Below are 53,504 nucleotides of genomic sequence, written 5' to 3'. Positions count from 1 at the left end.
TACTTACGTCCAGCCAAAACAAGCGGAGCATGAGCACGGAAAGATCGTTTCCCGCTACCTCTACACTGTCGATGAGCGCCGAAGGATCGTTCCCCGTCACTCACAAGTAACATTGATCATTTTCCATTCTTACTCATATAAAAAAAGGCAGCTAACTACTAGCCTGCCTCCCCTCTTCCCTCTATGACTCGCTGTTTACCCCAAGGAAACAGCGACGTCCATTGCTCCCCCCACACCACGTGGGGAGGAAGCTTTGCCCTTTTTCTCCCTACACAAACGTAACTCAAGGGAATAAGATCATTCCGAGATCATAGCGACTTTTGGCTTTGGCTGGACCATTTACTTCCTCGATTCTACTTACGTCCAGCCAAAACAAGTGGAGCATGAGCACGGAAAGATCGTTTCCCGCACCCCAAGGTACCGATGAGCACCGAAAGATCGTTTCCCGCCACCCCAAGGTACCGATGAGCACCGAAAGATTGTTTCCCGCCACTCTACAAATATACCGTTCCCCGCTACTAACAATAACCACTTACACCTTCCCCGCTCCCGCAGATGAAGTCTTCCCCGCATTACCCGCTGACGAAGTACGTGCCGCCGCCTTATTATCGTATCGTTTGCGCTCAGTACGTTCGATCTGTACAATCTGCCCTTCGTGCACCACGATCGATACAGCGCCGAACTCCATCCCATTTAGTAATTCAGCAATCCGTTCCAACCACACTTCATCCACTTTTAGCGGTTTCGCCATTACAAACGCCTCCTGTTTATATTAGGCCACTGCCCCCTATGGGATTATGGTCAATGTGTACTTTTCCTACTAAAGAAGCTTTTCAATATGAGCGTTGCCAGAGCCAGCAACAACAACAAAGAGGCTACAGCAAAAGAGGCTGAAAATTGATATTCGTTATACAAAATTTCAACATGCAGTGGCAAAGTGTTCGTCTCTCCCCGGATATGCCCGGATACAACAGATACAGCCCCGAATTCTCCCATTGCCCTGGCATTACATAAAATAACACCATACAATAAGCCCCACTTGATGTTAGGCAAAGTAACTGAGAAAAACACTCTCCACCCTTTCGCACCGAGCATTACCGCTGCTTCTTCTTCCTGTGTTCCTTGGTCTTCCATGAGCGGGATAAGCTCTCTTGCTACAAAAGGAAAAGTAATGAATAATGTCGCTAGAATAATACCGGGTACTGCAAAAATCACCTTCGTATTCCATGCTTCCAGCAAAGGACCCAACCATCCGCTTGCCCCAAATACAAGCACAAACATAAGCCCGCCAACTACAGGTGAGATCGAGAACGGAAGATCGATTAATGTAATCAGCAGCCCCTTGCCTCGAAAATGAAATTTCGTAATAAGCCAAGCTGCCATAACTCCAAAGATGGTGTTCAGAGGCACGGTAATTGCTGCTACGATTAAAGTGAGCTTCAATGCAGCGAGTGCATCCGGCTCCGTAAGAGCTGCGATAAATACGCCCACTCCTTGTTTTAAAGCTTCCGTGATTACGATAACGAGGGGCAAAATAAGGAGCCAGCCCATCACAAGTACAGCCGCTCCGATCAGTGTCCACTTGACCCAGGCAGCTTCGCTTGCTCCCCGGGATGCTTTTGTCTGTACTTTAGCTCCTGTTCCTAAAGGTACGGTTCCTGCCATGATGGATTCCTCCTTTTCTTTATCTTCGGGATGTTTTGCGGCTCCAGCGCTGCAGAGTATTAATGAGAAGTAACAGCACGAAAGATACGAGCAAGAGCAATAAAGCGACAGCGGTAGCTCCGGCGTAATCGAATTTTTCCAACTGTGTCATGATGAGCAGTGGAGCAATTTCCGTCTTCATTGGCATGTTTCCCGAGATAAAGACGACCGAACCATACTCCCCAATTCCCCTTGCAAATGCCAGCGCAAACCCGGTCAGAAGAGGCGGAATCAGTTCAGGCAGAATCACTTTGCGAAACGTCAGCCAGCGTCCTGCTCCCAGCGTTGCCGCCGCTTCTTCTAAACCAGTATCCAGTTCAGCTAGAACAGGCTGAACAGTCCGTACGACAAACGGAATACCAATAAACATAAGTGCGAGCGTGATGCCTAGCTGAGAGAACGCAACTTTGATGCCAAGCGGATCAAGCAGGGAGCCGATCCAGCCGTTAGGCGAATACAAAGCGGTTAGTGCTACACCAGCGACTGCTGTAGGCAGCGCAAAGGGCAGATCAATAATCGCATCAAATATTTTTTTGCCCGGAAACTCATAACGTACTAACACCCACGCAAGCAGTAAACCTAGAAACAAATTCGCAAAAGCAGCAAAACCAGCAGTCATAAAGCTGACTTTAAAAGAAGCCAAAATCCGAGGATTGCTAGCCATTTCGAAGAACTTGCCCCATGTAAGACCTGTTGAATTAAACAGAAGTGCAGCCAGTGGAATGAGTACCACGAGGCTTAAGTATAGAACCGTAAAACCCATTGATATTCCAAAACCAGGGAGGACCCTTACTTTGGAAGTTCCCACTCCACTACTACTCATGCCTGTTCATCCCTTCTCGCCTCCGGTTTTTGTCCGGTCAGCCGTGCCAAAGCTTTAGCTGCCTGGTGTGTAGATTTGCTCGAAAATACCGCCTTCACTGAAATGTTTCTCCTGTGTTTCTTCCCAAGTGCCGAATACATCCGAAATGGTGAACAGTTCGATCTGAGGAAAGGCATCCTTATACTGTTCAGCTACCGTATCCAGTGTAGGACGATAATAATTGTCTGCTGCAATTTTTTGTCCTTCTTCACTATACAGATAGGTAAGGTAAGCTTCCGCGGCCTCTCGTGTACCTTTTTTCTCTACATTTTTATCAACGACAGCAACGGGCGGTTCTGCCAGAATACTGACCGAAGGATAGACGATATCAAATTTGTCCGGTCCCAGTTCTTTTACAGACAACAGAGCTTCATTCTCCCAAGCCAGCAACACATCACCAATCTTACGCTCTACAAATGTAGTGGTTGAACCGCGCGCTCCTGTATCAAGAACCGGTGTATGCTTAAACAGTTCAGCTACGAACTCTTTTGCTTTGGTTTCGTCGTTATTGTTCTTTTTCAGTGCATAACCCCATGCCGCCAGATAGTTCCATCTTGCTCCGCCCGATGTTTGGGGATTCGGTGTAATGACCTCTGTATCGCCCTTGATTAGATCATCCCAATCTTTAATCCCTTTGGGATTGCCTTTACGAACGAGAAATACAATGGTGGATGTATAAGGAGCACTGTTATGTTCGAATTTCTCCTGCCAGCCTTCATTAATGAGGCCTTTTTCTTCTATAGCACTGATATCGTATCCCAGGGCAAGTGTCACCACATCTGCATCCAAACCATCAATAACAGAACGGCTCTGTTTACCTGATCCTCCGTGGGATTGTTTAATCGTCACTTTCTGCCCTTTCTCCTGCTCATAGTAAGCAGCAAAAGCTTTGTTATACTGATCATACAGTTCACGTGTAGGGTCATAAGAAACGTTTAACAATTCAATGGCTCCAGATTTATCCTCACCACTTCCACCACATGCTGCCAGCGAAGCCGTTAATAATAATGCCATACTGATCGTAAGACCTTTGCGGATCCCCTTTTTCATCTACAATCTCCCCTTCGCCACAGCTATTACGCATGAGATATAAAAAATGGAGGAACGAAAGCCTATAGATCAAGGTCAAACCGTCTTGGAATGTACGTGTCTGCCGGGTCTATACTGCCTTACGTTCCTCGTCCGTATGGTAGGTTTCGCATTAACATTTATTCCTACCTGTTTAGTATGTTATGTACATTGTAATGAGGCTGAACGCGGCTGTCAAACATTTTTTAACATATATTCCGATTGTTGAGTTACTTCATTGAGCATCTTAAATACCTGCTTTAGTTAAAGTGATATCCCCATGAATCAATGCAGTTTGGGAGAATCGATGCTTTTCATATTAGGCCCCATAACAGTCTCCTGCATTTTATCCAATCCTTCTGCTATTCGTCTCGACGATCAAGAAAGACCGTTAGGAGCACAGCAGCATCACTAACGGTCTTTTGTTATTGGATTGTCAGCGTGGGATATAGATGTGGAGTACGGTATGTGCTAAAGCGGAATTCAGCTAATTAACCGCATCACCTTGGCACCCATGACCTATTACTCCTCGGGTGAGAAAATAACGCTTGTTCTGCAGGATACGCTCATCATTTGGCCGATAAAGGCTGGCGGCTTCATTATGCTGATAAGCCAACTCATATTTCCCAAGGCGATCGTAGCATACGCACAATTGCAAGTGGGGTAACCAAGTGGAGCACATTGGGCTTACCAATCCCCAGCTATCTTTAAGAGGTTCTAATTGTGTAGCTACTTTGTACCAAAATATGGATGTATTAATGTCATTTTGTTGTAAAAAGAGATAACCTAAACGACAACAAAATTCAGCACGAGGGGGACTGAATTGTAACGATCTTAATGAAGAGCGAAGTTCGTTTTGCTGATCTCCGAGATGATGAAAGGCATCCGCTAGTTTTCCACAAGCTAAGATATTGTCTTCTACCCAACCTTTGCCTGTCGCTAGAAATTTTTCATAATAGCGAATTGCCTCTTCAAACCTCCGATGATCCAATAATTCATTAGCATAATAATACAAATCACGCGGCGAAAATACCTCACCCTGGGCTAATCGTTTTTCATAAATACGGAGATTTCGTTCATTTTCATGATGAAGTCTACTGTGCGTTACAGCTATATCACTATTTAAGATGGATCCCCACACTGCCAGATACTCATGCACAGCACCAACCCATTGAAACAGATTGCTTCTTTTCACTAGTCGATTGCGTCTTAAACTGGATGTAACTTCGCCAAATTCATCGAATGCTAGATGATAATTCATTGTGACAGAATCAATATTTGGGTCAAGCGTCTCTTTTAAAGCAGCGAGTTTAGCGCGGTCCTTTTCTTTCAAAATGTCATCAGCATCCAACCAAAAAATGTAGTCCTTACTTGCTTGATTAAAAGCAAAATTCCGGGCTTTTGCAAAATCATCTATCCAAACAAAATCATAAATTCTCTCCGTGTATTTGCGCGCAATTGCTTTCGTTTGATCGGTCGATCCTGTATCTACAATAATAATCTCATCAACAAGATCACAAACGGAGCTCAGACATCCTTCAATGACATCCTCTTCGTTCTTAACAATCATACATAGACTAATAGAAATCATAATTCTCACCTCACAATAGCTTTATTCACTTCTCTTTAGATCTTATCCTCAAGATTGGGAAAGATAATAAGCATACTCTAAGGGTCTACTATAAATTTTTCGTTTATAACACGTAAGATCGTTGTATATATTTTTTGGGGGTTGACCGTTAAGTTCGATAATCCATATCTTTCTCTGTTCATCTAATACAAAGTCGACACTCAATTCTCCCAATAAACCCAAGTAAGTCTCTGCTTCTTGTGCGGCTGTTACACTTAGCTCATACAGAGAACAGCGAATTTCATTCACTTTATCCGGCGAAAATAATCGCGGAAGAATTTCTTCAGCATCATACACGGTTTCACACATGCTCGTGTTATAGTAATGTTCATAAGCTGCTCTACACGTTATGGCGGAAACAGTCCATTCTCCAAGGATATCTTTTTGAACCAGAACCCGGATGTCAAAATACTGATGATCAAGTTGACTTATATGAACTCCTTGCTGAACCAAGTATTTTTTCTGTCCGAATAGTTCATCTAATTTTCTGTGAATGCCTTCACTTTGTCTGCATATAAATCTTGGGGCCAAGCTATGCAAAGAGATGTGAATATCTCGATTATCCTTTAGCTCAAGTCGATACACGGACTCCCCTTTAGCCCCGTATAATGGCTTAATATATATTACTTTATATTTCTCTAGTACCTCTAATACGTTGACTTCGTTATATAAAAATGTGTCTGGCAGATAAGGCTTAAGCTTTGACTGCTTCAATATATTGTTGATATCCCATTTATTAAAAAAATTGATTGTGTTAAAACATCGATTCCTGCCGATCACCTTCTCAATGCGTTGAATGGCTGTTGAACTTTTGTTGAAGCACCGGTTATATACGACATGAGGAAAAGGGAACGAACTTTGCTTCCAAATGCCTTTCGTAAGACTGAGCCCAATGATACGTTGTTCCTTCCAAAGGATATCTTCCAGAGTAAATGTGTAAAGCTTTAGGTTTACATTGTGATAACGTTGATATAGCTTTAATATTCTTTTTTTGCTGCTCCTTTTGGTAACGAGAATACCTAGTAATGGACTACTTCCCAATAAGATCACTCCCCCGGTTCAATCTCTTTGTATTATCTAATGCAGGCGTAGACATATGGTATGGGACAATATCACGGTTGAGTGCAAATTTAGCAAATATACTGCTTTATTCACCTATTTTTTGGTAAATAGGTATTTCACCGTTTTCTCTATTAAAAATTTGAATAAAATGAAGCACATTGGTTAAGAGGAGATGAGTGTATGGGGAAATGTAATTGTCCTCCAGGTCCCCCAGGACCAGAAGGGCCTCGAGGACTCCAAGGAGCGACAGGTGCAACAGGGGCTACTGGCGCAGCAGGGGCTACCGGCGCAACAGGTGACACGGGCGCAACAGGGGCTACTGGTGCTACTGGCGCAACAGGTGCCGGATTAGCCGAATACGGGTATATTTACAACCTTGGTGCTCAAGTTGTACCGATTGAGACCGATGTCATTTTTGATTCAAATGGAATACTTACAACTGGGATTACGCATGCTCCAGGAACCTCTCAAATTCTAATTACCACTCCGGGAGACTACGAAGTTACTTTCTCCGTGTCCGGTGTGGAACCCAGTCAGTTCTCGTTATTTCTTAATGGTGCACCGGTTGCGGGTACAGTCTATGGTTCAGGCGCAGGCACTCAGCAAAATAACGGTCAGGTTATTATTGCCGTAGCAGCCGGTGATGTTCTCACCCTTCGAAATCATACTTCTGCTGCCGCAGTTACCCTACAAACATTAGCTGGAGGTACACAAACAAATGTTAATGCTTCTATCCTAATCAAGAAATTAGATTAATAACTTTAATTTCTCGTATTGCAATTACAGATTGCAGAAACCTTCTCTTGTTAACAATCGAATCTGGAGAGTTCTCTTTGTTTCAGACTCGTGTCATCCCGATCACTTTGCGAATACGGTTAACGTAAAACGAGAATTCGGTGTTGTACTAACACATAAATTCTGGGCAGAGTCCTTGATATTCAAGGACTCTGCTTGTAGATTCCATTTTTCGAACCAAATGATCTTCTGGCAAGAGTTGATCTAGAGCAACCATTTCAAATTGGTCAAGCTGAGTGGATGATTGTTTTGTTAGCCTGATTGTCACGTCAAATAAAGTAGTTGATTCTATTGTAAATAAAAAAGACTGTAGACAAACTAGTTTAGGCTAGTTTGTCTACAGTCTGAGCCCGCATGTATGCAGTCTTCTGAACTAAGCAGATGTTATTTGTTTTTTTATAACAAGATCTGCGCTACCGGCCTTAAGGCGCTGCTGTCAATCGTATATTCGGTGTTGGAGGAGTATTCATCCCTGTGCCGAGATAAAAACTAGTATGAGGCGGCTGATTATAGGCCACATTTTGCCATGCGATACCAAGACGATACACAGGATCATGCATCAGCGTATAAATCCTGGTTTCTGTTAGAGCAGTGGTTGTATAGATTCGGAGTGCAGTACTGTCCGTTGTTCGCCAGACGGCTTCTTCCCGCCAATCTCCGAGTAGATCTGCTTGCAGTGCGGGTGTAGCTTTCGTGCCATTATTGCTGGCCGTACCAGATGCAGTAAGCAGATTTGTTACTGTAGAAGTATCGTAATTCCACTTATCGATCCGGTTATTATCTAACAGTTCACGGCTGAGATCGCCATCCCACCAGATTCCAAAATTCGTGGAAGGCAGTTTATTGCTGATCAGCTGTCCTTTTGCAGTGTACATGGATCCTGCAGCCCACACCTCTGCCCCTTTATATCTTGGATCGATATCTGCAGCCATTCCTCGTCCAATATCAGCACTTGTCGGAATTCCCCAGATGAGCGTGCCTGTTCTCGCATCACGAAATTCAATTCCAGCTGTAGCCGAAGGGGTTTCATGCACCTGAAATACTTCCATTCCAGCACGATCTGGATCGAGGTCGCTAAGATGCATGGCATCGCCATGTCCAAGCTTCGTCGTATAAAGTCCCATTCCATTATCATCCACGGCCATAGCACCATAGATAATCTCGTCTTTTCCATCATTATCGACGTCTCCTACACTGAGACTGTGATTTCCTTGCCCTGCATACGCACTGTTGCCCGAAGTATTCGTATCAAAAGTCCAGCGTTTTGTTAATTGTCCATTCCGATAATCATAGGCAACCAGGACAGAACGAGTATAGTAGCCGCGAGCCATAACGAGACTTGGTCTCTCCCCGTCAAGATACGCAATTCCTGCCAAGAAACGATCGACCCTGTTTCCATAGTTATCCCCCCAGCTGCTTACTGTACCGCGTGGCGGGTCATAGTTTACCGTTGTAAGTGCCTTTCCAGTCAAGCCATTAAAGATCGTTAAGTACTCAGGACCAGTCAAAATGTATCCGCTGCTGTTACGATAATCTTTCGTTCCATCCCCAATCACAGCACCGGTACCATCTTTACTGCCGTCTGCTGTTTTCATGGCTACCTCTGCTTTTCCATCCCCGTCCAAATCGTATACCATGAACTGAGTGTAATGTGCACCTGCTCGAATATTTTTGCCAAGACCAATCCGCCATAAACGGGTTCCATCCAGCTTATAAGCATCAATAAACACTTCTCCTGTGTAGCCGCTTTGGGAATTATCTTTCGAGTTGGAAGGGTCCCACTTCACAATAAGCTCATATGTACCATCTCCATCCAGATCCCCTGCACTCGCATCATTTGCGCTATACGTATAATTTACTCCGTCCGGTGTTGTTCCGCCTGCCGGTTTACTTAGTGGAACCGATAAATAATTGGATCCCCATACACTTACGGCAGTGGACGCAGCTTGCTCCGCTCCATTAACGACAGCCCTCACTGTATACTTTGAACTGGTTGTACCTGCCGAATCCTGAAGATTCGTACTGTTCATAATCGGTGTTGCATTCACCTTCACACCATCTCGGTATACATTAAACGTTACGCCAGATCCTTCTGTGCCAAGTAACCGCCAGCTCACAAATACACCATTATCTGTCTTTACAGCAACTACACCTCGGTCTAGGTATTCCATCTGTCTTGGATTTGCGGCTTGGGCTCGTCCAGAAAAGCCAACTGCTGAATAACATATCCCTGCTGCTAAAATACAAATCCCTAATTTCCGTACACTTTTTCTCATTTTCCTGTTCACTACGTATCCCTCCAAGGCAATTAGGATGGTGGTAAAACTATCAATGAATGTAAGCGCTTTATATTGTGCTTCATATTATATTCTAATCTAATTATTCCTTATATAGGTCTCGCTCCTTAATTTAATGACACTTTCTGCTGCGAGATAGAAATAAAGAAAGTACATTGCCGCTTAGTAAGAATGGGTTGTCTGTCTGGATAAATGCTCATACATCAGGGGTACTTTTCGAATACAGCTATAAGAGGTAGTGCTTGGAGGCAGTGTATGAATACAGTGAGGGGGACTACAGAAAGAAGGTTTATTTATGAGAGTGGATCTAGGTTGTGGCAATCAAAAATTGCCTGGATGTATAGGGATTGACCGCTTTCCTTACGATGCAGTGGATATCATCCATGACATAAACGAGCCCCTGCCGTTCGAAGATAATTCCGTCAGCTACATCATGGCTTCCCACAGTTTGCAGTATGTTCATCAACTACAGCCTGTTCTTGAAGAGATATATCGTGTATGTAAACATGGTGCTGTTGTATGCATTATAGCGCCTTATGCGCATGTAACAGCACACATGACAAACCCTCTTTTTAAACAATTTTTCAACGAGCATTCCCCTCGTTACTGGACGCAGGATCCTCATTATCATGTAGATCAGGAAGAGTATCTCTTTCGTAATCATAAAGCCTGGTCCCTTGCCGAAGCGGAGCAGGAGATCGAAATAGATTTTCGGCTCTTGCACCTGGAGTTTTTTTATTTCCCCATCTATAAAGCGTACGATCCACTGGAGCTCAGTCTGTTAAGACAAAGCCAGCTTAATGTGGCCTACCAAATCTTGTACCAGCTTGTTGTTATTAAAGAAGAGATCTCTCCCGAAGAGCTTACCTATCTAAAACAAAGAAGTTGGGAGGAGCCGGAGTATGTGAGCGAGCAGCGTTTATCTTTTCAGAATGAGCGTGAGATTGAAAAAGTCTACTATACGGAGCATCTCTCCATGCTCGGCTCTCAGGACGCAGAATCTTCTCATACGGAAGCCGAACCGATGGTTCCGGCGGAACCGTCCCCCCCTTCCTCATCTAAACCGGAGTCCATAAACGTGCCAATCGCAAGAAAACCTGCTAGAAAATCAAAAGGGATATTAAAAAATAAATCAAAAAATAAAATTGTCCCCCTCATTCCTCCCAAAAAGAACCCTTTAAAAAAAAGAAAGCCAAACCCAAAAAAGAAACCCGGAAGGTCTCGATAATCGAGGCTCTTCCGGGTTTTCTATTTTATCACCATCCGAATGAAATCTTCTATTCTTCCCCTTCCGGATAGACAAGTACATTAACAATGACCGTATAAATGCCTTCCTGCGCATCCGTTACTATAAATGTGAATTGATCTGGACCTGTAAAGTCAGGATCAGGAAAATAGGTATACGTTCCATTTGCATTGAGTACAAGTCTTCCATTGTTCGGGTTATCTATGATCTGTGCGGTAACAATAAGACCGAGACCAATCGTATTTAAATTGCCTGATAGCGGTCGGTTTTCTTCTGTACGAAGCTGAAGGGTTAAGGTGTTGCTTTCCTTTGTCACTTTTACGAAAACAAGGAACAAAGTGATCTTACCTGCCTGATCCGTAAATTGTATCGTAAATTCATCAATTCCGGTAAATCCGGCATCCGGTGTATAAACAAACGTGCCATCTGGTCGTAATTCTACTCTTCCCCGTGAAGGGCCGCTCCGCAAAATATAACTCCCCTGACCCGCTGGCAGCGCATCTCTTACAGGGGTTCCTACTGTCGTAGTAAGCTGAATACTCACGGAATTTGGATTGCCTGAAGGATATACAACAACCGTAACGATGGACAGAGCACTGAGTCCAAGGCTGTCACTGACCCTCACACTGAACGTATCCGTTCCCGTAAAACCTGCGTTTGGAATATACGTAAAGCTTCCATCCGGATTTAGCTCTACTGATCCTGAATTCGGGAGACCTGCAAGCTGATAAATCAGCGGAAGCCCTGCCGGGTCACTCGCAAGGATGGTTCCAGATACAGGCTGATCTTGCGCTGTTCCAATGCCGATATCCGTTGTAATCGGTCCATCTACCGGTTCGGAAGCACTTACTTCTACGCTAACAGGAATCGATACGGATTCTCCTGCACTGTTTATTGCAATGATGGTAAAACGATCGGTACCTGTAAAATCAGGATTTGGCGTATACGTAAAGGTACCGTCTGGATTTACAACTACCGTACCGAACTGAGGAGGAGTTCCTAAAGAATAGACAAATGCAAGACCATTTGGATCAATCGCGATCGCAGCTCCATTCACCGCCTGCCCTTGAACCGTAGCTACCCTTACCGGATTAGCAAACGGGATATCATCTTCTACCGTTACTGTCACGGTAGAAATCGCATTTTGACCGTATAGATCGGTAACAATGACACTAAACTGATCTACCCCGATAAATCCTGGATTTGGGGTATACGTAAACGTACCGTCTGGGTTGATAACAACTGTTCCGTTTGCCGGCAATAACGTATAGAGCGTAAAGATCAGAACTCCATCTGGGGCGCTCGCTGTTACTATTCCGTCTACTGGAGTATTGATAAGGGTAGAAAGTGAGACATCTGGTGCAATCGGCGTGCCGGTAATGACCTGAATGGTCACAATGATATTGGACGATGCACCGTTCGCATCTGCAGCAATAACTGTAAACCGATCGGTACCTACAAATGTTGGACCTGGTGTATAGGTAAAACTTCCATCAGGATTCACTGTAACCACACCTTGTTCAGGAGGTATACCCAAAGTAAAGGTAACCGCCGTACCTTCAGGATCTACTGCGGTTAACACAGCACTGATTGGATTACCTGCATACGTCGTAAATGTGACATCATTTACGATTGGTGGAAGAATAGGAATATTAATGGTCACCGTGGAAATCGCATTTCCTCCTAATCCATCACTCACCCATACCGTAAAGGAATCCGTTCCTGCAAAGCCAACGTTCGGAGTATACGTAAAACTTCCATCCGGATTCAGCTGGGTCGTTCCACTCGTCGGAGAAGAACCCAGGATATAGATGAGCGGATCTCCATCCGGATCGGAAGCAATAATCTGTCCATTAACCTGCGTATTTGGACTTGTTGAAATCACCTGATCCTCTGTAACCGGAGGCCGGCCCGTCACTTGAACAGTAACCGGAGCAATTGCTGTACCTCCGCTGCCATCACTAACTAAAATGGTTAACGAGTCACTGCCTACAAATCCAGTATTTGGTGCATACGTAAACGTACCGTCTGGATTTACGATTGCTGTCCCGCTTGCCGGTAGAGAATTGATCGTAAAGGTAAGCGGATCTCCATCCGGATCGGTTGCAGATATGGCTCCTGATACAGGAATGTTCTCACTCGTCGATACAGAAGCACCGGTAGCAATCGGCGGAAGATTGACTACCATTAGCGTTATTGTACCTATACCTATTCCTCCTGCAGAGTTAGCACTCTGTACAGTGAAGCTATCAAGTCCTCTATATCCGGGATTTGGAGTGTAGGTGAATGTACCATCTGGATTCACTACTGCCGTTCCGTTAACGGTTGGAGACTGTAAAGAATAAGTGAGCGGCAACCCGTTAGGATCAACAGCAACGATTTGACCCGATATCGGAACATTTACTCCGGTCTCCAGGTTCTGACTTTGAACTGCTGGCGGACTCGCATTTACATTTACCGTAACTGCAGCTACTGCAATTCCTCCTCTTCCGTCACTGACCGTTACCGTGAAGAAGTCGGTGCCATAAAACCCTCCCGCAGGTGTGTACGTGAATGTTCCATCCGGGTTCAAGACCAGTGTTCCATTAGCAGGAGGTGACTGTACTGTATAGGTGAGCGAGTCTCCATCGGGATCCGTAGCAATGACTGCTCCTGTTACCGGTATTGGCTGTACTGTGGATACGATTGAGTTTTGAGTAAGAGGCGGCTGATTAACAACTTGAACATTGACCGTTGATACTGCCGTTCCTCCTTTTCCATCGCTCACGAGTATGGTAAACGCATCAGGACCTATGAAACCTGAATTAGGTGTATAGGTGAAGGTTCCATCTGGATTCACTACGACGATACCATTGACCGGCGGTGATAAAAGACTAAAGGTAAGTGGGTCCCCTTCCGGATCGGTTGCTGGCACTTGCCCCGATACCGGTAAATTAATAGACGTCGAAATACTTACATCGGTTGTTACCGGCTGGAGGTCTGTTACGTTAACAGTAGCCGTCGCTATTGCCGTTCCACCTAAACCGTCACTAATGAGTACAGTGAAACTATCTGAACCTACATAACCTTGATTTGGTGTATACGTAAACGATCCATCTGGATTCACGGTGACAACCCCGTTTGCTGGAGGGGTGAGTAAACTAAAGGTAAGCGGGTCACCCTCTGGGTCCGTTGCGGTCACAGCTCCAGATACTGGCGTATTTTGTGTGGTAGACACATTAGTTCCTACAGCTACAGGCGGGCTGTTCGTGACATCAATCTGGACGGTTGCTATCGCCGTTCCGCCTTTTCCGTCATCGACTAACACCGTGAAACTCTCTCTTCCTACAAGCCCTGCATTCGGTGTATAGGTAAAAGTACCATCTGGATTCACCACTGCTGTGCCAAACACAGGAGCAGCATTCAGTGAATAGGTAAGTGGGTCCCCATCAGGATCTGTTGCCGTAACCGTACCAGATACAGGGGTTTCATTTGGTGTAGAAAGCAATACATCCTGGGCTACAGGAGGCTGATTAATAATGTTAACTGTGACTACAGAGGTTGCCGTTCCTCCTCTTCCGTCACTAACCAGTACAGAGAAAGTGTCCGTCCCGACGACACCTGGATTCGGCGTATAAGTAAAGGTTCCATCCGGATTAACCAACGCTGTACCCAGTGTTGGTGCAATGGCTAGTGAGTACGTTAACAGGTTTCCATCCGGGTCCGTAGCTAAAATCTGACCACCCACCGGGATATTCTGCACGGTGTCAAAAGAATAATCGGGTACCACCGGAGGCTGGTTATCTACGTTAATAGTTACGACTGAAGTAACGAAAACTCCGCTTGTATTCGTAACAAGCACAGAGAACGTATCCGTGCCGGCAAACCCTGGGTTTGGGTTATACGTGAAGGTTCCATCCGCTGAATTTAAAGCAACAGAGCCATTTACAGGTCCAGCTGATACAGTGTAGGTCAGAGTCTCGCCTTGCGGATCGGCAGCTATCACCTGGCCGGATACCGGAATATTTGTGTTCGTATTCAGCGTTACATCTGATGTAACAGGCGGAGCAACCGGAACACCCACTTGCACGTTAGAGGTAGCCGTCCCCCCTTTTCCATCACTCACCAACACAGAGAAATTATCAATTCCGAAGAAGTTGAAATTTGGTGTATACGTAAAGGTTCCATCTAGGTTCAGTACAACAACCCCATTACTAGGTGGTACAAATAATGTATACGTAAGTGGGTCTCCATCCGGATCCGTTGCAGGAATTTGACCCGCTACCGGGGTGTTGACGTTCGTCGTTATAGACAAATCCTGTGCTATAGGCGCCTGATCCGCTACCCTGACAATAGCCGTTCCCACTGCCGTCCCACCCTTCCCATCACTAACAAGAACAGTAAAGGAATCCGTTCCTACAAAGCCGGTAGCTGGGGTATAAGTAAACGCGCCGTCTGGGTTTACGACTGCTATCCCATTTGCCGGAAGAGATGACAGCTGATAAGTAAGAGCATCCCCGTCTGGATCCATCGCAATAATCTGTCCAGATAGGAGTGTATTTTGTACGGTAGAAAAATTTTGCGTTTGTGCCACTGGAGGCTGGTTAACGACGTTAACAGTCACAGTTGCAATAGCGGTTCCTCCAAATCCATCAGATACCATTACAGTAAAAGAATCAGGTCCTGTAAAACCAGGATTCGGTGTATAGGTGAAACTTCCATCTGGATTCACAACAGCCGTTCCGCTTACAGGAGGAGATTGCAAAGTATACGTTAACGCATCCCCATTCGGATCCGTGGCAATCACCTGGCCTGTAGCCATCATATTTTGGAGCGTTGAAAGGGACACATCGCTCGTGGATGGTGACTGATTCAGCACATTAATGGTCACATTACCTACTGCTGTTCCTCCAAGTCCATCCGATACAAGATACGTAAAAGCATCCGTTCCCGAGAAATTGGCGCCCGGTGTATACGTAAATGTTCCATCTGGATTGATCACTACTGTTCCGTTAGTCGGTGCTGAATTCAAACTATACGTTAACGGATCTCCATTCGGGTCGATTGCAACGACCTGACCTGATGCCGGTGTATTCCCTGTGGTTGTTAAGGTCAAATTTTGCGGAATAGGGGGTTGGTTGGTTACCTGGATCGTTACAACAGAGATTGCCGTGCCTCCGTTTCCATCACTTACGACCACATTAAATGTGTCCGTACCGATGAATCCAGGATTCGGTGTATACGTAAAAGTACCATCCGGATTTACGGCTGCAGTTCCACTAGCCGGGGTCCCCGTCAAAGCAAATGTAAGTGGATCACTATTCGGATCCGTAGCGGTTACTTGACCTAATACGGGAATGTTCCCTCCGGTTGTAAGATTAAGGTTATTTGTTACAGGCGGTAAATTGACAACCTCAATCGTTACAGTAGATACTGCTGTGCCCCCACTAATATCCGTTACAAGCACGGTAAAAGAATCGGTACCTATGAAACCAGGATTCGGAATGTACGTGAAGGTTCCATCTGGATTTACTTGTGATGTACCATTCACCGGAGAAGTATTTTGTATAAAGGTGAGCGGATCCCCATCAGGATCACTGGCCGTAACCTGACCTGACGTAGCCACATTCGCAGGTGTCGTCAGATTCACATTCTGCGTAATCGGCGGGCGATTGAGTATGTGGATTGTTACCGCTCCAATCGCTGTTCCCCCATTCGGATCGGCAGCGAGGAAAGTGAAGGAATCATTTCCTATATAGTCTGTGTTCGGTATATACTCAAAAGTTCCGTCTGGGTTTATGGTAACCGTACCGTTTGCCGGAGCCGAGTTTAGACTATAAATTAACCCATCTCCATTCGGATCGGTAGCAGTTACTTGACCGCTCAGCGGTGTATTCTTACTTGTGCTCAAATCGAGATTATTTGCGATTGGCGGCTGATTTAATATCGTCACTGCCACCGTAGATACAGCGGTTCCTCCGAACCCATCACTTACAAGTACCGTAAAGGAATCATTTCCTGCAAACCCAGGATTAGGGGTATACGTATAGGTGCCATCTGTATTTATTAGGGCGGTTCCACTTGTAGGAACGGAATTGAGAGTGAATGACAACGGATCTCCATCCGGATCGTTGCCCGTAACTTGGCCGGAAACAGCGGTGTTCCCGTTTGTTACCACAGCATAGTTTTGGGTAGTTGGCGGTTGATTACCGATGGATACGAGGTTTCCATTGGATCGAGAGGTTCCTTGGAAAATAGGTCCTCCAGGTAAACTTTGGAAGTTATAGGAGATTTCAGCTACATTCGATTGTACTGATCCAGCAGGTCTTGACACAATTTGTACAGAGTAAACGATTGTAAGCGTCTGCCCTGGATTCACTGTCCCAAGAGCAACACCTGTCACGGGATCTGCACCCGGTTGGTTTACTCCATTCACCAAGAGAGAACCCGGTACAAAACTTCCTGACGAAGGGAAATTATCTTTAAGTAAGACGAGTGAAGCAGCAGCCGTACCCGTATTGCTAACGGTTAATGTGTACTGAACAGAGCTTCCTACAAGCGCAGATGAAGTATTTGAGCTTTTCGTAAATACAAAGAATGGAGAATTCACATCCACCTGCAGCCCAAGCGAATTCACCAGGTAAGCATCTCCCTGCGAAGTAGCCTGAATAACAGCCGTCGTCTGTGAGTTAGTTAGTGAAGAAGATACATTCACATTCGTAATATCCCAGCCTTGTCTTGCCCCAATCGTAGCCCCTCCCGGAGGGCTGTTAAGTGTTCCAAACGTTCCCCGAGTATCAAGCAAACCTTGATCATTATTAATCTGTGAGCAGAAAAAATTATCCACCGGGTTGTTAGGACCGGATATGGGAGCCAGCGTAGCTACGGTAGGTCCGAATCTAAGTTGATCTCCTAAGATCTGTGGATCTCCTTCGCTTGCACTGACCAACAGGCGGCCACTCACCGTGCCGGTTACTGGGGTAGCAAATCCGCCAATCGATGTCGTTGTGCTTCCTAGCGCCTGGTTTACGATCTCTGCACCTACATAAAAACTAATATTTCGGGAGGGTAAAAAAGGGCTTGAATAGATAACTGCCAGTGTCCAGCCAGCAAAATTATCATTATTATTTGACGCCGTTACCGTAGCCGGTACTGTACCCGCTGCATATGTACCTGCCCCTCCTTCCTGCACCAACGCGGTAACAATGGCTGAATTCACATAGTTGCTACGGATCGGCGCGGTATTTTGTGCGGTTGCCGGGTCAGGAGATACAGCAGTTGTACCAACAGGCGTCGAAAAAGAGATCGGATTCCCTATAGCGCCAAGCACACTTCCTCCCCCCGCATCGTAGGAACCTGACCAGATTAATTCAGCATACAGCACAGATGCACCGCTCGGAATGTCAAGAACCGCTCTCGAACCATTCAGTGTATAATTCAGTGTCGTGCCTAATGGAAAGTTTCCAGCTCTTAGTGTCGTATTTAATGTACTAAACGCTCCAATGGAGCCTGTCGTTCCCTGATTATTCTGGTTGGCTACTTTATTAAGCCCGAGTGTATTTCCGGTAAACGTAATCGATCCATTCGTAGTTACGTTATATCTTAAAATATAGGGCATTGCCGACACACACCTCCGCTAGGATACCTGCTTGTTGGTCAATATATCGTGCGAAGGTTCGTCCTATTCGTAAATCTGTAAAATAGCATAAAAAAACATAAACTTTACCCCAAGGCAAAGTTTATGTTTTTCGTAAGACTGCTCTTTTTATTTTAGCGGCTTCATACAAACCGGTCTAAGAGATGAAGTTGTTTGGTAGAAGCATCAACTTGATAGGTAAACAGTTCCCCCTCTCCTTTTTCACTTACCGTGTATATTTCTCAAAAAGTTCATAAGATGCATGCTTGCTCTGAAATGCATTTCATAACGTAACCTAGTTGTGCACATGCTAGATAACAACAAAAAATGCAACTATATATCAAGGGGGAATCATCCATGATTCATGAGAAATTAAGTCCTTTTCCAGAGGATTTTCTATGGGGTTCAGCTTCCGCTGCTTACCAGATTGAAGGCGCTTGGAACGAAGACGGCAAAGGACCATCTGTATGGGATATTTATACCGAGATTCCTGGAAAAACGTATAAAGGTACCAGTGGAAAAATAGCAGTGGACCACTATCATCGCTATAAAGAAGACGTCGTGCTCATGGCTGAAATGGGCCTTAAAACATATCGTTTCTCGGTCAGCTGGCCGCGGATTTATCCGGAAGGAACAGGGAAAGTAAATGAAGCAGGTCTTCAGTTTTACGATAATCTGATTAACGAACTGCTCGCTCATGGTATTGAACCTGTTCTTACGCTGTATCACTGGGATGTACCGCAAGCACTTCAAGATAAATACGGTGCATGGGAGTCTCGGGAGATTATTGAAGACTTTAACGAATACTGCATTACTCTATTTAAACGATTTGGAGACCGAGTGAAATATTGGGTATCCTTAAATGAACAGAATCACAATACCAACCTTGCCTTTATGCAAGCTTTGCACCCGCCGGGCGTGAGGGATCGCAAACGTTTCTATGAAGCGAATCATATTATGTTTCTTGCCAATGCGAAGGTCATTGACTCGTTCCGCAAATATGTACCTGATGGTAAAATTGGGCCGAGTTTTGCCTATACACCTTCCTATCCGGCAACCAGTTCACCCAATGACATGCTCGCTTTTGAGAATGCAGAAGAATTTACGAGTTACTGGTGGCTTGATGTATACTGCAGAGGAACGTACCCAAGCATTCCATATCGCCATCTTAAAAGCATCGGACTCGCTCCAACGTTTGAAGAGGGAGATGAAGAGTTACTGCTGAAAGGCAAACCCGATTTCGTTGGCGTGAACTATTACCAGACCATTACGTATGAGCATAACCCGCTGGACGGCGTGTCTTTCGGGAAAATGAACAACACCGGCAAAAAAGGAAGCAATGAAGCAACGGGTATCCCTGGCCTGTATAAAACAGCGGATAATCCTCATGTAGAAAAATCGAATTGGGACTGGGCGATTGATCCCATCGGTCTTCGAATCGGTATGCGCCGGATCACCAGTCGTTATAACCTGCCTATCTTCATTACAGAAAATGGTCTTGGCGAGTTTGATAAACTAGAAGAAGACGGTCAGATTCACGATGCATACCGGATCGCTTACTTAGAATCTCATATCCATCAGTGTAAAGAAGCGATGATGGATGGTGTCGAGCTCATTGGATATTGCAGCTGGTCCTTTACCGATCTGCTGAGCTGGCTGAACGGATATCAGAAGCGGTACGGTTTTGTATATGTCAATCAGGATGAAGAAGAAGACAAAGACCTGCGCCGCATCAAAAAAGACAGCTTCTACTGGTACCAAGATGTTATTAAAACGAATGGTGAGAACATTTAATATCAGGTTCACTCGTGATTTTCAAAGTTCATTTACAGCCCCTCTCATAGGGGCTTTTTTGGTTTCTTCCTTTTCATGATTATAATGATTATAGAAGCAAATCAATTTCATAATACCTTTAGTTGCTTTAATCAGGAGTATATATAGATCAAAATGGTTCTATTTGTCTATATATAGTTACAAATTTATCGTTTTAATGAGTTATGAAATTGATTCAACAGTTCTTTGTTATGTAAAATACTGGATTATTGAAGTGAGGGTCCTCCTATGACCAATATCAAAGACATTGCCATGCTGGCAGGTGTGTCTGTATCTACTGTCTCCCGTGTACTTAGCGGACATCCCTATGTGAGTGAAGAGAAACGCAGGAGAGTTCAGCAAGTAATAGATCAGCAAGGATACACACCAAATGCCAATGCGGTACATTTAATTAAAGGACAGACGAAAACAATCGGGGTTATTGTGCCAAACAGCCATTCTTATTTTCATGCCATCCTGTCTGGAATTATGGATGAAGCCTCCGAAGCCGGGTATGGTACGCTGCTATACCAAAGCAGATATGATCGAAAAGAAGAAGAACAAGCACTTCATCTGCTTCGCACCAAACAGATTGATGGACTGATTCTCTGCTCTAGATCCCTCTCTGTAGAAAAAATTGCGAGCTACGGGACATATGGTCCGATCGTTACCTGTGAGTATATAGAAGATGAACGGATCTCTTCCGTATATACAGATCATTATGATGCTTTTATTGCAGGTATGAAACACTTGACCGAACATGGGCACACAGATATCGGGTACTGTATCGGCCGCGCTCATAGTACAAGCAGTCAGCTGCGGTATAAGGCGTATACTTCTGTGCTTGCGGAACTCGGAGTACCTCTAAACCCGGAGTGGATTTTTGATGACAGTACGGAAATGAAAGACGGGATTCGTATGGTGGAGAAGATGATGAATATGAAAAAAAGACCCACTGCCCTCCTTATTACAGGCGATGAAGTGGCAGCAGGTGTTATTCTTCAAGCAAAAGCAGCGGGGCTTCGAATTCCCGAAGATCTGGCGATTGTGGGCTTTGATAATCTGCCTATTTCAGAAGCTCTAAAACTGACAACCATTGATCAACACTTGAAGCGGATCGGTCAGGAAGCTTTTCGCGCATTCCATGAGATGAGAAAAGCAGGGCAGACGATGACGGGTGGAACAATTAAACGTTTGATCCCATTTGAACTTGTTAAGCGATCAAGTGTATAACGATAAGACCTATTCTTGTTTGTCGTTGTGCGACAGCCGGTCCCTTGCCGCTTGATGCGGATCGGCTGGAATCAAGTTCCCCGCCTTACCAAGTCCAAAGGATGGCATATTAACGTACACATTTTCATATTGTCCTGGCTCAATAAGGTAGCTCTCATGGTAAATACCTACCGCATCTGTTTTACGAGAGAGTTGGTTGAATTCACGCCAGGCTTTTAGGTGAATGCCTCCTTCTTTAGCATATCGCTCCATGTCCTCGAACGAGCGCCAGTACTGGATGACGGTAACACCCCGCGCTGTAAACATGAACTCAGCAGATAAGAATCCCCATTCCTTATTCGTATACAGCTCGCGAATCATCCGGCCCATGGCGGTGAATACAGGGAGCCAGGAAGGTATTGCCCACAGTTTATTCACCCGCATGCCAATCATAAGAACCGCATATCCCTGTTCCATTTTCGCTGTATAGCGACCTCGTTTTATTTTTGCCATCTTCCAATCACTCCTTCGTGTTAACTGTAGAACCAATGAGGGGGATACTGATTTGGGTTCCGGTTTGGCTATCATTGGCGGAAGCTGAGTTAAATTCTAAATGAAAGGTTAATGGCTGCACATGGCTAAAATCATTCAGTTTTAAAGAAGCAGGCCGGCCTTTTTCACTATATTTATGATCCTGAACAAAGAAGGTATTACCTGCTGCATCTTCATATCGGTTCGAAATACTAAAATTAGTATCTTTCCATATCGGAAAATGGACTGTGAAATAACCATCTTCGATCGTGCTTTGATCAATAGATAATTCGGTAGTAACATCTTCTGCATCTTTAGGTGATGAGACGATCTTTCCGTTGTCTGTATTAACCACTAGAACAGGATCAGCATTTGCTAAAGTATCTTCCATGCTAAGCCGCAGATGATCAAATTCTTCATAATATATGGATGGAAAAAGAAGATAATCGACCCCCATTTCAAAAGTTCCATATCCACGGCGGTTTTCTTCAGTCCCTGTTTCTAGAACGATGCTATCTATACTGTCGATACTATACCTATTCTCAGGATCTGGTTTCAATCCCACTTGGGTATACTCTGTTGTCATAATCAGCTCAGTTAATTCAAAAGATTGTCCCTCCACAGTAAAGCTATCGTGCAGTATCACATGTTTTGCTTCCTCTTCCGGCAGTTTAGGATAAGGCGTAGAGAGAGTATAGTTACGGTTACGTTGATCCTCCTGAGTTTCAATTACGAACTTTAATAGTGCCCCTTCCGTAGACTTCAGCAGAGAGCTATCATTTTTAGTTAATATCATCATCCCTTTCAAGGATGAATCGCTCTCACTTGTAAAGTCGTTAGTTCCTTGAATATTCCCAATTAAGTCTGTTTCACTTGCATCCCAGATTTCCCCTGAGATGTAAGGAAAGTGTTGCAGTTCCCCCTTCTCAAGGGTATACCAAAATAATTTTTCTCTCCCAAAGTTCATGGCTGCATCCAATATGAGACGCACACCGTTATCTGTCTCCATCGCCTGTCCCAGCTCTACATAGTCGCCGCTATCTATCTTCGCCTTAAAGAGATTATCCTCCTCACCTGTCTCCATCATAAAACTCAGATCAGGTACAACGAGTGTTCCTTCCCGATTCAATGCCTCATGAATTTTTTGTGGAGTCCATGGATGGAGAACAAGGAGTGTGACGGCAAGAATTGCAATGATCCCACTAATAGACCAGCCTGCTATATTTTTTGTACGCCCCGGTGGCTTCTTGCCTTGCCTTGCATCCTGCAAACCTTGCTGCACAGCAGAATCCCACTTCTTTTCAGCTAGGTTTAACCGCAGTGTTTCTCTCTCTTCTTCAAAATGCTTCCGCAGTAAAGATAAAAGCATATCTCCACTATTTTCTCCAATTTCCTTTGCGATGATCGTCATCGCTTGCTGCAAGTAACGAGTCACCCGCTTTTCTGTCTTCCCTATGTATGATGCCATTTCAGAGCTGTCTTTCTCTGCAAGATAGGTCAGTAGGAACACTTGTCTTACAGAAGCTGGCATGCGATCAATCGCCTGCTCTATTTGCTTCGACTGCTGGCTTATCATCTGTTTCACTGGAAGAGATTCGCTTGAGGTTACTTCTATAGAAGACAAATTCTGCCGACTCTTGCCTTGCCTCTTCTTGTCGAGTACTAACAGCGTCTGCATGATAAGGAGCGGTACATTCATTTCTTGATCTTTATTTTTCCTGCATTCATACCAGACAGCAGCAATTGTATCCTGAAGCAACTGCTCTGCCCGTATATGTTCCCTCGTCAGTGCATAGCTAACTATGTATAGTTCAGGGGCTCTGTGTTGTATTAACTCAGCATATGCTGACATTTCCTTATTACCTGTTTCGGGAGATTGTTGTTCGTCTAATAAATGATGTGTATTCAAGGTTACAACTCATCACCTTTCTATATCAATAAAGATCCATGTATGATGCATTAGCTTGATATATTAGCTCTCTTACGCTTTACTTCTTCACCATAGGAATGGTGAGCCGATGGTGTGCACTTGGACCTTCTTCCTTCTGATTCAGTTGGGATTCATCTATATTTTTCTCATAGAACCGAAAAGTGAGGGGCTGAATATAGGTTGCATTTGGCAGTTTATACAAGATTTCATCCTTCTTCTTGATTGCTCCGCTAATTTCATAGCTACCTCCCTCACGATCCGTAAAAATTTGATATATGCCATATTGTTCACTATTCTCTATTGGGTAGTGCAGGTACAGGATTTCTTTATCTTCTACTGTTGAGATCCTCATCCCTTTTGGTAGTTTCCTATCACTATGCATAACTTGGCCTGTATCTGAATCGATAATGAATGTCGCATAATCCCCCTCTAGTTTCTTAAACCCTTCCACTTGGAGGCTAAGCTCTGTGTAGTCTTCATAATAAATAGATTCAAAAATAAGATCAGAGCCATAGCTCTCCAGTAATGAATGTAATCCTCCTTCCATGCCAAGAACGCTTTTATTTACTACATACAGACTTGGCTCTATTAAGCGCTCCACTGCCTCATCTGCTTCCGATTGATTCTTGGCTCCCACTGCTTCGATACGTACCCTTGTATTTTGAGTAGACAAAGAAATATATTTGATATGATACTCCTGCTCTTGAATGGTAAAATACTCATTCACCTCCATTGTTTTCTTCGGCTTTTCGGGAAAAACAGGAGGTTCCATCATAAACTCTGCATACCGAAATCTCTCATCATCGGCATTCGCCGTGATGAAAACTTCTTTCTCAACAGCGAGTACGTCGGTCCTTGCTTTGTTGGATAATGACAAGGTCAGTCTGCCCTGTGTCTTATTCCCTTTGGTCAAGTAATGGATACCTTCCTCACCGGAGTCACCAGATCCAATACTATTTTCGTTAGAGCGATTTCTTATGAGCCCATTTTCGAGTAAGGGTGCTTGTGTTCCTTCTACATTTTCAAGCGTATACCACAGAATGAAGCCTGTGCTCGTATCCATAGCCCCATCTATAATGAGCCTCAACCCATTGTTTTCTGGCAGCACCTTTCCAATCGGCAAATAATCCTCTTCGTTCAAACGTTTTTTTAAGCCTGATTCCTTCTTTATTGTACTTTTCCAGTAACTCATATCCGGTGTAACCAAAGTTCCTTCCGTATTCAGCAGATGATGTATATCAGCTGGGGAACGACTATCTGTAAACATATAGAGCATGGCTGCAGATACAATAATCAGCATGGCACCAATAAAAGACCATTGGTAGACCCTCCGATTCGAGTGTTGATTGACACTTCTTTCTTTTCTTGCCTCTGTCAATCCTTGCTGAACAGCAGCCTCTCCCTTTCCCGCACGTAGATCAATCTCGATCTGTTCTCGTTCTCCTTCAAAATGCTTCCGCAGTATAGATGAAAGCATATCTCCACTGTTCTCTCCAATCTCCTTTGCGATGATCGTCATCGCTTGCTGCAAGTAACGAGTCACCCGCTTTTCTGTCTTCCCTATGTATGATGCAATCTCGGAGCTATTTTTCTCTGCAAGATAAGTCAGTAGGAACACTTGTCTTACGGAAGCTGGCATGCGATCAATCGCCTGCTCTATTTGCTTCGACTGCTGGCTTATCATCTGTTTCACTGGAAGAGATTCGCCTGAGGTTGCTTCTATAGAAGACAAATTCTGCCGACTCTTGCCTTGCCTCTTCTTGTCGAGTACTAACAGCGTCTGCATGAAAAGAAGCGATACATCCATTTCTTGATCTTTATTTTTCCTGCATTCATACCAAACCGCAGCAATTGTATCCTGAAGCAACTGTTCTGCCCGTATATGTACTCTCGTAAGAGCAGAACTAATCCGATATAGCTCTCCTTTTTTTCGATCTACCAGTTCTGCGTACGCCCCGAAATCTGCCTGATTCACAGCTGTCGTTAACTCTTCATCTTTATATGAATGGTATGAACTCAATATCTAATTCCTCCTTGTCGTGATTGCCATTTATTCATTAATCCTCACTTTTGCTTCCTGTACAATTTGATCTGGATAGCCCATAATGATGAAGTGCACAGGCTGACTATATTCTTGATCAGCAAACGTGTAAGAGAACTGATTCTGTACCCGTTTCTTCTCTAGCACATCATGTTTATTGCCCAATTCATCTCTATACTGATTCTCAAGGAACAGCCAGTTCTCTTGGTCAGTAATTGTATAATGAAAAGTGATAGTCCCTTTATCTACATCTTTCTCGATCTCGTAAGTCCCATCAAACGATGCAGGTGCATCTAGTAATTCACCCTGATCCGTATTCACAATGAATTCTTGATTTTCTAGTGCCGTTAACGCACCGCTTATTTGAAACTCAGTAGGGTTAACATGACCCTCATATGCTAATGCAGGAAAATAAATCGTTCTTCCATCTGCACTTGTTCTTATGGCAGGAAAATGTCGATTGCCTTCTTCTACCTTCATCAGAAGCATGGGTTCTAGTAAATGATCAATATCTTTGGGATTAGCAGAATCAGACTCCCACTTCACTTCGGTCACATACTTGGTATAATTCACTTCGGTTAATGTGATTTTATATTCGCCGAATTCAATTTGCTGATTTGGGTTAATGGTTATGGCGACATTATCTTCCTCTCCACCAGGAATATCAATTTGATAAGCTGTATAATCCGACTTCTCGGGGCCTAGATATACGTCTAATCTCAATACAGCAGGAAGGGGCTGTTTCATTTCGGGTTTGTAGTCAAACGTGTCTAATCTATCAAAAATAATCTGTCCCTGGACTTTAGACGGTACATTTGTTGTCAGTTCTCTATGATCTCGAAGGACCCCTGCCGAGTCTCCAAAATCGGAATCCAAAGTCCCGCTTATCACTTTGGGCGTTCCATCTCCCTCCTCATTTTCGAGAGAATACCAAATGATTGTTTCACTCCCCATGGTCATCATTCCATCAATCGTCAGACGGGTTCCTTTCTGCCGTACTGTATACCCAAGATATTTGGGCTGTTCTGAGTCTGATTGTAACCTCTTTAATAAAGTTACCTCCTGAGCTGCAGCTTTCTTAAAATAACTTCCATCTGCTTTAATCATAGTGACCTGACCATCCGGAATAGAAGAAAACTTATCCTTCGAGTTATCTATTGATACGGACTTCGGAAAACCTGTAAGGAACAATAGAAGTACCCCTGCTATAATCGCTCCGGCCATGCCAAGAAACCAAACTTTCTTTCTTTTTCTCGCTCTCCATTTATTCCCTTTGTTTAATCCAGCTGGAGAAAGTCCTTTTCCAATGGAAATTCTAATGAGTTCTCTCTCCATACTAGCAATTGCTGCTCGTTCATTCTCAAAGTGACGATCTAGAAAAAGAGGACTGATCTCTCCAGAATGAGATGACATACTGCGGTGTAAAATAGAGATGATTTCATTCTGTTTCTTCTCTACGATTTGTATTGTTAAATCGGTATAAGCCGCAATTTTCTCCTTCTCCCAGCCAAACAAATAGCTTAATAGAAATAGGGAACGAAGTTCATTTTTCAGTGTAGATATGGACTCCTCCATAGCCAGCGACCGATCACTGATCATTTGATGCTCTATCCCATAATTACTTAGATTCTCATTTCTCTTATATTGAACCTTGCTATGTACCAAAGCTGAGAAAATCCCGTACATGTGTGAGACAAAAATATGATCCTGATCCTCTACTTTTTCTCGTAACAAAGATAACTCATTCTGTTGTTCGTCTTCTTTTAGCTCAGACCAATAAACGGCTACACCTTCTGCAAGCAACTCTCCAGCCTGATCTAAATCTCTCGTTAAGCTATAGGCTAACGTAAACAGCAACTGTCCATTCCTATGTAGAAAAAGGATATACTCCTTCATAAATCTCGCAACGCTCCTTCCATTTCCATTATTCCATGGTAATTATTGTATTATAAAATCTAATAAAGGAAAATTAAAAATAAAAAAAGCCCAGCTTCTCAGCCAGACTTTGCGTGTTCTGTCTCCCTTTACTTAGAGACGATTCATACGATGCTTTTCTTTTTCTATTAACCTCATCTGTACTTCTTCAAGGGTGATACTATCCAGATACCGTTCTACTACCCGTTCTCCATCCTCATAAATCGTACCCATAACTTCTTTGATATTCGAAGAAACGATACAATTCGAACTTTCGTCCCCAGAACGCCAGTGCGGGGCAAAAGAACCGAATGCAAATAGTCGGTATAAATCTCCTAACCTAACATCACGGGGATTGCTGCTAAGCATATATCCTCCATGGGCTCCTTCTTTGGTTGTCACATATCTATGCTTACGGAGTACACTTAGAACTTTCCGTACTCTCGCTGGATGAGTTGTCACGCTTTCGGCAATATCTTCACTTTTGGCAATACGTCCTTCTCGGACCCCCAGATACAACAGACCATGCACCGCAATGGTAAACTCACTGTTCATTATCCGCCCTCCCATAATCTTACCGTGCTTATCTGTTTCTACCCTATTATGTTACGCAAACCTCCTAAAATCAAACCACGTTTTACTCCCTACTGGAAACACATGTAAAAATGTCACTATAATGGTGACAGTTTTATTTGTCAAGGCAGGCCACCTTGTTATTTTAATGACCTGTTTTCATGATCTGTTACTCACGACGATGCTTTAATCTCACTGAAGATCTGCTTCATAACTGGTACGTATACTTCCCAGTAGAATGCATTTTGATGTGTTCTTGGAACGAAGAATTTCATGACTGCATCCCAGCCTATATACTGAGTAGGGTAAGGCATGTCCACACGATTTGCATAATCTCCTGAAAAATAGTAAGTATAATGTGTTGTATGATCAAACCGAGTAATGGAAGGAAAATGATCAGGAATCCCCGCCGCTGTTAGTTTCTCTGCTCCAGACTGTGACAGATCCATCGTATACTCTGCCATTACCTCAGCCCTTGCGCGAGGTTCTACAATATCAAACCATCCATGATAGCTTGTTTTCCCTTTCACCTGGCTCCATTCGTACCCTTTTTCCGAGAATTCAACTCCAAATGACCTAGCCTCTAGGTCGCTGCTGTCCAATACCACCATGTTCTCTTCTTCATTAATGAATATGATTCCCTCTCCCTGGTAGGTCCATTTTTCTCCAGCCACGAGAGTGTACTTCTGTTTCAAAAGTGTAGATACATTGGCTAATTCTTTGTAATATCTGCCCTTCCAGCCCGTCCATTCTATACCAAACATATTTTCAAGTTGTTGTCTGACTTCCTTATCTGTAGGGGCACCAAGAATATTATATTCACCAACAAAAGTCGTTCCTGTTGCTGTCGCATACTGTATTTTCTGGACATCTTCTGATTTCATTCCACCATAGATTAACTTTTGTTTGTATGACCGATCTGCTTGCTGTTCCTGTTTGTATATTCCATATGTATCTGCCGCATAAATCAGATCTTTCCCTCGCAGCGTAGAAGGAAGGGATTGAATAGTATTAACAGCACTTGGGTTGAATCCGTAATAACTCTCCTCATTAACATAGGCATGACCATTTCGGTCCTTTATCTTTTGTTGGTTTAAAATCCAAATTAGACCTTTATGCTCGTTATAATTTATATCCGATACTGACTTATCAATAATCACAATATCGATTGTCCGACTCGGGTTTGCTCTCCACTGAATCCAGGGATAATTAACAAGGATTAAAATCAGCACCAAGATCCCCAGGATTACGGAAGGTTTCCAGATATCAGATTCCACGCATTCACCATCCTCTATATCTTTATCTATTATTACTTTGGCAAGCACAGTCTAAGTATAATTCCGGTGGTAAGAAATGAAAAGAAGCTTAGTTCACATCCAAATCATAAAACAACTCGGTAAGAGTGTTTTCATTGAGATATGATATAATGAAGATAAATTTGATTTCACGCAAAAGAGAGGTCCTGTACGTGCCGATAAGCTCTTCATTTTTACAAATCGCAGCAACCATTGGTATGATCTTTATTGCGCTTAGTGCCATTTTTATTCGTATGAAAGCAGCAAACAGACCCATTACCAAACGGAAGATTATCATTCCGCCCCTTGGTATGAGCACCGGATTTATGATGTTTGTCGTGCCACAAACGCACATCCCGTTTTTATGGGCCATTGTTGCTTTTTTGGTTGGTTGGTTTTTATTTGCATACCCGCTCATTAAAAGCACCAAGTTTGAGAAAAGAGACGGACAGATCTATGTTTCGAGCTCCAAAAGCTTTATGTTCATCTTGCTAGGTTTGCTTACGGTTCGCTTACTACTTCATGAATTCATACAGAATTATATAACCGTAGTTCAGACAGGAGCCTTATTTTTTGTTTTGGCTTTTGGGATGTTGCTTCACTGGCGGCTGTATATGCTGCGGCATTACAACGAAACTTTTGGGGACAAGGAGTCTACCATGAGTTCTTAAGTGGATAAAAAAAAGCTCTGGAATCAAACACTGGATGTGTTCAATTTCAGAGCTTTTTACTTTTTGCGATGTAAAAAAACAGCGATCGCTTCCTCATCTAGTGTTCCGGGCGTTAACCGATCTGCTTCTTCGCCATTTTCTATATAGAGAAGAGCAGGCACAGATTCAATCTTAAGCTGGTCTAACAATGCTCCTGATTTTTCCTCATCTTGCTCACGACCTTCATCTGTATTGTAATAATACACCGTTTGACCTGTACTTTGTGAAGCATTCTCTAACACGGGCATAAACTCACGACAAAATTGACATGTAGGACGACCCACATATAAAAACCCCGACTCGCCATGCTCCAAAAAGGTGGACACTTCTTCGTTCGTTACCGCCGTGAGTACCTTTGACTCTTCTTCCTTCTCACTTCCACTGATTACTGCTAGTAATATCAATAAAATAACGACAATTCCTGCTCCCCATAACAGAGGACTACTGAATGTACGTTTACTTTTGCGGCTATTCAATTCGCGCAGACATCCTTTCTAACCATACTTACACTTACCCTCTCGCAGTGCGTCCGCTTCATCTTAGGGTATGTTGCTATTATTGTCAGTGCGTAATATAACTATCCGGCCGCCTATAATAAAAGAAAACACAAAGAAACAGGGCTCTCTTTATGTGGAGGATAAAAGGAGTCCTGTTTCTTATGTTATGATCTGCTTACTGCCTAGAGTATATGGGAAAAGTACGTCTCTTCTCCTCACATCTCTTTACCAGCTTGTGCTTATTGTTCAGTCAAAATAATAGGACCATCTGCGGTAATCGCAATTGTATGCTCATATTGAGCGGACAATTCGCCATCCTGTGTACGGGCAGTCCAGCCATCACTGTCCAGCTTACTGCGATAGGTTCCGATGTTCAGCATCGGTTCGATTGTAATTACCATGCCTTCTTTCAGACGCGGACCGCGTCCGGCAGGACCATAGTGAGGTACTTGCGGTTCTTCATGCATGTCTTGTCCGATTCCGTGACCAATAAATTCACGTACTACAGAGAATCCTTCTGCTTCCGCATATACCTGAATTGCATTCGAGATATCCCCGATCCGGTTGCCGATTACGGCTTTTTCAATTCCTTTATATAAGGAAGTTTTGGTTACATCCAGCAGCTTCTGTGCTGATTCGGATACATTACCTACAGCATAAGACCATGCGGAATCCGCAAGCCAGCCATCAAGATTAACAACCATATCAATGGTAACGATATCCCCGTCTTTCAGCGCGTATTTCCCAGGGAAACCATGACAGATCACGTCATTAACCGAGGCACAAGTCGCATATGGATATCCGTTATACCCTTTTTGCTCTGGTGTTGCACCATGTTTTTTCATAAAGCTTTCTGCAAAAGCATCAATCTCCTGAGTTTGAATGCCTGGGCGAATGAGCCCTGCAATCTCTCTATGACAAGCGGCAAGAATCTCGCCAGCCTTCTTCATATATTGAATCTCGTCTTTACTTTTTAAAATAATCATTTGTGGCTCTCCTTGTCGCTTTTATCGAATCCTCCTTTCTATTGTAACTCTAAATATCTAAAAATAAAAACCCTGAGTTACCGGAGGACCTGTAATTTGGACTGAATCTTTCTGACGATAAAGTGAGCGAAGAGACTGTTTACGATGGGTACGCGATAATGCTTTGTTCTGCATCTGCATTTTCACCATGCCCCCTCTCATCATCATGCCTCCCTCCTGCTTTTCGGAAGTAAACCAAATAACATTCGGAGGGAATGCCCCTTGGTCTTTGCCTTCTGTTTCCGTCCTTGATAGCTGCGTAGATTCGTAATCAGCTGGCGATCTCGGTCCTCTTCCAGTTTCTCCCGCATCCATGTTTGCTGTTCTTCCACCAGCACTTGCAGGTCATCGTTTTGTTTCCGAAGTTTTGCATGCTCCCGCTCAAGTTCCACCATACGCTCTTGGAGCATCTGCCATTCTACATTCATTTGTTCCATTTGGGCAGAATTCACCTCTGCTGTCTGAAGAACTTGTTTCTGCTCTACAGGCGAATGCGCCTGAACCTTTGAAACCGCACTATGTGCAAGTACCGGGTTCACGATCTCTTTTGCAGCAGCCGCTTTTTCACTGCCGATCTCCATGACAATGACAGCCGCATCTTGCAATGGCAGATTCTGCTCACGGAGAAGTGTCATGAGTGTTTTCACCCGCTCAATATCACGGTTACCAAATAATCTAGACTTGTTTGCCGCACGTTCAAAATGATACCCTTGCTCTTCGAGTGCCGCCGCATATTTACGAAGTGTGCTCGCTCCAATGCCCAGTTCTTTTGCAGTCTCCGTCGTTGCTCCTGTTTCGTTACCATTCAAATGCATATTCATATTCATTACCTCCCGGATTTTACAATCAATTGGTTTGTAAAAACATTCGTCATGAACCATGCCTGCGTTGGTCAACTAATGGATAAGGGCGTCTTAAGAACTGTTGTTTGCGCGAGCAACAGTCTTATCTAATGGATTCGTTCGTTACATCATTCTCATCAAGCTGAGCATTTGATTAAAGGTACAAGCATTTATAAAGACGTTTCACTCACAGGTGACTCTCTATAAATCTTGTTATACTTTAAATTCGTTCTTTTCATCTTATTTCCTTTGGCGTAATTCTTCTAAGAATGCGGTATCGTAAGAAGTTTTGTCGGGTATAAATTATGACTTTTCTCCTTTATCATTCGACAGAACCTTCCCCTGTTCTTCCCATCCTTTAGCTACCTCCTGTCATTAGAATGTGAGGTTACCTCCTAAATAATGGGTGGTATTGTTTGATTATTGATAAATACACAAAAATTATGTTATCTTATGTAACGTTAAATAGATGCATGCATAGAATATAAGGATAATAAAACAGAGAGAACTTCGTTTCTATATTCTTCATGTGCGGTTTATAACGGGAGGGCAATGGGCGATGAGAAGCAGAACAGGAAAAGTGGCGATTGTTGGGGCAGGTCTTGTCGGTTCGAGTGCAGCATACTCAATGATCAATCAAGCCATCGCGGGTGAAATTATGCTGATCGGGCGAACCTATGAAAAAGCACTCGGTCAAGCGCTTGATTTGTCACACAGCATGGATTTTACTTACCAACGGACAAAGGTACATGCTGGAACCTATGCGGATTGCAAAGATATGGATGTCATTATTATTACGGCGGGGGCTAACCCAAAACCGGGTCAGACTCGTCTAGATATATTAGAAGAAGCGGTTACGATTACGAAAGAAATTGTGGCACCTATTATGGAAAGCGGATTTCAAGGTGTGTTTGTAGTCGCTGCGAACCCCGTGGATATTATTACTTATCTCGTCTGGAAACTGTCTGGTCTACCGAGAAGCCAAGTTATTGGAACAGGTACATCCATTGATTCTTCAAGACTGAAAACCATCCTCTCGGAGATTTTCTCTATCGATCCGCGCAGTGTCCATGGATATGCACTTGGAGAACATGGAGAGTCTCAATTTGTAGCCTGGTCTCATGTGACGATCGGCGGTAAACCTATTCTTCATATCCTTGATCAGCATAAGGAACGATTTAAGCATCTTGATCTTGCCGATATTTCCCGCAAGACACGGGATGCAGGCTGGGAGATCTTCACCCGAAAAGGATCGACTCAGTTCGGTATCGGCAGTGCCATAGCGTTCATTACTCGTTCCATTCTGACGGATGATCATAAGATTATCGCCGTTTCTTCTATTCTAGATGGGGAGTACGGACAAAAAGATATATGCGTTGGTGTTCCTGCCATAATTGGAGGCAGAGGAATCGAAGAGGTTATCGAGCTTCAGCTAGCAGAAGAGGAAATGAAACTGTTCGAATACTCCTGCCAGGTCCTTCGGACAAATATCAAAAATTTATTATAACCGAATCAATTCCTAATACCTTTCGTTTGTTATGAAATTGATTCAGTTCTCCTCATCCGGTACTTCGATTGAATAAGAAGACCGGATGAAACTCAACAACAACTTTTACTCAACCCCCTATTCAAGATTGCATAAATTAACGAAAATGGTATATTATGAAATCGTATCTTCTCATACATAACGTAAAAGAAACTTAAATTAAAGGCAATGTTATCTGATCAATTTCAGGTACAACCTCGGAGAACAATCCTCTCTTTAGGTTGTACCTTTTTTTAATGTGGGTAAAGAGAAAACAGAATGAATGTTCTCTGAACCAATTTCATAACTCTTCAAAACGATAAATTTGTACACCATTATTACTACACAGGGGGTTCTCTCATGTTATTAGAAGCGATCTATCATCACCCTAAGCAGCACTGGGCTTATGCATATGACAAAGATACGATCCATATCCGGATTCGCACCAAACGAGATGATGTCCACCAAATCACACTTCTTGCCGGTGACAAATATGACTGGGAGAAAACAAAACTGTATCTTCCGCTTAGAAAATGGACATCTGATTCTATGTTCGATTATTTTACGTGCGAAGTTAAACCACCTTATCACCGGCTACGTTATGCTTTTCATCTGGAGAGTGATAATGAATCGGTGTGGATGGACGAAAATGACTTTTTAGAAGAAGAACCAGAAACCCCTAGCCGAATGTTCGAGTTCCCTTATATTAATCCGGTTGATGTCTTTACCCCGCCTGCTTGGGTCAAAGATGCCGTATTTTATCAGATCTTTCCTGAGCGTTTTGCTAATGGAGATCCAAGTAACGATCCGGAAGGAGTCCTCCCTTGGGGCGGTAAGCCGGAGCGGGATAATTTCTTTGGCGGCGATCTTCAAGGTGTGATTGATCATCTCGATTATTTATCTGAACTAGGTATAACAGCAATCTATTTTACTCCTGTTTTTGAAGCGACCACCAATCATAAATATGATACAGAAGATTATTTGCGGGTAGATCGTCACTTCGGTGATGCAGATACACTTAAGAAGCTCGTCAACTTATGCCACGAACGCGGAATTCGCGTATTGCTTGATGCTGTATTTAATCACTCTGGGCGTACATTCAAGCCTTTTGTCGACTTACAAGAGAACGGTGAGAATTCCAAATATAAAGATTGGTTTCATGTTCGTAAATTTCCGATTGATGTAGAAGACGGCGTTCCCACATATGATACCTTTTCCTTTGAACCGCTGATGCCGAAACTGAACACCGAAAACCCAGAAGTGAAAGAATATTTGCTGAAGGTAGCCGAATATTGGATCAAAGAAGTCGGGACAGACGGCTGGCGTCTTGATGTAGCGAATGAAGTAGATCATCAGTTCTGGCGTGAGTTCCGCAGTACGGTCAAAAAAGCCAAACCCGACGCCTATATTCTCGGAGAAGTGTGGAATGAATCTTCCCCTTGGCTGCAAGGAGATCAGTTCGATGCCTCCATGAACTATCCATTCACCAACGCGGTTAATGATTTCTTTGTAATCGACAAGATGGATGCTTACCAGTTTGCTAACTCGATCAGTCGCCAGCTATCTAGATATCAGCTCCAAGCTTCTGAAGTTGCCTTTAATTTGCTGGATAGTCATGATACTGCTCGTCTTCTAACCCTTTGTAATGGAGATAAACGAAAAATGAAGCTTGCTGCACTCTTCCAGTTTACGTATCTTGGTGCTCCTTGTATTTATTATGGAGATGAGATCGGCATGGACGGAGAATATGATCCAGACTGCCGTAAATGTATGGAATGGGACGAAGAAAAGCAGGACCGGGAATTATTCTCTTTCTACCAAAAACTAATACGTCTCCGTCTAAACCATGCTGCGCTTCGGACGGGCGAAATTCAGTTTATTGAAGCCGAACCACAAGGGAAAAGAATCGTTTTTGAGCGGAAAAATGATAAGGGAAATATCCTTGTGCTAATGAGTAAATCGGAGGAACCGGAGCAATTTAATGTATCCGTTAAATTTGATAAATATATCGACCTCTTCTCTGGTATGGAGCAACCGGTGAATAATGGCGAAATCTCCATTAATGTTCCTGCCTATGGATATGCTGTTCTTCAGGCTGTAAAGGAATAAATAACATACAAAGCAGGATCCAAATCTAGGCCCAGGCTTCGCAGAAATGCGAGTGCTTGGGTTTTCTTTTGCCCAAAGTTTGACTTTCATATCACTATAACGTAATATTGCGATATAGTGATATACAAATTGCTGAGGTGAAATGATGGATAACGATATTAAACAATATAACGAGATGTCCGAATGTCTCAAAGCACTCGCTCATCCTGTCAGACTCTGTATCATTAGAGGCTTACTCTCGAAAGGCCACTGTAATGTGACTTACATGCAGGAATGTCTAGGTTTGCCACAATCTACAGTCTCCCAGCATCTGCAGAAACTACGCAGTATGGGCATCGTTGAGACCGAGCGGCATGGACTTGAAGTTCGTTATACAGTGAAAGACCCCCGCGTAAAAGGGCTGATGGAATTATTTTTTCAGGAGGACAAATAAATGAGTAAAAAAGTCATCATTGTGGGAGGCGTAGCAGGCGGTGCATCCGCAGCTGCACGGCTCAGAAGGCTCGATGAAGAAGCACATATTATCATGTTTGAACGAGATGAGTACATATCATTCGCTAACTGTGGATTACCTTACTATATTGGCAACACGATCACTGATCGTTCTAAGCTTATTGTGCAGACACCCGAAGCGATGATTCAGCGATTTAATCTTGATATTCGTACCAAGAGCGAGGTTACTTCTGTCCATCCCGAAAGAAAAACAGTGACCGTTCGCAGTGTAGAAAAAGGAACTTATGAGGAGAGTTATGATGCCCTCATCTTATCCCCAGGCGCTGCACCGATTCGCCCTGCTCTGCCAGGTATTGACCACCCCCAAATCCATACGGTTCGAAACATTCCAGACACCGATCGGATTAAAAAACAGGTGATCTCTCCTGAGACAAAAACAGCCGTCGTTGTAGGCGGAGGGTATATTGGGGTAGAAATGGCCGAGAACCTTAAGGAAGCTGGACTTGAAGTAACGATAGTCCAGTCAGCCGATCAACTTCTCGGTACATTTGACCGCGAAATGTCGAATATAATGGCTCAGGAAATGGAGCAACAGGGTGTGGAGTTGTTATTTCAGGATACGGTAGAGTCCTTTGAAGACACAAACGGCAAAGTCACCCTTACTCTACGCAGCGGCCGAGTGCTCACTAGTGACCTTGTTATTCTCGCCGTAGGTGTGAAACCAGATACTGGCTTTCTAAAAGACAGCGGCATTGCCCTTGGAAATCGCGGTCATATTCAGGTCAATACAGCACTAGAAACCAATATACCGAATATCTATGCGGTCGGTGATGCTGTGGAGATTCATGAAGACGGAGCAGTTACCGCGATTCCGCTTGCTGGCCCAGCCAATAAACAAGGCCGAATTGCAGCAGACCGAGTTGCCGGACTCGAGACGACTTATAAAGGCGGCCACGGAACATCCATTATTAAGGTATTTCAGCTGACTGGGGCACAAACTGGACTTACTGAAAGAAAGCTAAAAGAGCAAGGCACCGAGTATCATACGGTGTATGTGCATCCAAATGCTTATGCAGCTTACTATCCTGGGGCAACGCCGATGACGATCAAGCTTTTGTTGGATCCGCAGGGTGTGATTCTCGGAGCACAGGCGGTGGGAAGAATAGGTGTAGACAAACGTATTGATGATATCGCGACTGTTCTTCATTTTGGCGGAACCGTTACTGACCTCACCGAACTTGATCTGGCCTATGCCCCTCCTTTCTCCTCTGCCAAGGACCCTGTAAATATGCTGGGTTACGTTGCGGAGAACGTAGTGACAGGACGAATGAATGTATTTACACCAGAAGAACTGGGTGATAGGAATTCTAGTCAGTCTTTACTGGTCGATGTGAGATCTGAGATTGAACATCAAAACGGACATATACCCGGTTCCCTGCATATTCCGGTGGATGAACTGAGAGAACGTATGCATGAACTGGACCCTAATAAAGAAATCTGGGTGTACTGCCAAGTTGGTCTGCGCGGATACACCGCTGCCCGCATTTTACAGCAGCATGGCTATCGTGTTCGCAATCTGACAGGAGGGTACAAAACGTACAAGATGAGCACATTTAAACCAGAGAAGAAAAATGTTTCATTTACATCTTCATCTACATCTTCATCTACATTAACATCTACGCCTGCAGCCACTCCTGCACCTGCAGCCACTCCTGCACCTGCAGCTACGAACTCCGTAGATGCTGCTCACCCAAACGGGACAAAGAAATTATCTGAAAATCATATTTCTGCCGACATCCATCTGGATGCCTGTGGCTTATCTTGCCCCGGACCTCTTATCGAGGCCAAAAGAGCTATGGATGGTCTAAGCCCAGGACAAGTGTTGCAAATTACGGCAACGGATCCTGGCTTTTACGAAGATGTAAAATCCTTTGCACGCATGTCTAACCATGATGCGCTTCAGGTAGAGCGATTGCCTGATGGGCAGATCAAAGCACTATTGAAGAAAAAGGAAACAGAAATAAACAGCGAAGACACAGCAAATGTATCTGCGGAACCAAGTAACGTCGCGAGTGTTACTAAAACGCCCGATGGAACAACCATGGTCGTATTCAGCGGGGATCTAGATAAGGCCATTGCCTCCTTCATCATCGCAAATGGCGCGGCGGCAAGCGGCAAGAAAGTCACCATGTTTTTCACCTTCTGGGGACTGAATGTCCTTCGTAAATCCGAATCTGTACAAGTGAAGAAAGATTTCCTTGGCAAAATGTTTGGGCTCATGATGCCGCGCGGCAGTCTTAAGCTTCCTTTATCCCGCATGAATATGATGGGAGCTGGATCTAAGATGATTCGCGGCGTTATGAAAAAGAATAACATCTCGTCCGTTGAGGATCTAATGAAAACCGCTAAAGAACAAGGAATTGAGCTTGTGGCTTGTCAAATGTCTATGGATGTGATGGGAATACAGAAAGAAGAACTCATCGATGGTGTGAAAATAGGCGGGGTTGGATATTATCTCGGTCAAGCAGATCAATCAGGTATTAATTTATTTATTTAATCGAATCCATTTCATAATACCTTTATACAAACAAAGAGCCTCTTAGAGATGAGTATACAGATCATCTTTAAGAGGCTTTTTTCTATATATCCTTATACAGTTGGCACTGTTATCTGTGATACGAAGATGTATCGATAAAAGAAGGGGGAGCATCAGAAAGTCCATCGTTTTCAACTACTGGGGTGTGATCCTCTTCTTTTGCCTGGCTCCTTCCCTGCTCATCAAACCCTATCTTCTCTCTCACAATATATAAAGGTCTGTCCCTTGATTCATCGTAAATTCTAACCATGTACGCTCCCATTAGTCCGAGGATCATCATCATAATCCCATTAAGCAAGAGAGTGACCAGTAGGAGCCATACCCACCCAGCTACCTTGTTATTCGTGAACAGTGGTAAGCATAGGGTTACTAGCAAGCTGACAAAACTAATACAGGAGATGACTCCCCCAGCATATGATGCTGCTTTGAGAGGTTTGTCAGAGAAAGAGGTTACACTTTTCACTATTAATTGTATCTTTTTACGTAATGGATACTTGGTTTGCCCTGCATTCTGTTCCTCTTGATCATATTCAAGCTCAAACTGTCTGAAGCCTGCCCAGCTGACGAGCCCCTGAAGGGTTCGATTCTTTGCCTGAAACAATTTCATAGCTTCGTTCACCTTCCGGTCAATCAGCCGGAAATCATCTGGGACTACAGGAACATAATTGTTGGCCATACCTTTCAGAATACGGTCGTACACAGCTGCTGACACTCGTTTCCTTCCTGTATCATTCCCGCTTTCTCTTCGTTTAGCATTTACGACATCATACCCTTGATTCCAAAGTTTGATCATGTCATGGATTCGTTCCGGCGGATCATTCAGGTCCGCATTCATAACAATAATTGCCTGCCCTTTTGCAGCATCCATTCCTGCTGTTATTGCCATTTGCTGACCAAAATAACGTGAGAATTCGATAACCCGAACAGAGGAGTCAATCAGAGCAGCCTGTGTCAAAATATCCATCGTATGATCTGTGCTGCCATCATTCACAAAAATAAGTTCATACGGTTGTCCCGTCTGCTCCATAATCTTCGTTAGCCGGCTGTATGTAACCTGGATAATCTCTTCCTCGTTATATACGGGAACCACAATAGAATACATGACCTGCCCTTCCATTACCCCGCTCACTCCCCTATGATTCTTATAGCGTCAATATACGGAAACATTATGAACTGAGTATGAATGATGGAGACCTTTCCCTATAAGGAATCACCCCATATAAAATCCCCTGTTACAGTCTAAGATACACTCTAAAAGTCGTCCCAACTCCAAGCTCGGATTCCACCTGAATTCGGCCCTCATGAAGATCAATAATCTTCTTCGCAATCGATAATCCCAGTCCGCTGCCTTCATAGCGATTACGAGAAGCATCGGCTTTATAAAATCTCTCGAAGATCCGCTGTAAATCTTCTTTAGCCATCCCTTCTCCATAATCCTTAATCGCAACAACAGCATAGCCTCGTTCTCGGGTCATTGAAATTTCGATGCTGCCTCCTTCGGAAGAAAACTTCAGTGCATTATGAATCAGGTTAGTCCATACCTGACTGAGCTGATCTCGATCTGCCTGAATTACGAGCTCCTGCAAATGAAGATGAAAGGTAATCGACTTACTGGTCCATATCGGTTCCAAAGTTAAAATGACATCTCGCAGCTGACGATCAAGCCTGTATGCTTCAATCTGAAAAGGATGTTTATCTGAATCAAGAGATGACAGTTTCAGCAAATTGCGAATGAGCCTGGATAAACGTTCACTTTCCGTTTCAATAATACTTGCGTACCGAATTCGCTCTTTATCACTAAGTTCACTAATCGTGAGTGCCTGGGAGAAGCCGTGAATCGAAGTGAGCGGTGTCTGCATTTCATGAGATACATTGGATACAAAATCTTTGCGCATCTGTTCCAGTTGACCGAGTTCACTTGCCATAAGCTGAATGCTCTCTGCCAGCTCCCCAATCTCATCTCTGCGTTTCATACGAAGGTTGATTCTAAAATCGCCGCGGGCAATTTGCCTTGTAGCACTGGTCATCTTCTTCAGCGGGCTTACGAGAAAACGCGAAGCCATCAGGATAAGAAAACTGCCGACAAGCAAAGATGTCAAATTAATCATGGTATTATTCCGCCTAAAATTTTCACGCTGCGGTTTTAGATTAGGCTGTAAGAACATGGCGTATACCCCATCTGTCGTTTGTAAAGGTACACCAATCGCAACCGGGCGCATGGGACCTCCTTTTTGACTCTCCTCCTGGATAATCGCATTTGCTCCGCTCAGTACCGTGTTCACTTCTTCCGCATAATTCCCCTGTCTGATTGGTGGATTCTGCCCCTTATCTTCACTATCTATCGTTTGTCCATCCGGACCAACCAGTGTAATATGGAGCTCCCGTATGAGGCTTGAAGTCTGCTCAACAAATATAGATAAGTCTTCCGGCTGCCATGCATCATACAACTGCTGTACTTTCGCTCCTTCTTTCATCAGTTCAGCAGACATATCACGGTTTACATCCTTTTCAAACCAGCGAAAAGCGATGAATGATGAAATCAGTAAACTAATAACAGTGACTGCAATAAAAGTGAGAACAACCCGCACATACAAACTGCGAATCATACAAGTTCCTCGAGCCGATATCCAAGCCCCCGAATCGTGACAATTCGAAAACCCGTCTGATGATCAGGAAACCGCTCCCGCAGCCTTTTAATGTGAACATCTACCGTTCGCTCGTCTCCCTCGTAATCAATCCCCCAAATATCTTCAATGAGCTGCTCCCTTGTAAAGGTAATTCCTGAATAACTGGCCAGTTTATAGAGCAGTTCAAATTCCTTAAGAGGCAGTGTCACAGAAGACTGTTCCGATATCACTTGGAACGAAGGACGATCTAGTGTAAGACTCCCTACTTTTACCGTTTGATCCATGGAGACCCTGTATCTTTTGAGCAGAGCCTTTACTCTAACGACCAGCTCTTGAGGAGCAAAAGGCTTAACCATATAATCATCTGTACCGAGTTCAAAACCTTTCACTTTATCCTCAGTTTCTCCCTTAGCCGTAAGCATAAGAAGCGGAATATCGCTCCAAGCCCTTAGGTGACCGCAAAGTTCCCAGCCGTCCATACCCGGCATCATGATATCGATAATCACAAGATCAGGCTTCATGGAATCAAGCATGTGGAGTGCATCTTCTCCATCCTTTGCCTGATAGACATCTAAACCTTCTCGTTTCAGAAATAATTCAATTAGTTCTCGGATATGAGCCTCATCGTCAACCACCAAAATTTTAGCCATTATGTAAAAGTCCTCCCTATTACACGATTAAAGAAAATCAATAATACCCATGTTTAAGTAAAGCCTGTCTCATCAGCATCCCCCGTGAAAACCTAAAGTTTACTTTGTGAGCTGAAATTTATGTATTTTAATAGATGTATTCTAACAATGAGCAACCTAAATCATACCGAAAAATAATGAACTGAATATGAATTGGCTTATCCATTTTTGGATCTCGTAATTGGAGAGAAGGATTAGTCGGTAAACAAGCTTCTTCGCTTACTAAAATAACAAAGAAGACCCCTTCGCTAGCGAAGAGGTCTGTTGTGAAGCAGGTGATGGGATTCGAACCCACACGATCAGCTTGGAAGACTATAAAGTATCGGAATGACAAGATTTAAAATTGTGCCTTCCCCCTAGTCCCAAGCCAGGTACTCCACCAATCTGAACTACATCTCGGTATATAAAATGGTGCGTCCTATTATATAAGGCTAAACTACCTTGTTATAATAACAGTCTGTGATTCATTATCCCAAGTTACTTTTGCTCCTAAGGCTTCCGCTACGAATCTTATAGGAACCATGGTGCTGCCATTAATAATAGCTGGCTCAACGGATAGAGTTGCTTTCACCCCGTCAATATAGGCAAGTTTTGAACCAATTCGGAGAATAACTTCTTTGCTGCCTCTAGTTGCGGTTATCGTACTTGTTTTTTGATCCCACTTAACGTCTGCTCCTAAAGCTTCAAAAATATCTCTCATTGGAACACTAACATTACCTTGTTTCATTACAGGAGACTGATTGACTGCCAGCTCATTGCCATCAATAGTAACCATAATACTTTTGAGCTTTTTTATTTCGTTCTTTCCAGTTTCGTCATAAAACGTAATATTGACTCTATTTGCGCTCGTATCATCCACTACCATTCTCACATCATGAGTAGAATTACTAAACGCATAGCTTGATCTTGTTAGTATTTCCAACTCTTTTCCATCGGCGGTGAACGGAGTTACTTTCGTCAAGATCTGTTGCGACTTGGTACCATTTTTTATAACAGAAGTGAGAACAAGCTTTCCATCCTTTATATATAGTCCAGAATCAACCAAATAGGTCTTATCATCAACGAGCACGAGAAATTGCACTTTAGCGATATCATTAACTGCTTCAAATTCAATTTTGTATATTAAAACGGATTGTTCAAATGCATGACTTCCATCTGATTTCACTTCAACAACCTTACCATTTGTATTTAACCCTTTAGCGACTATATTCATTTTTTGTGATTTAGGTCCGTTTTTTATAGCAACCACAGCTTCAACATGGTCTTCGTGCTTAATAGTGGTTTGGGCTAAGATTTTATAGGGTTCTTCTGTCGCTCCTAGAGCCTGAATGTCTAGTTTGTTGAGCTCCTCCCCGTTGTCCATGGTTAATTGGAAAACGCTCGTATTGCCACTAAATATGTACTTACTAGTCTGTTTCATTTCTATGATGCTGCCTGCTTTGTCATAACCAATGACGAACAGTGAAACTTTCTCACCCTTTTGAACTCGTACGTCTGCGGTTACTTTCATTTTACCATCGATGATTTTGTTGTCGGAACGCAATAATTCAATATTCTTTGAGTCTGCTTTAGAAGCGGCATTTGCCAATTCAGGTGTCGGAAATACCATCATCAGCAGGAGAAATAATACAGTAGTTATGCTTACTACCATGCTCTTATTTTTCTGAATGATCATTTCGAGATTACCCCCATTAATTACTATATATTGTATGTTATTTACAATTATCACTAGAAACTAATGATTGTAAATAGTGGGAAAGAACCAATTAGTAATGTGATGGATATCAAAAAATAATAATATTTATCTAGCAAAAATATTTTTTAGTTCATTCGTTGCAAATTCTCACCAAAATTTGAGACTTTAGACGGAAACAACGAGATAAAAAGACGAAAGGAAAAAAATGAACTATTATTTGTAATATAGAAGGTAAAATAAAAGGAAGGTGGTGAATCAATGATTTTCTTGAAGAAAACAGGGGCTTGCATTAAAAGGTCATTCTCCTTTTTGAGTCGCTGTATTTATGAGATAACTTAGTTTTATGTAAAGAATATTAAATAAAATGAGAGGTAAATTAGATGGAGATTTTTCTTATAATTATCGGTAAGTTACTTTGTGTATTAGCTGTAGTTTGTTCTGTAACTGTATTAAAAAAACCGGATTTTTACTTGTTTTTAGGAGATAGTTTTAAAAAAATACGCTGTAATCTGACTATATTTATTGTCGTATTTGTTGGTTTTTTCATTGGAATGGGTTTTATTTTTGATCAAATTCGTTTTAAGAATGATTTTATTGTGAATAGAGAAGGAGAGTCCCTCACAAATTCATTAATTTATGTTCTGTTTAGTACTGAAAAGGACATTGAACATCTTGAAGTAATTGGGAATTCGATTATAACGTTATACGCTAGATACTCAATAATCAATTTCTTAGCATCGATAATCTTAAGCAGTATTTTATTTATTGTTAGTATACTATTCTTGTTAAGAATTTTTAAAATATTCGACCGTATACCAAGTATAGATGAATATCAAGTAGCAATTGAGAAATATAATAAAATATACAAATGGAACTATGTTAATGAGTCACTCGATTTAACCGATAAGGAAAGAAAAATGGTATTAGTATATTGCCGCACTACCTTTGCTGGTCTATCCGTTTTTCTGATAAACTTTGTCGTTATTTTGTACATATTCAATTTTATTACTATTAAATATATTTCAGAAAAAATTGTTATTACATTTGGAATTTTTAAAGGTACATATGAAAGTGATATTATAGTAACTAAAATGCCTTTTATTACAATTAAAACAACAGAGCTATGGATGATATTTTTGGCTATGGTAGTCATAGGTTTCGTATTCATAATGGTAGAGAAGCTATATAATATATGTAAATTTTTATTAAAACAGAATAGTTTTACATATAGTATATTAAATAAATTCTTAGATATTATAGGTATTGTAGGCGTAGCGGTTTTATCTATGATTAGTATAGTTTTGGTGTTATTAATTGTCCCTATATTTTTATTTTCGTCTTTGGGATCTGGAGGCACTACTAATTTTGAACAAGAAAATTATCAACATCCAGGATATAATTATATAAATGATTACTATCGCTCTGACGGTACACATGTCGAAGGACATTGGAAAACCAATCCCGATGAATATCTATGGAACAATTTAAGGCAATAATATTGCGTAAGGATTAATATAAATTTCAATCTTAGATTGTATGCTAAAAGTTTAAAAAAATCCGATCATTTGTAACAAGTACATGTAACCAAAATTAATAATTACATTCTATATAAAAGCCAAAGTACCCGACAACGGAACTTTGGCTTTTATATACTGCCTGACTAGAGCGACATGTTATAACTAGAGCATCGACATCCTATTTCTCTTTATATGTATTTCTATTTTAATAATTACACAGACAGTTAAATGAAGGGGAGTGGGAGCGTTGAGTAGAATCTATTAGTTTTGGTAACAAGTCTCATAGTCGTCTTTCATCAACAAACTTTTACAAGCCAAACCATTTTCGTGATAAATCTCTTTACCGATTTCTAATTCGATACTTCTATTCGAATTTGGATATTCAGGTTCGTCATTTAGAATATACAGCCTATTTTCACCGTTCCACTTCATATAAAAATTACTTTTTGCATCTCCATAATAAACAGTTTCTACTTTTTTCTCCTCATTATTGTATGTGACCTCAACCCATACATTAACTCCTCCAGCAGCACCACCATATGGTTCATAAAAAGCATTAGCCGTATATTTTTCTGTAGGTGATATTACGGGTCCAGGCCCGTTTTGAGTATATTTTTTATCAACCTCACTAAATGTAAAAAAATATACTTCATATGTGTAGATTAAAGATACTACAACAAACCCAGATAACGTTGCGATCAGCAACTTTTTAGGAAAATCTTTTTTCTTAATAAAAGAAATGAATATATTAGCACAGAAAAAAAAGAATAAAATAATCGTTATGAATAAAATTAAGAAACCCAATAAACGTAAAATAATTGCCCCTCCTTTCTTGATTTAACAATAATCATTCCAAATCAATATAATTTCACAACAAGAAAAGTTTCCCACTTACGAGGAGAATTCTCTTCGTCTTCTTACTGTAAAGGAGTTCTTTTCATCGGAACACTTGATTCTCTCACAATCAGTCTTGGTTCAAACCCTACTTAAGTATTATTAAGGGCTGCTGTCTTTATCTTTTTGTTATTAATGACTCATTGCAACGAATAATCTTATGTTGGTATCCATTTTTTCTTATGGAAGAAGCCAGGTTGGGTCTCTTAAATATAATCTGCCCCTTGCTAAAAAAAACGACGATACAATTCTCTCCGACGCTCTCCACGAAGCTGAGCATAAATTTGCGTAGTTGACGATTTTTCATGACCCAGCATACCTTGGATAAACTCTAATGGTGCCCCGTTATCAAGCAGCTGGCATGCATAAGTATGTCGGAATCGATGAGGATACACATTAGCCTCCACGGCTCCGCGATCTGCCAATCGCTTTAATACCCACCTTAAGGTTGGTATGGCCATTCGCTTAACAGGATGGGTGTCCGTCACAAACAAGGCTTTACAGGAATCTTCTCGACTTGCCAAATACCTCTTCAACCATACTTTACACTCCGTGGTGAAGTAAACTTCTCTTTGCTTTGAACCTTTCCCATTTACAATGGCTGAGCAATTCTCCAAGTTCAAATCCTCCGTATTTAATTTCTCAACCTCTCCAATCCGGCAACCCGTACTGTAAAGAAACTCTAGTAGTGCTCTTTCTCTATGAGTCTGACAAGAAATCTTTAGATGAATCACATCTTCCTCCATCAAAAATTTAGGAATTCGCTTATCCATCTTAGGCTCACGTAATTTAAATGAAGGATTTGTCGGTAAATAGGCTTCCTCATATGCATAACGGAATAAGGATCGTACAAAACGAATGCGGTGGCCTAAACTACTAGGCTTTAATCTATTGGATTGCTTTGTTAAATACTCCTTTAATAGGATAAGAGTTACCTCGGAGATATCTAAATCCCCAAGATCTGTAACCAACAGCCTAAGCTGTAATGCATATGCTTTCAATGTATTTGGGCTAAACCCCTGAATTTGCTTATCTGCCTCGTAATGATGCCAAAGTTCACTTAAAATCATAATATAACCTCCTACTAGAGCAATTAATTCTAGTTTGCTACTAATAGAAGAATTATAAACAGTAGATTCAACTAAAGTTTTCTCGTTAGTTCAATCACCTACCTGTGAAAATCATGATAAAATATATTAACTGGAAGGGAGAGAAAATATTATTGTTTATTATTAGCGGAGTCATATTATTTGTTTTTGTTTTATCAATCCCAATATCTAGACTAATAAAGTCGAGAGCAATGGACCATATTATAGAAAATATTGGATTAACATTAATAGCCGGAGTAAATTTAATCAATCTAAATGGTGACATACCTGACATCTTACTTTATTCTCTATTGGTGGCAGCAATAATAGTTTTGCTTTTCTTAGTCATTGAAATATTTAGACATAGATCCAAAGATCAATAAAATTTTCAAACCATATGCAACTAACGTTTTTTCGTTAGGAACGAAGATAGTCATTATAGTCAGCTTCTGTAAATTCACATTTTTTACTTGGCTTTCATTTTTATAGAACTTTATAGGATGTTGGTGTTCTAGTTATTCTTCAAATCATAGATTGCGAGTATTATTATTGCAGCTATCACTAGTAAACAACAGATTGCTAACAAGGCTAAACATGAAAAAAGGATGAGTTTAAATACTTTGTTACTCATCTTTTTGATGTTCATTTTGTTCACTCCCTAATCTATCTAATTAAATTAATGTCCGATTTTTGATCAACTGCATACTTGTTCTTTTGAGCTTAATGTAATTCCCTCATTTGATATGTTGTTAATTTACATAAATTTAAGCTAATCAATATATCGCACCTAATTTTCTCTTGTTTTGTTTAATTGGTTAGATGACCATTATATATCCATTGATTTCCGATTTTCACAAAATCCATATAGATAGCAACATTTCCATCATCCACTCTTGCCAAAATACCTTAAAATTTATTCTCGCCCACTGATTAATAAGCACGATATTGTATACGTTTCGGCCTGTTTATCCCACTTCACTTCAGGGATCGACTATGCTGCTAGGGTTTCGTAGTCTTTATTATACATAGCATTAAATATACTGAATAAATGGATTTTCTTCAGAATTGCCACAAGCAGCCAATACGAAAGAGAAAGATAAACAACATACAAATTTTCTCTTCATATACCTACTTGTTACGCATGACCTATATCTTTATTAACAAGTAATGGGCAAGTTTAGTTACACTAATCTGCCGGTTTGCATACTCAAAGGGAGCAGCTGCTAACTGGCAAGCTGATCCGTGCTGTGTTCAACTATCGTTTACTCGTTAGTTGATTAATAAAACGTTACCTTGTCTTAGCTTATTCTCGGTTAATCTAGCACTTTTCCAAAACAAGTCTATTAGGGTAAATCCATATTGTTGTATGATTCGAAAGGGAGTTTTATGATTTCTCAATTAGTTTACATGCATTAAGTTAAAACATACCGTAAAATATCTTTCATACTTTTCTCTTGTTTAGTTGGTTAGATGACCATTATATAGCTATTGATAGGGAATTTTAACAAAATTCGTATAGATGGCAATATTCCCATCATCTACTCTTGCCAAGAATACTTGAATTTCATTTTTTTCACCCACTGGTTCAAAACTATCAATTTGTGAATATACATGTGATTTCATAAAAAAAGAAGCCCATTAGGGACTTCTTATGAAAATCTATTTTTTAGCAGCTTTAAAACCAAAATAACAGACTAAAGGAATAACAGAAACAAAAGTGATTGCTTTAACATATTTAAATGCTACCGTATCTGACTTCCCAGAGGTTGTTGCACGCTCTACATTTTCTTTTTGGGAAGTATAATCGGGTTTAATCAGTTTAGCATACCAAAATTCATTTATATGTTCGGTTGTTTTTAAATTATGGAGATTGAATAATTCCTCTGAGTGAATTCCAAAGTTTACCAAATCAGTAATTTCATAAACGTAAAGATCTCTATTGTCTTTATCTAAGAGATAGATTTTTAATATCTCTCCATTTTGGTCTGGATTTATAAGAGAAATGTTTTCCTTTGAGTTTCTTTCAAATCCAAAGTAAATAACATTAAATCTATGTGTTGTATCTTCTAATTCTCCAATTAGTTTCCCAGGGTATTCGGCTTTTGTCAATTCTCCCTCTAAACTAAACGGAATAGAACCATTGGTATTAGTTACTGTGCCTGATAAAGTTATATTTTCCGAAATAATTGCTGTATTAATAATTAGTTTAGATAGGCTGAAGTCATTGTTTGATAGCTGACTTCCCGATGGATCCAAATTTTTATAATATCTGCCAACTACTTCTTCAAAATTTTGTTGATTTTCTTCAGCTAATACCAAAGGATTACTAGCAAGCATCAGCATCAGTAAAGAAAAAGCAATAGATAATAATTTTTTTATCATTTTACTAACTCCTCATATTTGTGATTTTAATCCTCTCTCTTTCCTCTCTTTTAATTAGTTTCTTTGTGTGTTAAAGGTTAGTGCTTCTGACTCTTAGAAATCTGAACAAAATAAATGAAGAAACTATACATAAAACGGAAATAATTATTTCTGTTCCAATAAACCTTAATATGTACCTTGACACTCCATCCATGTATATTTTTCTCTCTAAATAATACTAGAGAAGTATATCACGTCATCGTTACGCTTAGCAGTTATAATTTACCAATATTAATATTATGATTCATTAGGGAATAGTATTAACAAAGACGCATTCATTCTTAAAACATCTAAGTTATACTTTTTATACCAACCTATTGAACATACCTAACAAAGTTACCTCTGTCATTTTTGTTCCAACCCATGCAGCAACATTTCCTGCAATTATTCAACCATATATCCGCTTTTTTATGCATACAATAGGCTCAATATACAATACCAGCTACCACACATTTAATGAGCTATACTGCCGGTTTGCATAACTAAAAGGGAGCAGTTTCCAACTGGTAAGCTGCTCCCTGCTGTATTCATCTAACGTTTTTTCGTTAGTTCAAATGAATAGTTCATTTTTTTAATTGAGTAATTTTTCTTAGAATTACTGCTGTACAGACAGATATAACACTAGCTAAGTATAAAAGAGCGTATGCTATAGCAGCATAATTTATTAGTTCAGCTTCAATACCGGATCTTGTAAGAACTAAAATAATGGCAAAGCCAACAACAAAAACGACAAAACCCAATAGAGCATTTTTAATAACTTCTTTCACAAATTAACCTCCTAGGTTTATACCAGTTCCCAGCTACCTATACTACCCCGAACAGCCTAATCGACTGTAATCTTATTCGTCTAAAGTTTTACGTAGGCTTATAGTCAAACGGATTTATATTTTATTAAACTTTCTTTTGTAATCGTGAACTAATAAATTTCCCCTTCCAATTTTTACTTAATCGTAGATTCTAACATATCGTCTGTTTATAACTATAGGTTAAAATATGGAAATGCGATTAAAATTGTAGGTTTCATTATTAATCCATGCAAAGTAAATATGGGTCCTAAACTGTCCAGGAGCTTAAAGAAAAAGCAACCGGTCTATTGATCGGCTGCTTACTTGTTCTAATTGAACTAATGTTTTATCGTTAGTTCAAGAAGAATGGATTTTTCCCTAAAAACACAGTATTACATATCGACAGCTTTTGTTAAAGGGATAACTTCAAACAGACTTCTTTATTCCTTTACTTAGCCCAATAATTAATAAAACTAGTCCAAGTATCAAGAAAATCCCTACAAATAGATTATCAAACACACCAGGCATAGCTGGTTCAGTTGTATAAGATCCAGACCCGTTTATTTTTACTGGAGCCGATTCACCAATCCATTTAAAAACTGCAATAAATCTTTCTAATGTGAACAATATGCCACTTAATGCAATCAGTCCCAGACCAGATATAAAACTGCTCTTCCACATTTGTTGTCACCTCGCTTGAAATTAATTATAAAACTAATTGACTAACAATACCATTTGGTATCATACAATGGCGATTATCGCAATAACTTATTGCACTATTCTGCCGAGTAGCTTAAAGAAAAGACGTTAGAATATAATTAGCTATTTGTCTAATAAGAAACAATAGAAATAGATCGTAGCAAATGAAAGTATTGCGCTGTCATATTGGCTTTGATCAAGCACTTACGTTATTTCCATAAATATTAATTTTATTTTCCAAAATATTCTTGACATATTATTAATATTTTAATAAAGTGTATATCTATTCCATCACAACAAAATAAGTGTTATGACATCAAGAATTGGAGAGAATTATTTAATGGTTATTGCAAAAAAAACGAGGTACACAGCACTATTATCTTCAGTAATGTTGGTCGGAAGTTTGTTGATTGCAGGAAATGCTAGCGCTGAAATCTTTACTATCTATCCGACGCTGAGTTCAGGTTCTTCTGGTGGATATGTAGAGTCTTTACAAGCAAATCTATGGTCTTCAGGATTAAAGTCAACAGTAGGTGATATTGACGGGAAATATGGTAGTGGTACTGGTACAGCTGTGAAATCCTATCAATCAAATGCAGGACTTACTGCTGATGGTATTGCTGGTCCAGCTACTTGGAAAAGTATGAACAAATATGTTGTTAATGTTGGGTATGATCAATTTTATTATAGACATTCTGGTAGCACTACTTTTGAAACTTTTTACAGATCAACACCTAACGGAGACGGGTATGATTGGAGATATGATTTGCGTTATAAGAGCAACCAATACGTAGTGAAAACGGGCATTGTATACTCATATTAAAAATTCAAAGTATAAAGGAGAAAAATGAAAATGAAGAAAAAAATACTTTCCACTAGTCTTGCTGCTGCCTTACTTCTTGGAGGAGTTTACACTTTTAATGCATACGCCAGTGATGAAACAATAACTAAAACAACTACATCTGAAGTTAAACAAACTTCTGATGTTTCTGCTGACTACTCTTACACAACTACTCCTTTACTAGAGGCGGATCATGCTGGAAATCATATACCTTTGGACTTGGTGAATAAACCTCTTTCTAGTAATACTATTTCTAAGGCGGTAGTTTCAGAAATTAGTGAAAATCCAATTGTTGATTTGAACGCTCTGGCAACTGATTATGGTAATGAAGTCCAAACAAGAGTTGATTATAAATTGAAAAGTGGTTCTGAGATTCAAATTTTCCAAAACGATATACAGGGAACTCCAGAATCTACAGTAGAAATGTTCAAAAACTCTGACCTTTATGCTTCTTCAGAAATCTATGTAGAGGAAATCAACGGCCATAAAGCAGTAATTGTAGATGGCGAACCAAGAAAAGTCGTAAATTTAGTATCTAACGATCATCTCTATGTTATTTTTTCAGTAGACCTTGATGTGAGTGCTGATTATCTAAAAGAGGTAGCAAAGCAAATCATAGAGTAGTAACATTCTGTGTGATGTAACCGTATTATATTCCTCTGAACTCTTTGATTATTTGATCAAATATCAAAGTAAAATAAAGACAATAAACCCCTTGGCATTATGCTGAGGGGTTTATTGTCTTTATTCGCCATGATAAGGTATACCTTTTGTCCAACTAAACTATCCTGCCGCTTGCAACTACCCACTGGCAAGTTGCTCCCTGCTGTGTTCAACTATCGTTTCTTCGTTAGTTGAATCACTCAGCTTTTTGTGTTCCCAATTGGATATCTACAAATGGTA

General features: G+C 41.6%; 40 protein-coding genes. 12 read left to right on the top strand and 28 right to left on the bottom strand.

What is annotated here, in order from left to right:
* Positions 1–283: 283 nt before the first annotated feature.
* The 7 genes from GQY27_RS13080 to GQY27_RS13050 form a co-directional block, all read right to left on the bottom strand.
* A complete protein-coding gene (locus GQY27_RS13080; RefSeq protein WP_160035066.1) occupies positions 284–532 on the bottom strand; it encodes a hypothetical protein in 249 nt (82 codons plus the stop codon).
* Positions 533–751, bottom strand: coding sequence for a YezD family protein (locus GQY27_RS13075; protein WP_160035064.1), 219 nt, complete (start codon positions 749–751; stop codon positions 533–535). It lies immediately after the preceding gene.
* 50 nt (positions 752–801) lie between these two features.
* Positions 802–1,665 carry a sulfate ABC transporter permease subunit CysW gene (gene cysW / locus GQY27_RS13070; RefSeq protein ID WP_160035063.1) on the bottom strand — a complete coding sequence of 288 codons (864 nt, stop codon included), beginning with the start codon at positions 1,663–1,665 and terminating at the stop codon, positions 802–804.
* A 19-nt stretch (positions 1,666–1,684) separates the two neighbouring features.
* Entirely contained in the window at positions 1,685–2,527 is an 843-nt protein-coding gene (gene cysT / locus GQY27_RS13065; protein ID WP_160035061.1) for a sulfate ABC transporter permease subunit CysT, read from the bottom strand.
* Positions 2,528–2,581: 54 nt separating this feature from the next.
* Entirely contained in the window at positions 2,582–3,616 is a 1,035-nt protein-coding gene (locus GQY27_RS13060; protein ID WP_160035059.1) for a sulfate ABC transporter substrate-binding protein, read from the bottom strand.
* A 505-nt stretch (positions 3,617–4,121) separates the two neighbouring features.
* Entirely contained in the window at positions 4,122–5,225 is a 1,104-nt protein-coding gene (locus GQY27_RS13055) for a glycosyltransferase family 2 protein (protein ID WP_160035057.1), read from the bottom strand.
* A 48-nt stretch (positions 5,226–5,273) separates the two neighbouring features.
* Positions 5,274–6,044: a YheC/YheD family protein gene (locus GQY27_RS13050; protein ID WP_268893030.1), complete on the bottom strand. Its 771-nt coding sequence runs from the start codon at positions 6,042–6,044 to the stop codon at positions 5,274–5,276.
* Positions 6,045–6,506: 462 nt separating this feature from the next.
* Between GQY27_RS13050 and GQY27_RS13045 the strand changes: the two genes are divergently transcribed.
* Positions 6,507–7,082, top strand: coding sequence for a BclA C-terminal domain-containing protein (locus tag GQY27_RS13045; protein ID WP_160035053.1), 576 nt, complete (start codon positions 6,507–6,509; stop codon positions 7,080–7,082).
* 461 nt (positions 7,083–7,543) lie between these two features.
* Here the strand turns inward: GQY27_RS13045 and GQY27_RS13040 are convergent, their stop codons facing one another.
* Positions 7,544–9,397 (bottom strand): rhamnogalacturonan lyase, encoded by a 1,854-nt coding sequence (locus tag GQY27_RS13040; protein ID WP_160035230.1) that lies wholly within the window; start codon positions 9,395–9,397, stop codon positions 7,544–7,546.
* 316 nt (positions 9,398–9,713) lie between these two features.
* Between GQY27_RS13040 and GQY27_RS13035 the strand changes: the two genes are divergently transcribed.
* Entirely contained in the window at positions 9,714–10,646 is a 933-nt protein-coding gene (locus GQY27_RS13035; RefSeq protein WP_160035051.1) for a class I SAM-dependent methyltransferase, read from the top strand.
* Between the two features lie 49 nt (positions 10,647–10,695).
* On the opposite strand, the gene GQY27_RS13030 is transcribed toward GQY27_RS13035, so the two are convergent.
* The gene (locus tag GQY27_RS13030) at positions 10,696–18,261 is read right to left on the bottom strand and encodes an Ig-like domain-containing protein (RefSeq protein WP_160035049.1); all 7,566 of its coding nucleotides are present in this window, start codon (positions 18,259–18,261) and stop codon (positions 10,696–10,698) included.
* Positions 18,262–18,636: 375 nt separating this feature from the next.
* Between GQY27_RS13030 and GQY27_RS13025 the strand changes: the two genes are divergently transcribed.
* Entirely contained in the window at positions 18,637–20,073 is a 1,437-nt protein-coding gene (locus tag GQY27_RS13025; protein ID WP_160035047.1) for a glycoside hydrolase family 1 protein, read from the top strand.
* A gap of 267 nt (positions 20,074–20,340) precedes the next feature.
* Positions 20,341–21,324: a LacI family DNA-binding transcriptional regulator gene (locus GQY27_RS13020; RefSeq protein WP_160035045.1), complete on the top strand. Its 984-nt coding sequence runs from the start codon at positions 20,341–20,343 to the stop codon at positions 21,322–21,324.
* A 9-nt stretch (positions 21,325–21,333) separates the two neighbouring features.
* Here GQY27_RS13020 and GQY27_RS13015 read toward each other — a convergent pair whose 3' ends face one another.
* The 6 genes from GQY27_RS13015 to GQY27_RS12990 all read right to left on the bottom strand — a co-directional run bounded on the left by GQY27_RS13015 (position 21,334) and on the right by GQY27_RS12990 (position 29,569).
* On the bottom strand, positions 21,334–21,816 hold the full coding sequence (locus GQY27_RS13015) for a DUF4188 domain-containing protein (protein ID WP_160035043.1): 483 nt from the start codon (positions 21,814–21,816) through the stop codon (positions 21,334–21,336).
* 7 nt (positions 21,817–21,823) lie between these two features.
* Positions 21,824–23,743, bottom strand: coding sequence for a sigma-70 family RNA polymerase sigma factor (locus GQY27_RS13010; RefSeq protein WP_160035041.1), 1,920 nt, complete (start codon positions 23,741–23,743; stop codon positions 21,824–21,826).
* A gap of 79 nt (positions 23,744–23,822) precedes the next feature.
* Positions 23,823–25,784, bottom strand: a complete 1,962-nt coding sequence (locus GQY27_RS13005) for an RNA polymerase sigma factor (protein WP_160035039.1) — start codon at positions 25,782–25,784, stop codon at positions 23,823–23,825.
* Between the two features lie 30 nt (positions 25,785–25,814).
* Positions 25,815–27,701 carry a hypothetical protein gene (locus GQY27_RS13000; RefSeq protein ID WP_160035037.1) on the bottom strand — a complete coding sequence of 629 codons (1,887 nt, stop codon included), beginning with the start codon at positions 27,699–27,701 and terminating at the stop codon, positions 25,815–25,817.
* Positions 27,702–27,833: 132 nt separating this feature from the next.
* Complete coding sequence (locus GQY27_RS12995; protein ID WP_160035035.1) at positions 27,834–28,274, bottom strand: Rrf2 family transcriptional regulator; 441 nt, start codon at positions 28,272–28,274, stop codon at positions 27,834–27,836.
* A 191-nt stretch (positions 28,275–28,465) separates the two neighbouring features.
* Positions 28,466–29,569, bottom strand: coding sequence for a hypothetical protein (locus tag GQY27_RS12990; protein WP_160035033.1), 1,104 nt, complete (start codon positions 29,567–29,569; stop codon positions 28,466–28,468).
* A 191-nt stretch (positions 29,570–29,760) separates the two neighbouring features.
* On the opposite strand from GQY27_RS12990, the gene GQY27_RS12985 reads away from it, so the two are divergent.
* Complete coding sequence (locus GQY27_RS12985) at positions 29,761–30,258, top strand: CcdC family protein (protein ID WP_268893029.1); 498 nt, start codon at positions 29,761–29,763, stop codon at positions 30,256–30,258.
* A 56-nt stretch (positions 30,259–30,314) separates the two neighbouring features.
* Here the strand turns inward: GQY27_RS12985 and GQY27_RS12980 are convergent, their stop codons facing one another.
* The 4 genes from GQY27_RS12980 to GQY27_RS12965 form a co-directional block, all read right to left on the bottom strand.
* Entirely contained in the window at positions 30,315–30,773 is a 459-nt protein-coding gene (locus GQY27_RS12980; RefSeq protein WP_160035029.1) for a thioredoxin family protein, read from the bottom strand.
* 260 nt (positions 30,774–31,033) lie between these two features.
* A complete protein-coding gene (map, locus tag GQY27_RS12975; RefSeq protein WP_160035027.1) occupies positions 31,034–31,780 on the bottom strand; it encodes a type I methionyl aminopeptidase in 747 nt (248 codons plus the stop codon).
* Between the two features lie 57 nt (positions 31,781–31,837).
* On the bottom strand, positions 31,838–31,987 hold the full coding sequence (locus GQY27_RS12970; RefSeq protein WP_160035025.1) for a hypothetical protein: 150 nt from the start codon (positions 31,985–31,987) through the stop codon (positions 31,838–31,840).
* Positions 31,984–32,640 (bottom strand): MerR family transcriptional regulator, encoded by a 657-nt coding sequence (locus tag GQY27_RS12965; RefSeq protein WP_160035023.1) that lies wholly within the window; start codon positions 32,638–32,640, stop codon positions 31,984–31,986. Before GQY27_RS12965 ends, GQY27_RS12970 begins: the two co-directional genes overlap by 4 nt.
* Positions 32,641–33,220: 580 nt before the next feature.
* On the opposite strand from GQY27_RS12965, the gene GQY27_RS12960 reads away from it, so the two are divergent.
* The 4 genes from GQY27_RS12960 (at position 33,221) to GQY27_RS12945 (ending at position 39,305) form a co-directional block, all read left to right on the top strand.
* The gene (locus GQY27_RS12960; RefSeq protein ID WP_160035021.1) at positions 33,221–34,168 is read left to right on the top strand and encodes an L-lactate dehydrogenase; all 948 of its coding nucleotides are present in this window, start codon (positions 33,221–33,223) and stop codon (positions 34,166–34,168) included.
* Positions 34,169–34,546: 378 nt separating this feature from the next.
* Complete coding sequence (locus GQY27_RS12955; protein WP_160035019.1) at positions 34,547–36,295, top strand: alpha-glycosidase; 1,749 nt, start codon at positions 34,547–34,549, stop codon at positions 36,293–36,295.
* A gap of 145 nt (positions 36,296–36,440) precedes the next feature.
* A complete protein-coding gene (locus tag GQY27_RS12950; RefSeq protein ID WP_160035228.1) occupies positions 36,441–36,728 on the top strand; it encodes an ArsR/SmtB family transcription factor in 288 nt (95 codons plus the stop codon).
* The gene (locus GQY27_RS12945) at positions 36,729–39,305 is read left to right on the top strand and encodes a DsrE/DsrF/DrsH-like family protein (protein ID WP_160035017.1); all 2,577 of its coding nucleotides are present in this window, start codon (positions 36,729–36,731) and stop codon (positions 39,303–39,305) included.
* Positions 39,306–39,414: 109 nt separating this feature from the next.
* Here the strand turns inward: GQY27_RS12945 and GQY27_RS12940 are convergent, their stop codons facing one another.
* From GQY27_RS12940 to GQY27_RS12925, 4 genes are all read right to left on the bottom strand, one after another.
* Positions 39,415–40,461: a glycosyltransferase family 2 protein gene (locus tag GQY27_RS12940; protein WP_160035015.1), complete on the bottom strand. Its 1,047-nt coding sequence runs from the start codon at positions 40,459–40,461 to the stop codon at positions 39,415–39,417.
* A 115-nt stretch (positions 40,462–40,576) separates the two neighbouring features.
* Positions 40,577–41,950: a sensor histidine kinase gene (locus tag GQY27_RS12935; protein ID WP_160035013.1), complete on the bottom strand. Its 1,374-nt coding sequence runs from the start codon at positions 41,948–41,950 to the stop codon at positions 40,577–40,579.
* Positions 41,947–42,621: a response regulator transcription factor gene (locus GQY27_RS12930; RefSeq protein WP_160035011.1), complete on the bottom strand. Its 675-nt coding sequence runs from the start codon at positions 42,619–42,621 to the stop codon at positions 41,947–41,949. The genes GQY27_RS12935 and GQY27_RS12930 overlap by 4 nt, the downstream gene beginning before the upstream one ends.
* A gap of 475 nt (positions 42,622–43,096) precedes the next feature.
* On the bottom strand, positions 43,097–44,335 hold the full coding sequence (locus tag GQY27_RS12925; RefSeq protein WP_160035009.1) for a stalk domain-containing protein: 1,239 nt from the start codon (positions 44,333–44,335) through the stop codon (positions 43,097–43,099).
* A 401-nt stretch (positions 44,336–44,736) separates the two neighbouring features.
* Between GQY27_RS12925 and GQY27_RS12920 the strand changes: the two genes are divergently transcribed.
* The gene (locus tag GQY27_RS12920; protein WP_160035007.1) at positions 44,737–45,852 is read left to right on the top strand and encodes a hypothetical protein; all 1,116 of its coding nucleotides are present in this window, start codon (positions 44,737–44,739) and stop codon (positions 45,850–45,852) included.
* A gap of 282 nt (positions 45,853–46,134) precedes the next feature.
* Here GQY27_RS12920 and GQY27_RS12915 read toward each other — a convergent pair whose 3' ends face one another.
* The 5 genes from GQY27_RS12915 to GQY27_RS12895 all read right to left on the bottom strand — a co-directional run bounded on the left by GQY27_RS12915 (position 46,135) and on the right by GQY27_RS12895 (position 51,742).
* On the bottom strand, positions 46,135–46,578 hold the full coding sequence (locus GQY27_RS12915; RefSeq protein ID WP_236570588.1) for a DUF5412 family protein: 444 nt from the start codon (positions 46,576–46,578) through the stop codon (positions 46,135–46,137).
* Between the two features lie 416 nt (positions 46,579–46,994).
* The gene (locus GQY27_RS12910; protein WP_160035005.1) at positions 46,995–47,837 is read right to left on the bottom strand and encodes a tyrosine-type recombinase/integrase; all 843 of its coding nucleotides are present in this window, start codon (positions 47,835–47,837) and stop codon (positions 46,995–46,997) included.
* 1,677 nt (positions 47,838–49,514) lie between these two features.
* Complete coding sequence (locus GQY27_RS12905) at positions 49,515–50,237, bottom strand: hypothetical protein (RefSeq protein ID WP_160035003.1); 723 nt, start codon at positions 50,235–50,237, stop codon at positions 49,515–49,517.
* A gap of 602 nt (positions 50,238–50,839) precedes the next feature.
* Complete coding sequence (locus GQY27_RS12900) at positions 50,840–51,043, bottom strand: hypothetical protein (protein WP_160035001.1); 204 nt, start codon at positions 51,041–51,043, stop codon at positions 50,840–50,842.
* A 444-nt stretch (positions 51,044–51,487) separates the two neighbouring features.
* Complete coding sequence (locus GQY27_RS12895; RefSeq protein WP_160034999.1) at positions 51,488–51,742, bottom strand: hypothetical protein; 255 nt, start codon at positions 51,740–51,742, stop codon at positions 51,488–51,490.
* Positions 51,743–52,100: 358 nt separating this feature from the next.
* On the opposite strand from GQY27_RS12895, the gene GQY27_RS12890 reads away from it, so the two are divergent.
* Complete coding sequence (locus tag GQY27_RS12890) at positions 52,101–52,583, top strand: peptidoglycan-binding domain-containing protein (RefSeq protein WP_160034997.1); 483 nt, start codon at positions 52,101–52,103, stop codon at positions 52,581–52,583.
* Between the two features lie 30 nt (positions 52,584–52,613).
* Positions 52,614–53,225, top strand: a complete 612-nt coding sequence (locus tag GQY27_RS12885) for a hypothetical protein (protein WP_160034995.1) — start codon at positions 52,614–52,616, stop codon at positions 53,223–53,225.
* Positions 53,226–53,504: the final 279 nt, after the last annotated feature.

It is taken from the genome of Paenibacillus sp. An7, from assembly GCF_009870785.1.
GTDB lineage: Bacteria > Bacillota > Bacilli > Paenibacillales > Paenibacillaceae > Paenibacillus.
This window is presented reverse-complemented; position numbering and strand designations above follow the sequence as displayed.

Bases quoted from the DNA above. Each gene is read 5' to 3' on its own strand.
- GQY27_RS12895 (WP_160034999.1), bottom strand. From the start codon at position 51,742: ATGTGGAAGAGCAGTTTTATATCTGGTCTGGGACTGATTGCATTAAGT.
- GQY27_RS12890 (WP_160034997.1), top strand. From the start codon at position 52,101: ATGGTTATTGCAAAAAAAACGAGGTACACAGCACTATTATCTTCAGTA.
- GQY27_RS12925 (WP_160035009.1), bottom strand. From the start codon at position 44,335: ATGATCATTCAGAAAAATAAGAGCATGGTAGTAAGCATAACTACTGTA.
- map (WP_160035027.1), bottom strand. From the start codon at position 31,780: ATGATTATTTTAAAAAGTAAAGACGAGATTCAATATATGAAGAAGGCT.
- GQY27_RS13045 (WP_160035053.1), top strand. From the start codon at position 6,507: ATGGGGAAATGTAATTGTCCTCCAGGTCCCCCAGGACCAGAAGGGCCT.
- GQY27_RS13040 (WP_160035230.1), bottom strand. From the start codon at position 9,397: ATGAGAAAAAGTGTACGGAAATTAGGGATTTGTATTTTAGCAGCAGGG.
- GQY27_RS12905 (WP_160035003.1), bottom strand. From the start codon at position 50,237: ATGATAAAAAAATTATTATCTATTGCTTTTTCTTTACTGATGCTGATG.
- GQY27_RS12950 (WP_160035228.1), top strand. From the start codon at position 36,441: ATGGATAACGATATTAAACAATATAACGAGATGTCCGAATGTCTCAAA.
- GQY27_RS12955 (WP_160035019.1), top strand. From the start codon at position 34,547: ATGTTATTAGAAGCGATCTATCATCACCCTAAGCAGCACTGGGCTTAT.
- GQY27_RS13030 (WP_160035049.1), bottom strand. From the start codon at position 18,261: ATGCCCTATATTTTAAGATATAACGTAACTACGAATGGATCGATTACG.
- GQY27_RS12940 (WP_160035015.1), bottom strand. From the start codon at position 40,461: ATGGAAGGGCAGGTCATGTATTCTATTGTGGTTCCCGTATATAACGAG.
- GQY27_RS13075 (WP_160035064.1), bottom strand. From the start codon at position 751: ATGGCGAAACCGCTAAAAGTGGATGAAGTGTGGTTGGAACGGATTGCT.
- GQY27_RS12945 (WP_160035017.1), top strand. From the start codon at position 36,729: ATGAGTAAAAAAGTCATCATTGTGGGAGGCGTAGCAGGCGGTGCATCC.
- GQY27_RS13000 (WP_160035037.1), bottom strand. From the start codon at position 27,701: ATGAAGGAGTATATCCTTTTTCTACATAGGAATGGACAGTTGCTGTTT.
- GQY27_RS13020 (WP_160035045.1), top strand. From the start codon at position 20,341: ATGACCAATATCAAAGACATTGCCATGCTGGCAGGTGTGTCTGTATCT.
- GQY27_RS12995 (WP_160035035.1), bottom strand. From the start codon at position 28,274: ATGAACAGTGAGTTTACCATTGCGGTGCATGGTCTGTTGTATCTGGGG.
- GQY27_RS12910 (WP_160035005.1), bottom strand. From the start codon at position 47,837: ATGATTTTAAGTGAACTTTGGCATCATTACGAGGCAGATAAGCAAATT.
- GQY27_RS12885 (WP_160034995.1), top strand. From the start codon at position 52,614: ATGAAGAAAAAAATACTTTCCACTAGTCTTGCTGCTGCCTTACTTCTT.
- GQY27_RS12970 (WP_160035025.1), bottom strand. From the start codon at position 31,987: ATGATGATGAGAGGGGGCATGGTGAAAATGCAGATGCAGAACAAAGCA.
- GQY27_RS12930 (WP_160035011.1), bottom strand. From the start codon at position 42,621: ATGGCTAAAATTTTGGTGGTTGACGATGAGGCTCATATCCGAGAACTA.
- GQY27_RS13015 (WP_160035043.1), bottom strand. From the start codon at position 21,816: ATGGCAAAAATAAAACGAGGTCGCTATACAGCGAAAATGGAACAGGGA.
- GQY27_RS13035 (WP_160035051.1), top strand. From the start codon at position 9,714: ATGAGAGTGGATCTAGGTTGTGGCAATCAAAAATTGCCTGGATGTATA.
- GQY27_RS12965 (WP_160035023.1), bottom strand. From the start codon at position 32,640: ATGAATATGCATTTGAATGGTAACGAAACAGGAGCAACGACGGAGACT.
- GQY27_RS12960 (WP_160035021.1), top strand. From the start codon at position 33,221: ATGAGAAGCAGAACAGGAAAAGTGGCGATTGTTGGGGCAGGTCTTGTC.
- GQY27_RS13055 (WP_160035057.1), bottom strand. From the start codon at position 5,225: ATGATTTCTATTAGTCTATGTATGATTGTTAAGAACGAAGAGGATGTC.
- GQY27_RS12920 (WP_160035007.1), top strand. From the start codon at position 44,737: ATGGAGATTTTTCTTATAATTATCGGTAAGTTACTTTGTGTATTAGCT.
- GQY27_RS13025 (WP_160035047.1), top strand. From the start codon at position 18,637: ATGATTCATGAGAAATTAAGTCCTTTTCCAGAGGATTTTCTATGGGGT.
- GQY27_RS13060 (WP_160035059.1), bottom strand. From the start codon at position 3,616: ATGAAAAAGGGGATCCGCAAAGGTCTTACGATCAGTATGGCATTATTA.
- cysT (WP_160035061.1), bottom strand. From the start codon at position 2,527: ATGAGTAGTAGTGGAGTGGGAACTTCCAAAGTAAGGGTCCTCCCTGGT.
- GQY27_RS12935 (WP_160035013.1), bottom strand. From the start codon at position 41,950: ATGATTCGCAGTTTGTATGTGCGGGTTGTTCTCACTTTTATTGCAGTC.
- cysW (WP_160035063.1), bottom strand. From the start codon at position 1,665: ATGGCAGGAACCGTACCTTTAGGAACAGGAGCTAAAGTACAGACAAAA.